Annotated in this window: 47 protein-coding genes (2 of these 47 running past the window's edge); 33 read left to right on the top strand and 14 right to left on the bottom strand. The window is 43.9% G+C overall.

Annotated elements, in window-relative coordinates:
* Positions 1 to 1,063: the 5' portion of an OmpA family protein gene (locus tag KN811_RS00980; protein WP_187964338.1), read on the bottom strand. It extends 38 nt beyond the left edge of the window; 1,063 of the gene's 1,101 nt are visible here — the first part of the coding sequence; its start codon is at positions 1,061 to 1,063; its stop codon lies beyond the left edge, outside the window.
* Between the two features lie 343 nt (positions 1,064 to 1,406).
* A complete protein-coding gene (locus tag KN811_RS00985) occupies positions 1,407 to 2,417 on the bottom strand; it encodes a bile acid:sodium symporter family protein (RefSeq protein WP_187964339.1) in 1,011 nt (336 codons plus the stop codon).
* Between the two features lie 185 nt (positions 2,418 to 2,602).
* Between KN811_RS00985 and KN811_RS00990 the strand changes: the two genes are divergently transcribed.
* Positions 2,603 to 3,541, top strand: coding sequence for a calcium/sodium antiporter (locus KN811_RS00990; protein WP_187964340.1), 939 nt, complete (start codon positions 2,603 to 2,605; stop codon positions 3,539 to 3,541).
* Positions 3,542 to 3,720: 179 nt separating this feature from the next.
* Here the strand turns inward: KN811_RS00990 and KN811_RS00995 are convergent, their stop codons facing one another.
* A complete protein-coding gene (locus KN811_RS00995; RefSeq protein WP_187964341.1) occupies positions 3,721 to 4,752 on the bottom strand; it encodes a glutamine synthetase beta-grasp domain-containing protein in 1,032 nt (343 codons plus the stop codon).
* A gap of 470 nt (positions 4,753 to 5,222) precedes the next feature.
* Between KN811_RS00995 and KN811_RS01000 the strand changes: the two genes are divergently transcribed.
* From KN811_RS01000 to KN811_RS01025, 6 genes are all read left to right on the top strand, one after another.
* A complete protein-coding gene (locus KN811_RS01000) occupies positions 5,223 to 7,409 on the top strand; it encodes a glutamine synthetase III family protein (RefSeq protein ID WP_187964342.1) in 2,187 nt (728 codons plus the stop codon).
* 388 nt (positions 7,410 to 7,797) lie between these two features.
* Positions 7,798 to 8,382, top strand: coding sequence for a DUF3332 domain-containing protein (locus tag KN811_RS01005; RefSeq protein ID WP_187964343.1), 585 nt, complete (start codon positions 7,798 to 7,800; stop codon positions 8,380 to 8,382).
* Positions 8,383 to 8,617: 235 nt separating this feature from the next.
* Entirely contained in the window at positions 8,618 to 9,796 is a 1,179-nt protein-coding gene (locus KN811_RS01010) for an AIR synthase related protein (protein ID WP_187964344.1), read from the top strand.
* 123 nt (positions 9,797 to 9,919) lie between these two features.
* Complete coding sequence (gene prfA / locus KN811_RS01015) at positions 9,920 to 10,993, top strand: peptide chain release factor 1 (RefSeq protein WP_187964345.1); 1,074 nt, start codon at positions 9,920 to 9,922, stop codon at positions 10,991 to 10,993.
* A gap of 81 nt (positions 10,994 to 11,074) precedes the next feature.
* A complete protein-coding gene (gene pyrF, locus KN811_RS01020; RefSeq protein WP_187964346.1) occupies positions 11,075 to 11,896 on the top strand; it encodes an orotidine-5'-phosphate decarboxylase in 822 nt (273 codons plus the stop codon).
* Between the two features lie 20 nt (positions 11,897 to 11,916).
* Positions 11,917 to 12,714, top strand: a complete 798-nt coding sequence (locus tag KN811_RS01025) for an ABC transporter substrate-binding protein (protein WP_187964347.1) — start codon at positions 11,917 to 11,919, stop codon at positions 12,712 to 12,714.
* Between the two features lie 520 nt (positions 12,715 to 13,234).
* Here KN811_RS01025 and KN811_RS01030 read toward each other — a convergent pair.
* A complete protein-coding gene (locus KN811_RS01030) occupies positions 13,235 to 13,936 on the bottom strand; it encodes a DUF4197 domain-containing protein (RefSeq protein WP_187964348.1) in 702 nt (233 codons plus the stop codon).
* A gap of 282 nt (positions 13,937 to 14,218) precedes the next feature.
* Complete coding sequence (gene purU / locus KN811_RS01035) at positions 14,219 to 15,073, bottom strand: formyltetrahydrofolate deformylase (RefSeq protein WP_187964349.1); 855 nt, start codon at positions 15,071 to 15,073, stop codon at positions 14,219 to 14,221.
* A 279-nt stretch (positions 15,074 to 15,352) separates the two neighbouring features.
* On the opposite strand from purU, the gene KN811_RS01040 reads away from it, so the two are divergent.
* The 4 genes from KN811_RS01040 to KN811_RS01055 all read left to right on the top strand — a co-directional run bounded on the left by KN811_RS01040 (position 15,353) and on the right by KN811_RS01055 (position 22,085).
* Positions 15,353 to 18,808 (top strand): methylmalonyl-CoA mutase family protein, encoded by a 3,456-nt coding sequence (locus KN811_RS01040; RefSeq protein WP_187964350.1) that lies wholly within the window; start codon positions 15,353 to 15,355, stop codon positions 18,806 to 18,808.
* A gap of 127 nt (positions 18,809 to 18,935) precedes the next feature.
* The gene (locus KN811_RS01045) at positions 18,936 to 19,379 is read left to right on the top strand and encodes a DinB family protein (RefSeq protein ID WP_187964351.1); all 444 of its coding nucleotides are present in this window, start codon (positions 18,936 to 18,938) and stop codon (positions 19,377 to 19,379) included.
* Positions 19,380 to 19,615: 236 nt separating this feature from the next.
* Positions 19,616 to 20,452: a helix-turn-helix domain-containing protein gene (locus KN811_RS01050; RefSeq protein WP_187964352.1), complete on the top strand. Its 837-nt coding sequence runs from the start codon at positions 19,616 to 19,618 to the stop codon at positions 20,450 to 20,452.
* 130 nt (positions 20,453 to 20,582) lie between these two features.
* Complete coding sequence (locus tag KN811_RS01055; protein ID WP_187964353.1) at positions 20,583 to 22,085, top strand: aldehyde dehydrogenase family protein; 1,503 nt, start codon at positions 20,583 to 20,585, stop codon at positions 22,083 to 22,085.
* Between the two features lie 103 nt (positions 22,086 to 22,188).
* On the opposite strand, the gene KN811_RS01060 is transcribed toward KN811_RS01055, so the two are convergent.
* The 3 genes from KN811_RS01060 to KN811_RS01070 all read right to left on the bottom strand — a co-directional run bounded on the left by KN811_RS01060 (position 22,189) and on the right by KN811_RS01070 (position 25,876).
* Entirely contained in the window at positions 22,189 to 23,037 is an 849-nt protein-coding gene (locus KN811_RS01060; RefSeq protein WP_247716380.1) for an alpha/beta hydrolase, read from the bottom strand.
* Positions 23,038 to 23,256: 219 nt separating this feature from the next.
* Positions 23,257 to 23,892, bottom strand: coding sequence for a response regulator (locus tag KN811_RS01065; RefSeq protein WP_187964354.1), 636 nt, complete (start codon positions 23,890 to 23,892; stop codon positions 23,257 to 23,259).
* On the bottom strand, positions 23,879 to 25,876 hold the full coding sequence (locus tag KN811_RS01070; RefSeq protein WP_187964355.1) for a tetratricopeptide repeat-containing sensor histidine kinase: 1,998 nt from the start codon (positions 25,874 to 25,876) through the stop codon (positions 23,879 to 23,881). Before KN811_RS01070 ends, KN811_RS01065 begins: the two co-directional genes overlap by 14 nt.
* 149 nt (positions 25,877 to 26,025) lie before the next feature.
* Between KN811_RS01070 and KN811_RS01075 the strand changes: the two genes are divergently transcribed.
* The 5 genes from KN811_RS01075 (at position 26,026) to KN811_RS01095 (ending at position 29,888) form a co-directional block, all read left to right on the top strand.
* Positions 26,026 to 26,421: an MmpS family transport accessory protein gene (locus KN811_RS01075; RefSeq protein ID WP_187964356.1), complete on the top strand. Its 396-nt coding sequence runs from the start codon at positions 26,026 to 26,028 to the stop codon at positions 26,419 to 26,421.
* A 47-nt stretch (positions 26,422 to 26,468) separates the two neighbouring features.
* Positions 26,469 to 26,972, top strand: coding sequence for an outer membrane beta-barrel protein (locus KN811_RS01080; RefSeq protein WP_187964357.1), 504 nt, complete (start codon positions 26,469 to 26,471; stop codon positions 26,970 to 26,972).
* Between the two features lie 254 nt (positions 26,973 to 27,226).
* Complete coding sequence (locus tag KN811_RS01085; RefSeq protein WP_187964358.1) at positions 27,227 to 27,802, top strand: hypothetical protein; 576 nt, start codon at positions 27,227 to 27,229, stop codon at positions 27,800 to 27,802.
* Between the two features lie 115 nt (positions 27,803 to 27,917).
* Entirely contained in the window at positions 27,918 to 28,961 is a 1,044-nt protein-coding gene (locus KN811_RS01090; protein ID WP_187964359.1) for an OmpA family protein, read from the top strand.
* A gap of 12 nt (positions 28,962 to 28,973) precedes the next feature.
* Complete coding sequence (locus tag KN811_RS01095; protein WP_187964360.1) at positions 28,974 to 29,888, top strand: hypothetical protein; 915 nt, start codon at positions 28,974 to 28,976, stop codon at positions 29,886 to 29,888.
* A gap of 141 nt (positions 29,889 to 30,029) precedes the next feature.
* Here the strand turns inward: KN811_RS01095 and KN811_RS01100 are convergent, their stop codons facing one another.
* The 5 genes from KN811_RS01100 to KN811_RS01120 form a co-directional block, all read right to left on the bottom strand.
* On the bottom strand, positions 30,030 to 30,539 hold the full coding sequence (locus KN811_RS01100; RefSeq protein WP_187964361.1) for a hypothetical protein: 510 nt from the start codon (positions 30,537 to 30,539) through the stop codon (positions 30,030 to 30,032).
* Positions 30,518 to 31,864 (bottom strand): Gfo/Idh/MocA family protein, encoded by a 1,347-nt coding sequence (locus tag KN811_RS01105; RefSeq protein WP_187964362.1) that lies wholly within the window; start codon positions 31,862 to 31,864, stop codon positions 30,518 to 30,520. The genes KN811_RS01100 and KN811_RS01105 overlap by 22 nt, the downstream gene beginning before the upstream one ends.
* A 149-nt stretch (positions 31,865 to 32,013) precedes the next feature.
* Complete coding sequence (locus KN811_RS01110) at positions 32,014 to 33,054, bottom strand: Gfo/Idh/MocA family protein (RefSeq protein ID WP_187964363.1); 1,041 nt, start codon at positions 33,052 to 33,054, stop codon at positions 32,014 to 32,016.
* Between the two features lie 96 nt (positions 33,055 to 33,150).
* On the bottom strand, positions 33,151 to 34,857 hold the full coding sequence (locus tag KN811_RS01115) for a RagB/SusD family nutrient uptake outer membrane protein (protein ID WP_187964364.1): 1,707 nt from the start codon (positions 34,855 to 34,857) through the stop codon (positions 33,151 to 33,153).
* 37 nt (positions 34,858 to 34,894) lie between these two features.
* Positions 34,895 to 38,029, bottom strand: a complete 3,135-nt coding sequence (locus KN811_RS01120; protein ID WP_187964365.1) for a SusC/RagA family TonB-linked outer membrane protein — start codon at positions 38,027 to 38,029, stop codon at positions 34,895 to 34,897.
* Positions 38,030 to 38,711: 682 nt separating this feature from the next.
* Between KN811_RS01120 and KN811_RS01125 the strand changes: the two genes are divergently transcribed.
* From KN811_RS01125 to nagA, 6 genes are all read left to right on the top strand, one after another.
* Positions 38,712 to 39,797, top strand: coding sequence for a substrate-binding domain-containing protein (locus KN811_RS01125; RefSeq protein ID WP_187964366.1), 1,086 nt, complete (start codon positions 38,712 to 38,714; stop codon positions 39,795 to 39,797).
* Between the two features lie 39 nt (positions 39,798 to 39,836).
* Positions 39,837 to 40,634 carry a 3-keto-disaccharide hydrolase gene (locus tag KN811_RS01130; protein WP_187964367.1) on the top strand — a complete coding sequence of 266 codons (798 nt, stop codon included), beginning with the start codon at positions 39,837 to 39,839 and terminating at the stop codon, positions 40,632 to 40,634.
* A gap of 157 nt (positions 40,635 to 40,791) precedes the next feature.
* Positions 40,792 to 41,550, top strand: a complete 759-nt coding sequence (locus KN811_RS01135) for a glucosamine-6-phosphate deaminase (RefSeq protein WP_187964368.1) — start codon at positions 40,792 to 40,794, stop codon at positions 41,548 to 41,550.
* A 157-nt stretch (positions 41,551 to 41,707) separates the two neighbouring features.
* Complete coding sequence (locus KN811_RS01140) at positions 41,708 to 42,739, top strand: Gfo/Idh/MocA family protein (protein WP_187964369.1); 1,032 nt, start codon at positions 41,708 to 41,710, stop codon at positions 42,737 to 42,739.
* Positions 42,740 to 42,954: 215 nt separating this feature from the next.
* Entirely contained in the window at positions 42,955 to 44,421 is a 1,467-nt protein-coding gene (locus KN811_RS01145) for a sodium:solute symporter family protein (RefSeq protein WP_187964370.1), read from the top strand.
* Positions 44,422 to 44,428: 7 nt separating this feature from the next.
* Entirely contained in the window at positions 44,429 to 45,631 is a 1,203-nt protein-coding gene (gene nagA / locus KN811_RS01150) for an N-acetylglucosamine-6-phosphate deacetylase (RefSeq protein WP_187964371.1), read from the top strand.
* Positions 45,632 to 45,751: 120 nt separating this feature from the next.
* Here nagA and KN811_RS01155 read toward each other — a convergent pair whose 3' ends face one another.
* Positions 45,752 to 45,952 (bottom strand): hypothetical protein, encoded by a 201-nt coding sequence (locus KN811_RS01155; protein WP_187964372.1) that lies wholly within the window; start codon positions 45,950 to 45,952, stop codon positions 45,752 to 45,754.
* A gap of 419 nt (positions 45,953 to 46,371) precedes the next feature.
* Between KN811_RS01155 and tssD (KN811_RS01160) the strand changes: the two genes are divergently transcribed.
* The 11 genes from tssD (KN811_RS01160) to KN811_RS01210 form a co-directional block, all read left to right on the top strand.
* Entirely contained in the window at positions 46,372 to 46,758 is a 387-nt protein-coding gene (gene tssD / locus KN811_RS01160; protein WP_187964373.1) for a type VI secretion system tube protein TssD, read from the top strand.
* A 365-nt stretch (positions 46,759 to 47,123) separates the two neighbouring features.
* Positions 47,124 to 47,519, top strand: coding sequence for a type VI secretion system tube protein TssD (gene tssD, locus KN811_RS01165; protein WP_187964374.1), 396 nt, complete (start codon positions 47,124 to 47,126; stop codon positions 47,517 to 47,519).
* Between the two features lie 11 nt (positions 47,520 to 47,530).
* Positions 47,531 to 48,487, top strand: a complete 957-nt coding sequence (locus tag KN811_RS01170; protein ID WP_187964375.1) for a hypothetical protein — start codon at positions 47,531 to 47,533, stop codon at positions 48,485 to 48,487.
* Between the two features lie 5 nt (positions 48,488 to 48,492).
* Positions 48,493 to 48,864, top strand: a complete 372-nt coding sequence (locus KN811_RS01175) for a hypothetical protein (protein WP_187964376.1) — start codon at positions 48,493 to 48,495, stop codon at positions 48,862 to 48,864.
* Positions 48,865 to 48,883: 19 nt separating this feature from the next.
* Entirely contained in the window at positions 48,884 to 49,477 is a 594-nt protein-coding gene (locus KN811_RS01180; protein WP_187964377.1) for a hypothetical protein, read from the top strand.
* Positions 49,478 to 49,489: 12 nt separating this feature from the next.
* Entirely contained in the window at positions 49,490 to 51,289 is a 1,800-nt protein-coding gene (locus KN811_RS01185) for a type VI secretion system Vgr family protein (RefSeq protein WP_187964378.1), read from the top strand.
* 45 nt (positions 51,290 to 51,334) lie between these two features.
* On the top strand, positions 51,335 to 52,534 hold the full coding sequence (locus KN811_RS01190; protein ID WP_187964379.1) for a PAAR-like protein: 1,200 nt from the start codon (positions 51,335 to 51,337) through the stop codon (positions 52,532 to 52,534).
* Positions 52,535 to 52,843: 309 nt separating this feature from the next.
* Entirely contained in the window at positions 52,844 to 54,142 is a 1,299-nt protein-coding gene (locus KN811_RS01195) for a hypothetical protein (RefSeq protein WP_187964380.1), read from the top strand.
* 5 nt (positions 54,143 to 54,147) lie between these two features.
* Positions 54,148 to 54,966: a hypothetical protein gene (locus tag KN811_RS01200; protein ID WP_187964381.1), complete on the top strand. Its 819-nt coding sequence runs from the start codon at positions 54,148 to 54,150 to the stop codon at positions 54,964 to 54,966.
* Between the two features lie 39 nt (positions 54,967 to 55,005).
* Positions 55,006 to 56,454 (top strand): SH3 domain-containing protein, encoded by a 1,449-nt coding sequence (locus KN811_RS01205; protein ID WP_187964382.1) that lies wholly within the window; start codon positions 55,006 to 55,008, stop codon positions 56,452 to 56,454.
* Between the two features lie 695 nt (positions 56,455 to 57,149).
* Positions 57,150 to 57,671 carry the 5' portion of a hypothetical protein gene (locus KN811_RS01210; protein ID WP_187964383.1) on the top strand. It continues 174 nt past the right edge of the window, so 522 of the gene's 696 nt are visible here — the first part of the coding sequence; the start codon lies at positions 57,150 to 57,152; the stop codon falls past the right edge of the window.

Raw genomic sequence — 57,671 nt, forward strand, 5'->3', positions numbered from 1 at the left:
TCTGATGTTCTGCTTCTGAACATTCCACGCCGTTGGAACAACGGTTTACAAGGCGGGTCTCACCATATCCTTTGGCGAGAAGCCTGCTCCTGGAAATTCCTTTGGATACCAGGTAATTTACTACGGATTCTGCCCTTTGCTGGGAAAGTGCCATGTTGTAATCGTCATTACCCCTGGAGTCGGTGTGTGACATCAACTCGATGCTCACGTTCTTTTCCCGGAGAATGGGCAACAATCTTTCGTCTATGATTGTCTTGGAATCGGGAGTAAGCCTTGCACTGTTGTATTCATAGAAGATAGGCAGAATGGTAGGGTTGAGTAATTCACAGTCAATTTCTTCCCATGTGGTAATACCGCCTTTTTTCTTCAGCACGGTTTTGGTTACAGTCTCATATTCGGCAGGAACGCTTACTTCCTTTGTAGAGGCAGGAGTTTCTATGACCTGTTTGGTTATCGTAGCATATTCTGCGGGGATCTCCACTTCGTCCATCCTTGCGGGTTCTTTGATAACCTGTTTGGTATAGGTGGCATTCTCTTCACCTACCGGAACGCTGGTGGTGCCGGCGTCCGTTACCAGTGTGGTTATGGCTACGTCCTGGTTTTGGGCGGGGTATTCCACAAAACAGGCCGTAATACAATCTTCCTTGTTGGATGAGGGACAGTCTTCCAGGGTCTGGTATTCCCATCCGGAAGTTTTTGGATATACTTCAAAAGTCCTGGTATCATCTCCGAAAGAAGCAGGAACCACCTCCAGATCTGTTCTTCCTTCTTTCTCTATATAAGGAACTTCAACAGTTTCATATACTGCTGGAACGTAAACCAGCTTTTTGCTGGCCTCCTTGACCAGGACACGCTCTTCTACCGTTTTGTATGTAGCCGGAACGACTTCGAGTTTGGTGTAGGCAGGATGTACCTCTACGGTTTCTTCGACCTCTTCAAACACGTCTTTGGTAATACACTTTACATAGCATTTACCTGGGTCCGGGTTGTCTGGAAGGCCTTGTGCTGCGGCGCCGAACGTCGCTGCAAAAAAACCGGAAAGCAGGAGTAAATTTCTTCTCATGTTGAATCGTTTTTGAGATTTGTTAAGACTATTTAATATTCACCTTTATCAAAGGTACTTGTTAAAATTAACATAATTTTTTGAGTATGGCAAATCCCGAATTGTATCGATTATGTGTATATTTTTATAGATAAAATGCGCAATCAAGCCCGTTTCATCGAATTCTAAAGGGCTGAGACCAGATTTTATACGTGTTAAATACTAAAAATTAACCAGAAAATAATGAAAAAATAATGTAGAAAAAATAGGATAGAGGGGTCGGTTGCCGGTTGTCAATTGCCGGTTGGCCGTTGGATTGATCTGATTATTGATGATCTTTTTGACTTTTCAGCTAATTCGATCTTTACACATCGTGGGTTTGGTCGGGGCTATCTTTCTGCTGGTCCTGTATCAGGGTTTCCCGCGAAAACCGCGAAGCTATGATACTGACCAGGAGTATTTGCAGTCCGTGATAGAGCATCAGAGGCAGGAGTACGATCCCGGCGATGCTTAGTTTGGAGAATAACACCTTAGACATTACCGTACCATGCACAAGGGATTTCTTAGATCCGCAAAAGAAGGCAGTGATACGGTCTTCCCGGTTAAAACGGAGCCATTTCGAGAACAGGTAGATGATGCCGAATGCAACAAAGAAAAGGAACAGGGAGATAAGTATGAGCAGGGCGATGTCTCCCCATTGTATCTGCCGGAATATTCCCGAATAAAATGATCCTGCAAAACTCTTGTATACGATAAGAAGTATAATGGCCTTGTCAAAAAGACTGAGTTGCCGGCTGTACCTGTTAGCTGCCTTTCCGCCAAGGGGTTGCAGCAGGATTCCGAGCACTACGGGAATAATGACCTCAAAAGCCAGTTGCATGTAAATATGTGTAAAATCGAGATCAGCCGTGCCTTTTTCGAGAAAAGGAGTTATCCATAGCGGAGTAACCAGGATACCGATCATGCCCGAAAGGCTGGCGTTGAATATAGCAGCGGGAATATTACCTCCGGCCATGGATACCATAACCACGGAAGAGGATACGGTAGAGGGAAGGGATGCGAGAAAAAATACGGCAAGCCACAGGGTATGTTGTTCTGCACTTTGCATAAACGGATAAAATGGCAATACGAGAAGCGGAAATAATACAAAAGTGGAGAGTTGTACTACTAAATGCAGTTTCCAGTTGTTCAGCCCTTTTTTTAGTTTGTCCGGACTCAGTTTCAGCCCGTAGAAAAAAAAGATAAGGGATATGCCTATACTGCTGATGGTCTTTATGGGAAACCAGCTCTCTCCGATACCCGGTTCGGGGAAAAAGTAGGCTGTGATAACACAGAGAATAAGGGCCAGGACAAAGGGGTCTGTTCTAAAACGCATAGGTATCTTGTTGAAAAACGACACAAAGGTATAGAAAGTCTCGGAGTCTCGGAGTTTTTCAGGTATAGTCTTTATATACTCCCAACTCCCGAACTCCAAGACTCCAGGACTCCAAAACTCCAGGACTTTGCCTGTTTTAAAGCTGTCGTAAAAATCCTATCTTCGCAGGATTAAGAAAAATACGTATGAACTTATTGTTTATTATTATTGGGTTGGTACTGCTGGTGGCCGGGGGCGACTGGCTGCTTCGTTCTGCTGTGGGATTGTCATTGCGCCTGAACATTCCTCGTATGGTCATAGGAATGACCGTAGTGTCCTTTGCTACTTCTGCTCCCGAACTTATAGTTAGTGTTAAATCTGCCCTGGATGGTTTTCCCGATATTGCCCTGGGCAATGTGGTAGGGTCCAATATAGCCAACCTGGGGCTGGTACTCGGAATTACGGTTACGCTGTCTGCCATCACGGTGAAACGCGGCTTTTACAAGGTGGACTGGCCCATTATGATGCTGGCATCAGCGGTGTTGTATGCTTTTATTGTTCCCGACGGCATATTACAGCGTTGGGAAGGAGGCGTGCTTTTTGCCATGCTGGTGTTGTTTATCCTTTTTATGTTTCGCAACAAGAAAGAAGAGGAGGAACCCGATGAGTTGGCAGAAATAGCCGAAAAAATGCCTGGCTATGGACGGATCTTTATCTTCCTGCTTATAGGAGGAGTAGCGCTCTGGGGAGGTTCGGAATTGCTGATACGCGGTGCCGTTGGTATGGCAAAGCATTACGGGGTGAGCGAAAGGGTTATTGCGGTGACCGTAGTATCCGTAGGTACCAGTATTCCTGAACTGGCTGCATCGATCATGGCTGTGATCCGGAAGGAAAAAGCCATTTCCCTGGGAAACCTTATCGGTTCGAATATCTTCAATATCCTGGCAGTACTGGGAATTACAGCTATGATCACCCCGATACAGGCAAAAGATGAAAGACTGATAAACAGTGACCTTTACTGGATGCTGGGTATAGCCCTTCTGATACTGCCCCTGGTATTGATGCCCAAAAAAATGCAGTTGGGCAGGGTAGCAGGTATACTGCTTTTGGTTTCGTATACTGTTTTTGTTTACCTGACTTTGTAAGTAAAGAGAAAAAGAAGGAGGGGAGCTGCCTTAATAAACAACGGAATAATTAAGCCAATTGTCGATCATTCGGATAATGGATTGTCCGTCATCAAGTAAAAAAACGCCGGTAGTAAAGTAAAAGTACCGGCGTTTTTAATTATACACAAAAAACAGAATGGTTCGCCATTGCGCTGTATTTAAACGGCAACAGCGGCATTAATTTCAACTGATTTTACCGTTTTAACGATCCTGGCCGCTATTTTATACGGGTCACCGTTAGATGAGGGCCTGCGGTCTTCCAGCCATCCTTTCCAGCCGCGTTCTACGGTTGCGATAGGAATGCGTATAGAAGCACCGCGATCGGATACACCATAGCTGAAATCGGTGATAGAAGCCGTTTCGTGTTTTCCGGTAAGCCGCTGATCGTTGTAGGCACCGTAAACATCAATATGCTCTTTTACTACGGGGCGGAAAGCTTCGCAGATACTTTCGTAAACAGCTTTGTCGCCACAGGTTCTCAAAATGTCGTTAGAGAAGTTGGCGTGCATACCACTTCCGTTCCAGTCGAGATCTCCGAGGGGTTTGGGATGCCAGTTTACCGAAATACCGTATTTTTCACAAATTCTTTCGAGGAAATATCGGGCTACCCAGATCTGGTCACCGGCTTCGGCGGCACCCTTGGCAAATATCTGGAACTCCCACTGTCCGGCAGCAACTTCGCCATTGATGCCTTCTACATTCAACCCCGCTTCCAGGCATACGTCCAGATGTTCTTCGACGATCTCCCTTCCGAATGCATTGTTGGCCCCTACTGAACAGTAATACTGCCCCTGGGGTGCGGGATAACCGTTAGCAGGAAAACCAAGGGGTTTATTCGTTTCCGGGTTCCACAGAAAGTACTCCTGCTCAAAACCAAACCAGAAATCATTGTCGTCGTCATCAATGGTAGCCCTTCCGTTAGATACATGAGGAGTGCTGTCTGCATTCAATACCTCACACATCACCAGATAGGCATTTTTTCGTTGCGGATCAGGGCAGATAAATACGGGCTTAAGCAGGCAGTCCGAAGAATTTCCTTCAGCCTGTTGTGTTGAAGAACCGTCAAAAGACCATATTTCACAATCTTCCAGTTTCCCGGAAAAGTTACTTACGATTTTCGTTTTGCTCCTCAAGCTCTGCGTCGGTACATAACCATCTAACCAAATGTACTCCAGTTTAGCTCTACTCATATTTTTCATAATTTAAATTGAACACTACTATATATGTCGGTATAATTGGTGTAAAATTAATATTTTTTTTAACACCATATAAATTCAAGGGTGTGTAATTGTATTTTAACTATTATTTTTGTGTATACCCTATTTTGAGAAGGGGGTTGTTGAAAATTAATTATTTTAAACCTCTGTTTTTTATTTATGCCTAAAAAATCCTTTCCTGTATAATTCCAGTTAAACCGGTAATAGAGCGAGGGGTGAAATTTAACGGATTGATATTTTTTTGTTCAAACCCTGTTTTTAAGTGGGGGTGTTGAAAAAAAGGTTGTTTTTTTGTTAAGGTATTTTTATATATTTGGTCCTTCAGCTTTGCTCAGGGACCGGGTAAAACTTTGCCCTTCGGCTTCGCTCAGGGACTGAGTAAGACTTTGAACTTTGAACTTGAAACCACATAAACCACAAGCAATAAAAACCACAAACACAATATGGCAACAATCAGATTTAAAGCTATACAGGAGACATTCAGCAGGACTACAATTCCTGTGGAAGAAACTGTAAAGCGTTCGGAACTGTTCGGGCGGAATGTGTTCAACGAAGCTGCCATGAGGCAGTTTATGACCAAGGAGGCTTATACCAGTGTGATGAACGCTATTGAATTTGGAGAAAAGATAAACCGCAAGATGGCCAATCAGGTGGCTGCAGGTATGAAGGACTGGGCCATTTCCAAGGGGGCGACGCACTATACCCACTGGTTCCAGCCGCTTACCGGGTCTACGGCCGAAAAGCACGATGCTTTCTTCGAGCCTATCGGAGGCGGAATGGCCATGGAAAAATTTGACGGAAGCCAGCTGGTACAGCAGGAACCCGATGCTTCCAGCTTTCCCAACGGGGGGATAAGAAATACGTTCGAAGCCAGGGGATATACCGCATGGGACCCTACTTCACCGGCATTTATCTACGGAGGTACACTTTGTATTCCCACGGTATTTGTCTCTTATACGGGAGAAGCACTGGACAACAAGGCTCCGCTACTGAGGGCCCTGCAATGTATAGATAATGCTGCGACCGAAGTAGCCAGGTATTTTGACAAGAGTGTAACTAAGGTTACCGCAACCCTGGGATGGGAGCAGGAATATTTTCTCATAGACAAGGCACTGGCCTATACCCGTCCGGACCTTATCCTCGCAGGAAGGATGCTTCTGGGCCACTCCGCAGCCAAAGGACAACAGCTCGACGATCATTATTTCGGATCTATTTCTGACAGGGTGGTGAATTATATGCGCGACCTGGAAATAGAGTGTATGAAATTGGGCATCCCGGTAAAAACACGGCACAATGAAGTGGCGCCTAACCAGTTCGAACTGGCTCCCATTTTTGAGGAGGCCAGTTTAGCCGTAGACCACAACTCCCTGCTTATGGATGTTATGGACAAGACTGCCGAGAGACACAATTTCAAAGTGTTGTTCCACGAAAAACCCTTTGCGGGAATTAACGGCTCCGGGAAGCACAACAACTGGTCTCTGGCTACCAATACCGGGGTAAACCTGTTGAGCCCGGGTAAAACTCCAATGAAAAACTTGCAGTTCCTCACGTTCTTTATCAACACCATAAAAGCAGTGAACGATTATGAGGAGCTTATCCGTGCATCCGTAGCTTCGGCTACCAACGATCACAGACTTGGGGCCAACGAAGCACCACCTGCTATTATTTCCGTGTTTATCGGAGAACAGTTGACCAGGGTGCTCGACGAACTCGAAGACGTATCTACAGGAAAACTGTCGCCCCAGGAAAAAACAGACCTCAAACTCAATGTAGTTGGTAAGATACCGGAAATATTACTGGACAATACCGACCGTAACAGAACATCGCCTTTCGCATTTACAGGAAACAAGTTCGAACTCCGGGCCGTAGGTTCCAAGGCTAACTGTGGTAAGCCGATGACCCTGATCAACACCATAGTGGCCAGGCAGCTTACCGAGTTCAAAAAAGAAGTAGATGCCCTGATAGCTAAAAAGAAGCTGAAAAAAGACGAGGCCATATTCAACGTACTGAGAGAATATATCAAGGCTTCCAAGAGAATACGCTTCGAAGGCGATGGTTACAGCGCTGCCTGGGAAAAAGAAGCAGCCCGCCGCGGGCTCAGCAATAACAAGACCACTCCCGTAGCCCTTAAAGCCATGGTGTCTAAAAAAGCCATCTCCCTCTTTGAGGAAATGAATGTGATGAGCAAGGTAGAAGTAAAAGCCAGGCACGAAATAGAACTGGAAGAATACACCATGAAGGTACAGATCGAAGGCCGGGTATTGGGCGATATAGCACGTAACCACGTTATCCCTACCGCTATCCGCTACCAGAATATCCTTATAGACAATGTTAAGGGCCTCAAGGATGTATTCGGAACGAACTTTAAGAAAGTGGCTTCAGAACAGCTCGACCTTATCGAAGAGATCTCCGAGCACATCGCCGAGATCAATTCTAAAGTTACGGCCATGATCGAAGAGCGGAAGAAAGCCAACGTGATCACCAATGCCGAACTCAAGGCAGAAGCCTATTGCGAAAAAGTGAAACCGTATTTTGATGAAATACGTTACCACTGTGACAAACTGGAGCTGTTGGTAGACGATGAACTCTGGACCCTTACCAAATACAGGGAATTATTGTTCACCAGATAACAGATACTAAACTTTGCCTGACGGGAAGATTTTGTACATGCAAGGTCTTCCCGTTTTTTTATGGTCGAAGTTCTTTATGGTAAATATGTCAAGTGGATCACACGTCAACCTGAACTGTCATCCTGAGCCCTTCGGCACTTCGACTTTGCGCAGTGCAGGCAAGCTCAGGATAAACTAAAGTTGAAGGGTTGTTTCAGGTTTTCATCCCTACTGTCAATCAGGAGTATGGGATTCCGGAACAAGTTCGGAATGACGGTTTACAAGACTTTTTGGACACCCTCTTATTACTTGAGCCAAAAGTAGAAATAACGCTAAAAAGTAACTCCTTTCTTAAATCTATGTGAAATTTTTCATATTTTTAATGAATTAATCATTAAAAATGTCTATTATGAAAAAACTATTATTGTGCTCCGTACTTTCTTTATCACTCCTATGTTCAAGTTGCTTAGGTTCTTTCAGTGCATTTAACAACTTAAAAGACTGGAACCATACCATTAGTGACAGTAAGTTTGTAAACAACTTAGTGTTTTGGGGACTTAATATTATCCCTGTTTACGGATTGTTCTTCCTGGGGGATGCTCTTATTTTCAACGTTATCGAGTTCTGGTCTGGTTCTAATCCTATAGCCATGAATGAAGGTGAAGTAGAAACCCAGACTGTGGAAAAAGACGGCAATACCATTGAAATGACAGCTACTAAAAACAGAATGTTCGTTAATGTGGTAGAAGGGCCTAAAAAAGGGGAAAAGCTGGAATTATTCTATAAGCCGAGCGAGAAATCGTGGAATGCGATTAGGCCAAGCGGGGAGATCATAAAATTATCTTCTTTCGAAGAAGGCTTCTATTATGTCTATATGCCTAATGGTAAAAAAATTAAGATAGATGCCAATGCTACCCGCAATGAAGGTTTGGCAGTTATAAACAAAGCAGTTTCTGCATATAACGGAGAAGGCATGCTGGCAGAGATTGAATAATAATCATTATAGATAAAAAAATAGAATCCCAAACTCCAACTCCATGGAATTTGGGATTTGTTTTTTTAAGGTTTTCCTTCCCATGCCTCGCAGGCTTGCCCCGAAGTTGTTGACTTCGTAATCATTCATGGCCGATAGTGTTCAAAAGATAAAAATATCTCCCCTATAATCCACCCGAGGGAGGAGATTGTCAATCCAAAATAACATTGTATTTTTGCGGCAAACGACATAAACTATGAGTTCTTCGGTAAGTAAGAGATATGCCCAGAGAGGTGTTTCGGCCTCCAAAGAAGATGTGCACAACGCCATTAAAAACATAGATAAGGGGCTTTTTTCCAGGGCCTTTTGTAAAATAGTGCCCGATCACCTCACCAATGACGAATCGTATTGCCTGATCATGCATGCCGACGGTGCGGGGACCAAATCGTCCCTGGCCTATATGTACTGGAAAGAAACGGGCGACCTTTCGGTGTGGAAAGGGATAGCCCAGGACGCTCTTATTATGAATATAGACGACCTACTGTGTGTGGGGGCTACCGATAATATTCTGCTGTCATCCACCATCGGGAGGAACAAGAACCTGGTACCCGGCGAAGTCATTTCTGCCATTATCAACGGCACCGAAGAACTTATTGCCGAGCTCCGGGAATTCGGAGTGGAGATACATGCTACCGGAGGAGAGACCGCCGATGTCGGGGACCTGGTACGTACCATCATTGTAGACTCCACAGTCACGGCCAGAATGAAACGCGAAGACGTTATAGACAATGCCAATATAAAACCCGGGGATGTTATTGTTGGGTTGGCTTCCTTCGGACAGGCCGCCTATGAAAAAGAATACAACGGTGGTATGGGCAGCAACGGGCTCACCTCGGCCCGGCACGATGTATTTGCCAAATACCTCGCAGAAAAATATCCCGAAAGTTACGATCCCTCCGTACCCGGAGAGCTGGTGTATTCCGGTGGGGTGAAACTCACCGATCCCGTGGAAGGGACTCCGCTCGATGCCGGAAAACTGGTATTGTCGCCCACCCGGACCTATGCGCCCGTCATAAAAAAGATACTGGAAAAATACAACGCCAGGGAAATACACGGTATGGTTCATTGCAGCGGCGGGGCGCAGACCAAGATACTCCATTTTATAGAAGATCTCCACGTTATTAAAGACAATCTCTTTGAAGTCCCTCCACTGTTTAAGCTGATACAGCAACAATCCGGAACGGACTGGAAAGAAATGTACCAGGTATTTAACTGCGGACACCGTATGGAAATATATACGGACGAAAAAACCGCAGAAGATATCATGGCCATCTCAAAGTCCTTTAATATTGAGGCCCGGATCGTGGGAAGGGTTGAGGCATCCACCCGTAAAAAGCTCACCATAAAAAGCGGGTTCGGGACGTTTGAATATTAATCCGGTAAAAATGTCGTAATTTTGCAAACCGAGTGAACGGTGTAAGGTGATTTTAGATAATGATATATCTGTAAATCTCAGGTCTAAAATCTAAAATCTCAGATCTAAAATCTAAAATCTCAAATGTTAGACAGGTTAAACATAGTAAAACAACGGTTTGATGAGGTGTCTGACCTTATCATTCAACCCGATATTATTGCAGATCAGAAGCGGTATGTGCAGCTCAACAAGGAATACAAGGACCTCAGGGCTATTGTAGAAAAGCGCGAAGAATACAAAACCGTTCTGGATAATATTGCCGAAGCAGAGGAGATCATTGCCGACGATGGCGATGCAGAAATGGTGGAAATGGCCAGGATGCAACTCGAAGAAGCCAAAGAAAAACTTCCCGCACTCGAAGAAGAAATAAAATACCTCCTGATCCCCAAAGACCCTGAAGACACCAAGAATGCCATGGTAGAGATCCGGGCGGGCACCGGGGGCGATGAAGCATCCATCTTTGCGGGCGATCTGCAACGAATGTACACCAAGTATTGCGAAAGCAAAGGCTGGAAAGTGAACGTGGTGGACTTTAACGAAGGGACTTCCGGCGGATTTAAAGAGATCATTTTTGAAGTCAATGGTGAGGACGTATACGGTACCCTGAAATTCGAAGCCGGTGTGCACCGTGTACAAAGGGTGCCCCAGACCGAAACCCAGGGCAGGGTACATACTTCGGCAGCGACCGTGATGGTACTCCCCGAAGCAGAAGAGTTTGATGTGGAACTGGATATGAGTGACGTAAAGATCATCCGTACCACATCTACCGGACCCGGCGGACAGTCGGTAAACACCACTTATTCTGCCATCCAGCTACAACACATCCCCACCGGGATTGAAGTGCGCTGCCAGGACGAGAAATCACAGCATAAAAACCTGGAAAAGGCAACGAAAGTACTGCGTTCGCGGCTCTACGAAAGGGAGCTGGCCAAAAAACAGGAAGAAGATGCTGCCCGGAGAAAAAGTATGGTGTCCAGCGGTGACCGGAGTGCCAAGATACGCACTTACAACTATCCCCAGGGGCGGGTCACCGACCACAGGATAGGACTGACACTCTACGACCTGCAAAATATCATCAACGGCGATATCGACAAGATCATCGAAGAACTGAAACTTGCAGAGAACACCGAAAAACTGAAAGCAAGCGAAGTGTTTTGAGAAAAACCTTTTGTAAATAAACCGAACAGGAATGCCGCACCGAACTTATGTCGAGATGCGGCATTTTAATAAACAACTATAATGACAACACAAGAACTGCTGGACCAGATACGCCATAAAAGATCATTTCTATGCGTTGGCCTGGATGTGGATTTGCGAAAAATACCCGGGCATCTTCTGGAAGAAGAAGATCCCATATTTGCCTTCAACAAGGCCATTATCGATGCCACCCACCACGTGGCGGTGGCTTATAAACCCAATATCGCTTTTTATGAGGCATATGGCATTAAAGGCTGGGAGGCACTGCGGAAAACAATAGACTATCTCAATAAAAATCACCCGGACATATTTACTATTGCCGATGCCAAACGGGGAGATATAGGCAATACCTCTGCCATGTATGCCAGGGCCTTTTTTGAAGATCTGGGCTTCGATTCGGTCACCGTAGCCCCGTACATGGGAAAGGATTCTGTGGAACCATTCCTCGAATTCGAAGACAAACATACAATTTTGCTGGCTCTTACCTCTAATCAGGGAGCTTTTGATTTTCAGACCAAAGATTCGGAAGGCAGGGAATTGTATAAACGCGTGCTGGAAACTTCCCGCGAATGGAAAAACAGCAAAAACCTGATGTACGTAGCAGGAGCCACTAAAGCGGAATACCTCACGGATATCCGAAAGATCATACCGGACAGTTTTTTGCTGGTGCCCGGAGTAGGCGCACAGGGTGGTAGCCTGGAGGATGTATGTAAATACGGGATGACCAAAGATATCGGCCTGCTCGTAAACTCTGCAAGAGGTATTATATATGCATCGAACGGAAAGGATTTTGCCAGTGCCGCCCGGGAAGAAGCCGAAAAATTACAGGCCGGGATGAATGCCATTATGAGGCAGAACATATAATCTTTTAAATTGTATTTCCATTGACCTTCAGAGATCAGATACAGCGAGAAGTCTTTTTAAGGGAACCACCGCAGCGCATTGTGTCCCTGGTGCCTTCTCAAACCGAATTATTGTATGATTTGGGATTAGAAGACCGGGTGGTGGGAATTACCAAATTTTGTGTGCATCCCTTTCACTTCAGGTCCCTGAAAACCGTGGTCGGGGGGACCAAACAGGTGAAAGCAGACAAGATCAGGGAGTTGCAGCCGGATATTATTCTCTGTAACAAGGAAGAGAATACCCGGGAAATAGTCTCAGCACTGGAAGAAATAGCCCCGGTACATGTTTCCGATATCTATACCATAGACGATGCGCTGGAGCTGATCGGTCAGTATGGCGAAATGTTCTCCTGCCGTACCGATGCCTCGCGGATCGCACAGAAGATCCGGTTCAGGTTACAGGATTTTCAGCAGTATATAAAAGATAAGCCCGTGTTGAAAACCGCCTATTTCATCTGGCGGAATCCCTGGATGGTGGCCGGAAAAAATACTTTTATCGACTATCTGTTAACATTGAACCGTTTTCAGAATATCTATGCCGATAAGGACCGCTACCCGGTGGTGGAACTCAGAAAAATGCGCCTCGAAGGCGATCCCGACCTGGTGTTCCTGTCGTCCGAACCTTACCCGTTCAAGGATGAGCACGCCTTTGAAGTTGGGCGCTTTACCCATCATGCCAAAACAGTCTTTGTGGATGGTGAGATGTTCAGCTGGTATGGCTCCCGCCTGGTAAAAGCCTTTGATTATTTTAAACGCCTCAGGGACCGGTTGGAAGATTGACGCCGGTTGCAGGTTACCAGTTTTTACTATAACTGCTTTACAAACCGGAAACCGGTAACTGTTAAGCCCCATGTCTTATGTCCTGCAGTCTTACATCTCCCCTGATAACTTTTTGTCATGTACTTTACTAAAATATGGCAATAAAAAAAAGAGGCTGAGAGGCCTCTTTTTCTAAACTAACTAACTCAAATAATCATTAAATAAAAGTTCACACGAACACTACAAAATTCAGAGTTTAAATTTTAATCCGCGTTAATTTTATATTAGCAATTTATTAAATAATGAGTAAATAAAATAATTAATTAATATTTAATTAACATTTAATGTAGTGTTAAATTAAATATTGTTATGTTTTGATGTGTTTTTGTAAAGAAAAACGATTTTTCCTGATCCGAATTTATGAAATGTGCATTTTGAAGGGTGTTTTGATGAAGATAAATAAAAAAACAAGGGGGTGAACTTTATATTGATCAAAAATACCGCATTTCACCCCGAAAAATAGGGGGGATTGTATTTTTTATCAGTCCTGAAGGGCAAATACACTCCGAAGCAGGTTGGTAGTCCTTGCCGCAGCCTTATTTCGTATTTCTTTTTCTTCCACGGCGATCATGGTAAAAACTCCTTTCAGGGCCTGGTTGGTAACATAGTCCGTAAGATTCGGGTTGACGTTATTGGTAATGGGCAGGGAATTGTATTTATTGATGATCTTGGTCCAGATCTCCGTAGCGCCTACCCTGGAAAGGGAATTGTTGATCACCGGCGAGAACTTGCCGTATAGTTGTTTTTCCGTAGAGCTTTGCAGGTAGGCTGTTGCAGCATTATCTCCGCCTAACAGGATATTCTTTGCATCGGTAAAAGTGATGTTTTTTACCGCATCAACAAAGATCGGGGTAGCTTCCTTAACAGCGTCTTCCGCAGCCCGGTTGAGTACTTTAAGGCCTTCATCTGCCAGGTTTCCGAGCCCGATGCCGCGTAGGGTTTTATCTACCTTTTGCAATTCGGCGGGTAGCAGGACCTTTACCATCTCATTCTTGAAAAAACCGTCTTTTTGTGTGAGCTTGCTCACCTGTTTATCGATACCGAAATCCAGGGCCTGCCGAAGCCCGGAAGCGATCTGCTCGTTCCCCGGCGTTGTAGTGTTCGGCAATTGGTTGACGACCTGTTGCAACTCTGCACAGGAGAAAAGTAAGAACACCCCTATCAGGGATAATGCTTTTTTCATATTCTTTTGTTTTTAATTGTGATTAACAAAACAAAAGTACATTAAATTAATGTGAGTTTCTATAAGCCAGAGCATCACTTCGAGGGGCTCGATACCCTTCGGCTGCATTCAGGGCAGCACTCGACCTGACGGTATAATTTTATGTTATGAGATCACCGTCGTCACTTCGAGTAGCCTTTCCAAATCGCCAAAAGCGATTTGGAAAGGCATATCGAGAAGCCCCGATAAACTTTTCTTGGGTCATGGCACCAGCCTGTATCGGCCTGGCAAGAAGGAAACGGGCTAAGAAAAAACAATGGTCTTGTTGTTATGCGCCATGACCTTTCGCGAGATATGCAGTTTTACAGCCCTGGCCAGGACAATTTTTTCGAGGTCGCGCCCTTTCATTACCAGGTCCTGGATAGAATGAGCATGCGTTACCCGGGTGATATCCTGCTCGATGATAGGGCCCGCATCCAGTTCTTCGGTGACATAATGGCTGGTAGCCCCGATGATCTTTACCCCGCGTTTAAAGGCGGAGTGATATGGCTTTGCCCCGGGAAAAGCAGGCAGGAAGGAGTGATGTATATTGATGATCTTATGGGGATATTGGTTTATCAGTTTTTCCGATACGATCTGCATATAGCGGGCCAGGACAATGAAATCCACCCCGGCTTCCCGTAGCAGCTTTAATTGTTCTGCTTCCGCTTCCTCCTTGTTGTCCCGTTTTACCGGAATATGATGAAAGGGAATACCGAAATTTTCTGCCACAGGTCTCAGGTCATTGTGGTTGCTGATGATAAATGGAATATCTACCCGGAGCTCCCCCGAGTTATACCTGCCGAGAAGGTCATAAAGACAGTGGTCGTATTTAGACACGAAAACAGCCATCCCCGGTTTGTGGTCATCGGTATGGACCTCCCATGACATACTGTATTTTTCAGCTATGGTATGGCTAAATTCGTTTTTGAAATCATCCAGTGTGCCCGGAGACTCCCCGAACTGGCTTTCCAGACGCATAAAAAATACTTCGTGCTCCATATCAACATGCTGGTCTATATAAACGATATTGCCGTTCTTCCCGTAAATAAAACGAGTCACCGAAGCAATGATACCTTGTGTATCTTTGCAGGAAATGAGTAATGTTATTTTGTGCATATCTTTTCCGAAACTATAAGTCAGATCATTAAAAAACCTTTTCTGCAACCGGCAACCGGCAAACACCCCTCTAAAATAAGCCAAAAAAGCAAAGAATTTTTAACATCCCTTTAGAATTACAAATTTTCTGAAAAACGGGATATTTTTTAATAAATCAGTAAATTGCAACACCAAATAAGCACTTTTGTTGCAAATGAAACAAAACCGGCCGGACTCCATCAAATAATATGAAAGTAAGATGGGTTTTGCCGTAACTAACAGGCTCAAAATACAAGCAAAGTGAAAACAGAAGTATACAAACCCAGGAATAAAGTAAGAATAGTTACTGCCGCTTCCCTGTTTGACGGGCATGATGCAGCCATAAATATCATGCGCCGTATCATTCAGTCCACCGGGGTAGAGGTCATTCACCTGGGGCACGACCGCAGCGTGGAGGAGGTAGTGAACACAGCCATACAGGAAGATGCCAATGCCATTGCCATGACCTCCTACCAGGGCGGGCATAACGAGTACTTTAAATATATGCACGACCTGTTAAAGGAAAAAGGTGCAGACCATATCCGGATTTTCGGTGGTGGTGGAGGAGTGATCCTCCCCGAAGAAATAGCGGAACTTCACCAATACGGCATTACCCGTATCTATTCACCGGACGACGGGCGTGAAATGGGCCTGCAGGGCATGATCAACGACCTGGTAGAGCAGGCCGACTTCCGTTCTCCCGCATTTCTCAACGGTCAGGAAGTTACAAAAAGCCTGAAGGAGAAGGATGTAAACACCCTTGCACGGCTTATCACACTCGCCGAGAACGATCATGAAGAGTTCGAAAAAAGGTTTAAGGCAAAGCCCGGGAAGAAAACGGTCCCGGTCCTCGGGATCACAGGTACGGGCGGTGCGGGAAAATCCAGCCTGGTGGACGAACTGGTACGCCGTTTCCTTACCGATTTTCCCGAAAAGACCATGGGTATCCTTTCCGTAGACCCTTCCAAGCGAAAAACAGGAGGAGCTTTGCTGGGCGATCGTATACGGATGAATGCCATTAACAATCCCAGGGTGTATATGCGATCGCTCGCTACGAGGCAGTCCAACCTGGCCCTGTCCAGGCATATTGCCGAGGCTGTGGAGGTACTCCGGGCGGCGGAATACGACCTCATTATCCTGGAAACTTCAGGAATAGGCCAGTCCGATACCGAGATCCTCGACCATTCCGATGTATCGCTCTACGTAATGACCCCCGAATTCGGGGCAGCCACCCAGCTCGAGAAGATCGACATGCTCGATTTTGCCGATCTCGTGGCCATCAACAAGTTCGATAAAAGAGGGGCCCTCGATGCCCTGAGGGATGTAAAAAAGCAATATCAGCGAAACCATCAGCTGTGGGATGCCGACCCGGATTCGCTCCCCGTTTTCGGTACGATCGCCTCACAGTTCAACGATCCGGGCATGAACACGCTCTACAAGAACGTGATGGATAAGATCGTGGAAAAAACAGGGGCCGACCTGAAATCCTCATTGGAAAGGCATCATGAGATGAGTGAAAAGGTATTTGTTATTCCTCCCAGGCGTGTCCGCTATTTATCTGAGATCGCCGACAACAACAGGAATTACGATGAAACGGTAGAAAAGCAGGTGTCGGCAGCCCAGAAACTATATGGTATTTGTATGGCCATATGCAGCGTGTCGGAACAGGGAGATCCGAACGCCATTATCACCAGGTCCGGCCTGGATAGCGATAGGCTGATGGCGGAGGCGAAAGACGACGAACAGCGGTCTTTCCTGAAACTGCTGCTTGCCGAGTTCGACCGTGTAAAAATGGAACTCGACCCGCATCACTGGGAAGCGATCCTGAACTGGGACGAAAAAATAAACAGGTACAAAGCACCGGAATACATCTTTAAGGTAAGGGACAGGGAACTGAAGATAAAGACCCATACCGAGTCCCTTTCGCATTTGCAGATCCCCAAGATTGCCCTGCCCAAGTATAAAGCCTGGGGCGATATATTGCGATGGTCCCTGCAGGAAAATATACCGGGAGAGTTTCCGTATACTTCCGGATTGTATCCCTTTAAGAGGGAAGGGGAAGACCCCACGCGGATGTTTGCCGGGGAAGGTGGCCCTGAAAGGACCAACAGGCGTTTTCACTATGTGAGCCTGGGGATGGAGGCCAAGCGGCTTTCCACAGCTTTTGACTCGGTGACACTCTATGGGAATGACCCCGGGCACCGCCCGGATATTTACGGAAAAATAGGGAATGCGGGAGTTTCCATCTGTTGCCTGGACGATGCCAAGAAACTCTATTCAGGCTTTAATCTCGCCGATCCGAAAACCTCGGTGAGCATGACCATCAACGGTCCGGCCCCCATGCTGCTCGGCTTCTTTATGAATGCGGCCATAGACCAGCAATGTGAGCTTTATATCCGGGAACACGGGCTCGAGGCCGAAGTAGAAAAAAAGCTGAAAGCAAAATACGATGCCAAAGACTTGCCCAGGCCGCGCTATAACAATGCAGCCAACGGAAAAGACGGGCTTCCCGAAGGTAACGATGGCCTGGGGCTGTTGCTGCTGGGACTAACGGGTGACGAGGTGTTGCCCCCGGAAGTGTATAATGAGATCAAACAAAGAACACTGTCGCAGGTTCGCGGAACCGTGCAGGCCGACATTCTCAAGGAAGACCAGGCTCAGAATACCTGTATCTTTTCCACGGAATTCGCCCTTCGCCTTATGGGAGACGTACAGGAATATTTCATAGATAACAATGTGCGCAATTTCTACTCCGTATCCATTTCGGGCTACCATATCGCCGAAGCCGGGGCCAATCCCATTACACAACTGGCATTTACCCTGGCCAACGGATTTACTTATGTGGAATATTACCTGAGCAGGGGTATGGATATCAATAAGTTCGGGCCCAACCTGTCCTTTTTCTTTTCCAATGGTATTGATCCCGAATATGCTGTGATTGGCCGTGTGGCCCGGAAGATATGGTCCAAGGCCATGAAATATAAATACGAAGCCAATAAACGCGCCCAGATGCTCAAATACCACATCCAGACATCCGGGCGCTCCCTGCACGCCCAGGAGATCGATTTTAACGATATCCGGACCACGTTGCAGGCCCTGTATGCCATTTATGATAACTGTAATTCCTTGCATACCAATGCGTATGACGAGGCCATCACGACACCAACCGAGGAAAGCGTTCGCCGGGCTATGGCCATACAACTCATTATCAATAAGGAACTGGGACTGGCAAAGAACGAGAACCCCATACAAGGCTCATTCATTATCGAAGAACTGACTGACCTTGTGGAAGAGGCTGTGTTGATGGAATTCGACCGTATTACCGAACGCGGTGGTGTTCTCGGGGCCATGGAAACGATGTACCAGCGAAGCAAGATACAGGAAGAGAGCCTCTATTACGAACACCTGAAGCATACGGGAGAATTTCCAATTATCGGGGTGAATACCTTCCTGAGCTCCAAAGGTTCGCCGACGGTGATCCCCGGTGAAGTGATCAGGGCTACCGAAGAAGAAAAGCAATACCAGATACAAACCGTAGAGAACCTGAAAAATGCCCATAAGGAAAAGGCAGAACAGGAGCTGGAAAAAGTACAGGAGACCGCTATTGAGAACAGGAATATTTTTGAACAACTCATGGAAGCCAGCAAGGTGTGTTCCCTGGGCCAGATCACCGAAGCACTGTTCGAGGTCGGCGGGCAGTACAGGAGGAATATGTAACAGGGAATAGTTTGGGAGTTAGTTAGTAATTAACGAGTAAAACTAATCAACTCCAGAACTCCACCCTTCGGCTTGGGCTCAGGGACCAATTCAAGACTCCAGAACTCCAAAACTAATAAACTAATAAATGAAATCACTCTTTTCGGAATTGTTCTCCTATAACGACGATTGCAATAAAAGGCTTATAGCAGCTTTCCGCCTGGCCGGGGACAAAGTACCGGAAAAGAGCCGCAGGCTCTTTGATCATATCCTTACGGCCCATCACATATGGAATGCCAGGCTTAACGGCCAGGCCCCGAAATATCGGGTGTGGGAGGAGCTTTCCCCGGATATCCTGGAGGAATTACATGAAGAGAACCAGGAACTTAGCAGGAAGATACTGGAAGAAAAGGATTTTTCTGAAATTATCGATTACAAGAACAGCAAAGGCGTTCCGTTTCACAATAGTATCCGGAACATATTGTTCCATGTAATTAATCATGCCACCTATCACAGGGGGCAGATCGCTATGGATTTCCGGGAATCCGGACTGGAACCTTTGGTTACGGATTATATTTATTACAGGAGATAAGAAAAAAGGGATATCAGATAAAATAAAAAGGCTGTATTACACTTCGATGCAGCTTTTTTGTTTGTGCGTTTGACAGCACGATTTTCAGACTATCTTATGCAGGGTATGGAGGAACCTGTTAGAGATCTCAAACAAAGGTTGTAATTTTTAAATGTTTTTGCCCCAGAGAGCTTAAACATTATTCGCGTTAATTAACTTTGTTTCTGCTGTCTTAATAAGAAAGAATATATAAGCCGATGCTAATAGAAAATATACCGGAACTATTTATTGACGATTCCAGGAAAAAGCCCGATGTTTTTGTTCATGATTTCAGGATGACTACTGATATTGTAAAAAGTAAAGTAAACCTGAGGATGAATATGTTCAGCTTTTTACAGGTAGGGAGGAAGCAGATCCATTTCGCAGGAACTTCGGTTGCCGTAAATAAAGACCAGTCCTTACTTATAAAAAAAGGAAATTGCCTGTGGACAGAACTATTAGATACAGAAAATATTTATTATTGCAAATTGTTTTTCTTTTCGGAAAAAATACTCAGGGAATTTCTGAAAAAGCATATAGACGGCTCACCGGAACACAAAAAGGAAGTCCCGTTTTTTATCATTGAAAACGACCATTATATCTCATCTTATTTAAATTCGCTTTCAACCATAAACGATTACCCTTCTTTGCTTTCCGATAGTTTTCTTTCTGTTAAATTTGAAGAGATCATGCTTTATCTCATCGGTAAATACGGGGATCGCTTTAAATCGTATTTACAATCGTTAATAGTCGAAGAAGCCTCCCCGTTCAGGGAAATCGTGGAGCGTAATGTTTATTCCAATCTTAAACTGGAAGAAATAGCATTTTTGTGCAACATGAGTTTATCGACCTTTAAACGTTATTTTATAAATGAATACAAGGTTTCACCGGGAAAGTGGTTACAGGAAAAACGCTTGCAGAAGGCAAAGGTACTCCTGGAACAAGGTCACTTAAAGGCATCGGACATTTATATGGAAATGGGATATAACAACCTGTCTAACTTCAGTACGGCATTTAAAAACAAGTTTGGTTTTAGCCCCAAGGATATTTCTTAACAGTGTTTTTATGTGAAGCATCCTTTTTTAAAACTGACCTTTTTTCATAATAAACTGACTTTTTTTGGTAAGCTCAAAACGGGGTAACCGGCCTACATTTGTCTTGAGTTTAATTCAAAAAAAAGTCATTATGTCAAACGTAGTCAAACCCGATTTTAAAGAAAAGTACGGGAATTTCATCAACGGTGAATTTGTTGCTCCGGTAAAAGGAGAATATTTTGATAATGTATCTCCCGTAGACGGTAAGGTATTTACAAAAGCCGCCAGGTCCACGGAAGAGGATGTTAACCTTGCTTTGGACGCTGCACATCGGGCCTTTCCGGCCTGGAGTACGACTTCCGCTACGGAACGCAGCAATATGTTGTTGAAAATTGCCCAGGTCATGGAAGACAATTTTGAATATCTCGCTTCTCTGGAAACCATAGATAATGGTAAGCCCATTCGCGAAGCAAGAGCAGCAGATATTCCCTATTGCATAGATCACTTCAGGTATTTTGCAGGAGTTATTCGCGCTGATGAAGGAACCATTTCCGAACACGATAAAGACACCGTAAGTATCGTTTTACACGAGCCTGTTGGAGTAGTCGGGGAAATCATTCCCTGGAACTTTCCGCTATTGATGCTGGCATGGAAAATAGCACCTGCATTAGCGGCAGGTTGTACCGCTTTGGTAAAACCGGCAGAGCAAACCCCGACCAGTGCTATGTGTTTGATGGAACTTATCGCAGATATTTTGCCCAAAGGCGTGTTAAATATAGTGACTGGTTTCGGCAGTGAAGCAGGAGAAGCCCTGGCTGCATCCGGGAGAGTGGCAAAACTTTCCTTTACAGGGTCTACGGAGACCGGGCGTAAAGTAATGCACAATGCCGCAGAAAATATAATTCCTTTAACCCTGGAATTAGGTGGTAAATCTCCTAATGTATTCTTCCCGTCAGTGGCCGATAAAAACGACAGCTTTTTCGATAAAGCTATTGAGGGAGCACTTATGTTTGCCTTAAACCAGGGTGAAATTTGCACTTCGCCTTCCCGGATCCTCGTTCACGAAGATATTGCAGATGTGTTCATTGAAAAAATGCAAACACGTTTAAAGCAAATCAAAACCGGCCATCCGTTAGATCCTGAAACCATGGTTGGATCACAGGTTTCAAAAGCACAATTCGATAAAATTTTAAATTATATTAAAATAGGTAAAGAAGAAGGTGCTGCGGTATTGGCAGGTGGTGAACCGGGAAATTATGAAGGAGAGCTTGCCGATGGATACTACATTCAGCCTACGGTTCTGAAAGGGGACAATAAAATGCGGGTGTTCCAGGAAGAGATCTTCGGGCCTGTGGTTTCGTTAACCACTTTTAGTTCTACCGAAGAGGCCATTGCAATCGCAAATGATACAACTTACGGTTTAGGTGCCGGTGTATGGAGCAGGGACGCCCATGAACTGTACCAGGTACCGAGAGCGATCAAGGCAGGTAGGGTATGGATAAACCAATATCACACGTATCCTGCTCATGCCCCGTTTGGGGGTGTAAAGGAATCAGGATTTGGCCGTGAAAATCATAAAATGGCGTTGGATCACTACCGCGTAGTGAAAAATATGCTTATTTCTTATGATAAAAAACCGGTAGGCCTGTTCTAATGTGTTTTTTAAGACCGCTTGTAAAACCTCAGATATTCCATCTGGGGTTTTTTCATATTCATCAGTGTTGAGATGATCCGCAGGGACTCATAGAAACTTGTCACTAGCTTTTTATATACCCGAGAGAACTAAGGAATTCATCGGCTTTTTCTACGGTCTTATTGTAGTATTCTGTATGCTTGTAATTGAAAAACCCATGCGGTTGCCCTTCATACAGGTATAGATCGCAGCGGCTCCCGACCCTTTCCATGACCTTTTTATAATAGCGTACCGTTTCAACCGGTATCAGGTGATCTTTTGTCCCTAGGAATATGATCGTTGGCGGGGCGCCTTTCTGAATATTATGGAGGGGGGAGAAGTCGTGGTATTCGCTGCCTATCCGTTTAAAACCATAACCGCCTGGCCCGTTATCTATCACAGGGTTAAAAAGTACCAGGGCATTGGGTTTTGCACTGATATTCAAATCGTCCTTTGAATCGTTGTATTTTTCAATGGTAGCGGTTGCCGCGGCCAAATGTCCGCCTGCGGACCCTCCCGAAGCGATGATCTTGTCAGGGTCGATATGGAATTTTTCTGCATTTAAGCGCAAAAACCGAATAGCCGACTTGGCATCTTTCAACGACTCAAAAGGCGATGTTTTATGTCTTGATTCAACCCGGTAGTCGGCCAGTACGCTGATTAGTCCCTTTTTTGAAAAGTGTTTTGCATGAGGCCTGAATTTCCCTTTTCTCCCCGTTTTCCACCCGCCGCCAAAAAAGAAGATCACAACGGGGTATTTTTGTCCTTTGACCATATGTTCCGGATAATAAATATCCATGGTCAGGGATATCGTATCCAGGGTTTTATACACTACTTCTTCCTGTGCTGATATTTTTTGGAAGCTCAGCAGCAGTAAAAGAATAATAATACCTGCCTGCTTTTGCTTACTTGTCCTAATGGCCTTTGTTGTCATATTTTCCGGATTTATAAGTAACTGATCCTGATGTGGATTTAAACCTGGATCATATCATAAAAATTCCTTTCAAATTTACTTTTATTTTTTCTGTTATCTGTACTGTGCTGTACTGTTCCGGAGGGTATACCTGGCAAGACAATTTTCGAACCGCTTTATAGGAGATCTGAAGAAATAGGTGGTTGGGGAAGCTGGATGATGATCAATTACAGAGCTATATTATAATAATTGACACCGGGTTGCAGCCATAATCAACTCGGCCACATTTTTAACCTGAAACTTAAAATGCAGGTTTCTGCGGTGTGTTTCTATGGTAAGGGGGCTTACATTTAATTGTGTGGCGATCTCCTGGGTTGTTTTTCCTTCCGCGATCAGTACCAACACCTGTTTTTCCCTTTTGGTCAGGCGGGGCACCCCTTTTAATTCAGATTTAGCGGGTTTTGCAATGATTTCCCTGACCTCATTGCTGAAATAGATATCCCCTTTCACTACTGCAGAAATACCTTTAAGTAGTTCCTGTTGCGACACGTTTTTTAGCATATACCCGTTAGCACCGCTTTGAAGTATCTGCATAATGATGTTGCGTTCGGCATGATTGCTCAATGCCAGTATTTTTATTTCCGGTGCTACGGTCTTTATTTCCCGGCACAGGTCTATACCGTTAATGTCGGGTAGGTTAATATCGAGCAATACCACATGCGGGCGTTCCCGTTCGATGAAATTATAAGCTGTTTTACCTGTCGTAAAATGGCCCGTGATATTCAGACGCTGATCGAGTAGCAATAGTGATTTTATCCCTTCGATAACGATGGAGTGGTCATCGACAATGACAACTGAGATCTTATCTGCCCACATAAAGTTCAATATTTACCGTAGTTCCTTCGTTTTTCCCGGAAACGATCTCCAATGTCCCGTCCATGGTCTTTACCCGGTTTTCCAGATTGCGTAGTCCCAACCCCTTTTTGTGTTTGGGAGCTTCCGGGTCAAACCCTTTTCCGTCATCTTCCACGGTAATATAAAACCTGTTTTCGTTCTGGCTACATTGAATAATGACCAGTGAAGCCTTGCTGTGTCGTAAGGCATTGTTGAGCAATTCCTGGACGATACGGTAAATGGTGAGTTGTTCGCTGTCTGTAAGCGTGGTCCTGATCTCATAGGGTTGGTAATCCACTTTGAACGAAGCAGTTTCATAAGACTTGCACAGGTCTTCGAGGGCCCCTTCCAATCCTGTTCGCAATAAGGATTCAGGCATCAGGTTATGCGCAATCCTCCTCAATTCTTTTAGCGATTTGTCTACATTGGAAATGATCTTGTTGACCTCTGTATGGAAAGTACTGGTCAATCTCGATTCTACTTCGGAAAGGTTCATCTTTACCCCTGCCAGGATACCGCCCAACCCGTCGTGCAGGTCCCGGGCCATCCGTTTTCGTTCCTGTTCTTCTCCCTTGAGCATGGCCCTGGCGGAGAGGAGTTGTTGTTCTTGTTTTAATTTGCTTAACTGGTTCTGATAGTTTTGTTCTTTTTCAAAAGAGAGTTTTTTGTCTTTTTTATAATAGAAATAGGAATAGACGATGACAATGAAGGAAAACAGGCTGGTAATGCCCAATAACCAATTCACCAACCGGTTGTTTTTGGCAGATAAAAGGGCCATTTCATTTTCGGCCTCAAGCCGGGCTATTTGTTTTTCCTTTTCTGCATTATTGTATTTTATTTCCAGGGCATTAATGTCGTTTTTCAGTTTGCTGGTATGCAGGCTGTCACTTAGTGTGCTGTATTTTTTTTGCCAGTGATAAGCATTCTGCATATTTTTCAATCCCGCATAGGTCTCTGCTAGGCAGGCATATATTTCCACCCGGTTCCCATAAAATTCCATCATGTCTTCCTCTTTCAGGAATTCTGTCAGTAATAGTCTTGCTTGTTCATATTTTTGGGAAGCGATAAGTGCCCTTATCTTATAAAATTTCAACTCATGAATTTTATATACCTTGTGTGTTCCGTCTGCGGATTGTATCCCTTTATCGAAGTTAGCTAATGCTTTGCTGTATTCTTTAAGTTCGTGGTGGTACATCCCCTTGGTCATATAATACAAAGTGTAATGCTCGGAATCAGGAAAAGTAGAGAGAATGGCATACAAACTATCCAGTACGGACTTGGCTTTGGGGTATTTTTTGAGTAAAATGTAATTTTCAGCAGCTCGGCCATAAGCCGATACCAACCGGGGATATGAGGATCGCTTTCCTCTTAATAAATAAATTGCCTTATTAAAATATGTCTCTGCCTTACCATATTGTTCCATATTCATAAACGATATCCCTACTGCTGAATATTCCGCTCCCATGGTAGCGCTGTCTCCCGCTTTCTCCGCTAAAGGTATAGCCTTGTTCAGCAGTATATGAATATGTGCCTTGTCATCATCATTTCGTTGCCGGTGTACAGCCATGTTGTTCCATATATTCGATCTGCTTACATAGGCTTCTTTGGTTTGTAACTTGCTTAACAAGCTATCGGCCATAAGGTAGGCTACTTTACTTTTATGTTCGTCATAATTAAAATAGAAGAGGCCTTCACTGTAATAGGACATGGCGTATAAGTAGGGATAGCCTTTACTTAATACTCTACCCTGATCTAAGTATTGTCTTGCTTTGGTCGAGTCCTTATATAACCAATAGTTGATCAACTGCAAATTTGTACCTGCCTTAATACTGTCGTTCTTTTCACTACTTAGAATTTGTTCTAGGCTGTCTGCATAAGCAGACATATCTAAAGAAGGCGCTTGTGCCAAACAGACAAAAATACCTTGAAAAAAGAGATGAAAAAAGAGGTAGCTATTGCGAGTCATAAATGCAATTTAAGAATTAGTTTTATTACTCGGTTCTTCCCTGTTAAAAATACTGGAAAACCAGTAGAAAAAAACACTTGTTTTTAAGGATTGTTCTTTTACCCGGCACCTCATAATTTTGAACTTAATTAAAATTCAAACAAATAATTATGAAAAAAACTATTTATTTATTGGTGTTTTCACTTTCTTTTTGTCTTATTTCCTGCTCGTCTGATGATGATTCCGCTTCGGAACCGAGAAATATCAAGTATGAAATAACCGGGAATTACGCCGGAAGATTAACCGTTGTCTATTCAGATAAAGGCGGCAATAGTCAAACCATTAATGTAAATTCTTTGCCCTGGTCCGAGTCGTTGACTGTCGATAGCGATATCTCGGCTATTGCATTGGCCGCAGGTAATAGTGGGGTTGACAATCCCGGAGCAGAGGGAGAAAGCATTACATTGAAAATTTACCGGAACGGAGAAGTGGTAGAAGAATCTACCGCAACGGCCACAGACAACGGATTCATAGAACTGGGAATATCCTATTCGTTTGACTTATAGAAAGCAATTGTTGTTTTCCCGGTAAAACTTTAAAAATTTTGAATATTATGAAATCATTTTTACTCAGTGCAGGATTACTTTTATTAACATACCAGCTAACATTTGCCCAGAACGATACGCGTATCGGCGGAAAGCTGATGTACGGAAGCGAGATCGAAACCTTTGGAATTGGAGCCACGGCCGAGATCCCCATTCTGGACAAACTGGTCATTGCCCCCGATATCGGGTTTTATTTCCCGAAAAAGGAACACGGTATAAAAACAAATGTGTTTGAACTCAACGGAAATGTAAACTACTATTTTGTCGAAGAAGAGAACATAGGATTTTACGGCCTCGGAGGATTAAATTATACTCATGTGAAAGCAAAGATCGACAATGACGTTGCCGGTTTCAGCGGTAGCGGCAGTAACGGCGAAGTTGGCCTGAACCTGGGGGCCGGGGCCAATTTTCATATAGGCCAGGGCTTTTTGCCCTTTGCGGAGATCAAATATGTACTCGGAGATTTTGATCAGCTGGTCATTGCCGCCGGGGTAAAATTCAACCTGGATTAAGAAACTGCCCCGGGTCTTATCCCTATCCCCCTGACTCATTTTTCCCCTCCGGAGCCCGTCCCCCGGTATTTCCGAGTGATCCTGCTGAAGTATGGTATGAAGTATTGCCGAAACAGGACCTGAACGGTTTCAAAAGACCGGGATGGCTCATTATAAATGAAAAAGGAATTGTGCCAGGACCATAGCACAATATCATTTATAAATGTAAAGAACATAATGAGTTAATAATCAACAACACCTTAAATTACAGACAGATGAAACGAATTTACTTCACCGTAGAAATAGCATTGCTGATTGCATTGCTTTCCGTAAAGACGTCCTTCGGGCAACAGATGCGGGACAAAGAAACATTTACAGACACCCGGGGAATAGAATACAGGGTAGGGGATGATCTGCTCATAGGATATCCTTCCGATGGATCGGGAGATTTTAAATATATGATAAGCACTACCGAGAAAAAGTTAGGATGGCTGAAGAAGGCGGTAAAAAAAGTAGGTGACGCCGGCAAAAGTATTGCCCGGACCGGTGCGGAATACAACTCGGCCGGAACCTACAATACAGGACAGGATGCTTCCGGCAAAGCAAACTCTGCATTGGGGCTCAGTGAGGCTGGTGACCGGCTGTTATCCGGGGACCACGACCTGACCGGCAGGAGCCTCCGTATTTTGAGGTTTTCCGCTAAGGGGAACAAAAGAAGGGGAGAACGGTTTTATGCCATTGTTGCCGGCCCGGGGAATGGCAATTACGAGATTGAGATCATTCCGGCCATCCGTTCCGGAGAACTGGCGGGGATCAATGGAAAACTGTTTGACAAAGATAAACCTGAATAGCCCGGTAATAAGAAACCTCATGGCCTGTCTTTGCCGGAAGGCGGATATTTTACAATTACAGCCATTGTGCGTTGTTGTAAATGGTTGTAATTTAGGGGGCTAAAAAACAATTTAAATGAAAAAACTACTCATTAGCTTTATTGTGATGTCTCTTTTACTGGCGTGTAACGGCAGCAGGGAAAACAAAAAAGACGCAACAGGGCCGGAAGAAAACAAGGAATCGCCCGTTGCAGAAGATCATACGGAAACCAAAACAACAGAAGCCGAGGCCAAAACCGGGCCCGGAACAGATACTGCCAAATTCGATATCGAAAAGATTGCCGTTTCAGATGCCGACCTGGGGGATTTCCCGTTCTTCAGCCTTCCCGAAGGGCTTAAAACAACCAACCGGCCTATCAACAGAAAGTATGATGTGTTGTATTTTCCCATAGACAGTATCATGACCCCCCTGGAAGGAAAGGTCTGGAAAACATATGTTTCTGCCGAAGGGGGATACAAGGACTGGTCTTTGCCCTATTTCCTCAAAAGTTATGACGAGGCCATTATATCGGCGGGCGGCGTTAAGATCTTTGACGGGAAAATAAATCATGAAGAATATGAAAGGTACCATGAGGATGCACAATATATGGGAGAAGACGGTTCTATCGGTTATGTCGGGGAAAAAATAAAAGTATATGTCATCCGCCGGCCGGATGGCGGTAATATTTATATACAGCTTACGGGAGATTCGGCAGCCGGAAAACTCAATATCCTTCAGGAGGAACCTTTTAAACAGACGATCTCTATCCTGAAATCGGACGAGATACGGAAAGACCTGGAAGAGAAGGGAAAGGCTGTATTGTATATCAATTTCGACCTGGACAAAGCTACCCTGAAACCCGAAGGAAAAGAAGCTGTCGATGAAATAGCCAAGGCATTACAGGGCAATGAGGACCTCAAAGTAGCCATTCACGGATATACCGACAACTCCGGAGGTAACACACACAACCAGGAACTGTCTGAAGACAGGGCACAATCGGTGTTGGATGAATTGGTTTCATTGGGTATAGACGGATCGAGATTGTCATCCCGGGGGTTCGGTGCCCAGGACCCCATCGCAGACAACGGTTCGGAAGAAGGAAGGGCCAAAAACAGGAGAGTGGAGCTCATAAAACAATAAACAACGTGTAAAATGAAAAACGGAATAATTCTTTTAGTGGTTTTTTTGTGTGTTATTTCATGTAAAAAAGGATCAAAACAAGAGCAGTTGCTTTCCATGAAAGGGGAGGAAACCACGGAAATAAAGAATATTAAAGAAAACTTCACCGAAGGAAAAATAGATATACAGATCTATTTCCGGGGAAACCGTTTAAGCGAAGTGCTGAACAGGGTAGACCCTTCACAGGGGGATATACAGCAACAACTAAAAAAGTACACTAAAGAATTGTCTGCCGAAGAAGCGGAAAACATACAAAAAGTAATGAGCGCAAATCCCGTGCTTGCCATGCAGATCATGTTTCTCCCGATGCTGAACAATGAAATTTTTGTCAGGGGAAATCGGGCTACGGCAAAATGTGACGGTTTGATGTATCACCTGGAAAATACATTGAACGGAAGTAATGAGACCGGGACGGTGTTTATTCAATCGCAATCCGATAAGGACAACCAGGTTACATTCAATTATGACAAGGACTTTTTTGGAGAAAGCCAGCTCCAGGCCAGGATAGACCTGGAAATGTATGACAGGAAGCCAACCGGTGAGACCGAAGAAATAGCGGGATATCAATGCAGTAAGGCTGTATATACGTTAAAAAATGCTTCTCCTATGGGCATAGGAAAACTGGAAGTCTGGACTTCGGAACAGATGCCCGAATCCCTCAATTTTATACACCCGTACTACCTGGAAGAGGAACACGGGATCATGAAAATTGCCGTTTACCACGACAGTCAGTCAGATATGCCCATGGTCTATGAATTTAAAAAGGTAAGCCCGGGCCCGGTAAATGATTCCGATATGGAGATCATGCAGAGCCAACCGGTTTACGAAGGAAAATCCGATATGGAAACAATAGGCGCCAGGTTGATGGGTATTATGTTCGGAAACTGATGTCGCCGGGATAAACTAAAGCCGAAGTAAGGGAGCCCTGTTTATTTTAAAAGCGTTACAGCTCCTCTCTTGAGAGGGGGGAGGGGTGAAATGGGCGGGGGTGTTCTCTTCCAGGATAACCCCATCAACCTCTAAAACGTTTTATGCCGGAACGGCATCGTTCCGGGTCACCAGGAAACCCCGGCGCATGGCCGGGGTTTTGTTGTTGGCCGAAAGGATATCGCGGTGGCCGGTCACGGTATGGTTTCTGTTAGCAACGGTATCGTTCTGACTGGAAACATGTTCGTTTCTAATGATCGCGCATCCGTTTCGGCCGGCCAGGGTATGGTCTGCGTTAGTAATGGTATTGTTCTGATTGGAAACATGTTCGTTTCTAATGGTTGCACATCCGTTTCGGCTGGTCACAGTATGGTTTTCGTTAGTCACGATATCGTTTTGACCGGAAACGTGTTCGTTTCTAATGGTCGTGCATCGGTTTGGACCGCGAACGGTATCGTCCCCGTTAGCCCCTATATCGTTTGGGGTGGAAAGGTGCCTGCTTCCAACGGAGATGTGTTCGTTCCGGTCGGAACTATTACAACCGGCGATCCGACTGAAAAACCAGCGCAGCATCCCCGAAAAATTACGGATCAGGATAAAACCTTTTCCCATCCGGGTGCGTAATTCCTGCGCCAATATTTCATAGCTTCATCATTGTTCAGGATGTGGCCATTGCCGGGATCAATGTCCAAAGTACTACCGGAACGAAGGGCAATGTTGCCAAGTTGGACCAGCAAGGTACTTTTGTGCCCTCCGGTAATATCCGAATTTAAGGATGTTCCTTTTCGGATGGCATTAAACAGATTCTGGATATGCAGCACGTCGAGATCCTGCGACGGGTTCGACAAATTTCCCGTTCCGATTTTACGGCTGCCTTTTACTTCCTTGGTCAGTTTATTTTTCAGGTCGTACACCTTATAAGAGTTGCCTCCTTCAATGACCATGGAGCCGTTTTCGCCATAAAACATGACCCCGACACCTCCTCCTTCAACAGAACGACCATTACAACTACGCCCTTCCCATGTCATTAAGGTGTTGTTAGGGAACTCCAGATTTATGACCTGTGTATCCGGTGTCTCCCAATCGTCGTTATAACGGTACCTGCCACCATTTGAACTCACCCTGGTCGGGTAGTCCACTCCCAATCCCCACCGGGCCAGATCAACAAAATGGGTGCCATTGTTCAGGGCTTCACCGGTGCCCCAGTTCCAAAACCAGTGCCAGTTATAGTGAACGATATTATCCCTGAAGGCCTCACGCGGGGCAGGCCCTTGCCATAGATCAAAATCCAGCCACGAAGGCACTTCGGTGGTTTTTCCGGTTCCTATGGAAGGCCTGTTGTTGGCATACCAGGTTTTGGCAAAGTAAGGCCTGCCGATAATTCCTTGTTTAAGTTCTTCAATAGCAGCTATGACATTGGGCCATGAACGGCGCTGATTTCCCATCTGGACTACGCGATCGTACTTTTTTGCCGCTGCCACGGCCAGTTCTCCTTCATGTGGGTTGTGGCTGGCAGGTTTTTCCAGGTAAACGTGTTTCCCTGCCTTGCATGCCATTATAGCTGCCGGAGCATGCCAGTGGTCCGGTGCCGCCACTATTAAAATATCCACGTCCTTGTCATCGAGGGCTTTCCTGAAGTCCGTAGCATGTTTGGGTTTCTTGTCCTGGATTTTGGCGATCGTATTGATAAACTTTTCGGATGCCCTGGTATCTACATCGCAAGAATATAAAACTTCGCAATTGGGTTGCATGGCAAAGTTGGCCCCAACGGCATTGCCCCTGCTGTTAACACCCATACTGGCCACCTTGAGACGTTCATTGGCCCCTAATATACTGCCATAGCTTTTGGCACTGAAGCCGGGCAGTACCCCTCCAATGGAGACTGCTGATATGCCCATCACCGTTTTTTTTATAAATGACCTTCTTTTATTTTCCATGTGATATTTTTTTGATATTTTAAATTATTTAATATTACAGTTTTCTTATGATGTATAGAGCCTGATCATTATGACCTTTATGCTCCTTATACCTTGTACAACAATCGATATTAAGGTCTTAAACAAGTCTTATTTTTCTTTTAAGCCTTCTACATTTTCCTGGCATCTTTTGTTGCTTTATGCATCACCTCTTCCAGTGTAACCGGCTTTCCGTTCCGCAGCTTGCTTTCATCTGCCGCGGCCATAAAGGCAAAGATCTCCAGCGTTTCTTCTTTACTGACCGGTACTGTTCCTGTTCTGAAATAATCAATGATCTTTACAAGCAAGGGGTCATACCCATCCAATATCTTCACCTTTTCCGCCACTCCTTTGCTTCCATGGACCACTCCTCCGAAAGAGGCTTTCCCTCCTTCGGGGGTAGCTGTGAAAATCCCTATCCTGCCATCGTCCCATACCCCGGTGACCACATTGGATACCGGGGTGTCAAACCTTGTTACTTCTTTGCAACCCGTTCCCATTAATGTAAAAAGCGCTTCGACACCGTGAACTCCGTAAAACGCCAGGTCCATATGCTCCACCTGCTTTTTCGCAGGGCCGTAGGTGTGGGCCCCCAGTACCTTACCAACGGTAGCCTTACCTTTTGCTATTTCTACGGACTCCGGGGCAAACCTGGTGCTTGAGGCCGAAAATACGGGTACATTGTATTTTTCTGATGCCTCAAAAATTGTTATGGCCCCGGCCAGGTTACCGGATACCGGTTTATCGATAAACATACGTTTCCCCGCTTTTAACACGGGTAATGCTTCATCGAAATGTCTTCTGCCATCCACAGATTCCAGCAACACGAAATCTACCTTACCTATGAGCACCTCAATTGAATTGACTATTTCCACCCCCATGGCATTCACCTGTTCCGTGAACATGGACAACCTGTCTATACTGGCCGGCATATCCGCACTTCCTTTGGTGGGATAGGCAGCAACTACCGTAAACCCCTCAAATTCGGGCCGTCCCGTATCGTTGATCGCTTTGGTAAAAGCGGTTACATGGGAGGTGTCCAGTCCAATGATCCCAATCCTGCCCCCTGTATTTCTTTTGCTGTTCGCATACATTGAGATATTTCCTGCCAGACCCACTCCTAATCCTGCTAATGCAGTCGATTTTATAAAATTACGTCGTTTATTTTCCATTGGTTTAGAATTGTTATTGTTGTTATATAAGTGGCAAAAGCTATTTTATATACCTTATCCGCTTTAATGAATTAGCCCCGCTATTGCCCATAATCCTTAATGATAGCCGGGATTTTGATTAAATTCCGATTCTATGTTTAGATCAATTTGGTCCTGCGGAATCGGAAACAAGTTATTATAATCCTGGATATTAGCCCCCGGTAACATGGGATTATCATGATATTTTCTGGTCCTTTCGATCAACTTGTCCGTACGCATCAGGGTCAACAATCTCCATTCTTCAAAATAGAGTTCCCGGATCCGTTCGTCCAGGATATAATCAATATCCACATCTTCCGGTAAAACAGGGTTTGCATGGGCACGACTCCTGACCTTATTAATATCCCTGGCGGCTGCAACCTGATCGTTATTATGACATAAATAGGCTTCTGCCCTTAAAAGATAGGTTTCCGCCAAACGCATCGCATAGAAATCGGTAGAAACAGCACCGCCGCCGCCGCGGTCAGGATCGGCAATTGTGGCCTGCACTACGGGCTCCCAACCTTTCATAAAAAAGGGGTAAATGTAATTGGTAGTATCCTTCAACTGATTTCTGGAGCCTGGTGCGTATTCCGAAAGGTCAATTTTTTTACCATGGTATTCAGACTCCGGATTTTCGTAATAGAAATTCCGCTTTATATTATGTTCAGCATTGCGTATATCGTTGTGCCAATTGCCCTTCCACACATCGTAAAAAACCAGGTTTGTTCCACGGGTTCTCGCTACCTGTACACCCAATGTATCGGAATAGGTATTGATAAATGCGGGCTTCCCGTCCGGGGCAGCCCCCAGTTTGGAAAGGCGGGGACCATATATTCCAGACCAATAGTGGTCTGAGCCCCCCAATTCAAGATTCGGCTCAAACTGAATGGTCCAGATGGCTTCGGTATTTAATGGAGGGTTTTGGTTGCCATACCGGAAAAGGTCCCAGTATACGTCTCCTGACCCCAGTACATCATTTTGTTCTCCAAAGCGCTCTGTCATCAGGCTATAACCAAATTCATCGATGACCCTGGTTGCCGTATCAATGGCCAGATCGCATTTGCCCTGGGCGAGATATACCTCGGTCAATAAATGTAAAGCCGCACCCCGGGTCAAACGCCCCGGTGAAACTTCGGCCCCGGGAGGTGGCAGGTTTTCGGTTGCAAAGACCAGGTCTTCTTCCATCTGTTTGTAAACCTTTTCTTTGGGTGCTCTTGTAAAATCTACTTTTGCTTCTTCTATGACCTCAGTGACCAGGGGTACATCTCCCCACAAGGTAACCGCAAAGCGATATGACCACGCCCTGAAGAACATGGCTTCGGCCAGCAATGAATTTTTTTCGGCCTCATTTTCCCACAAATCGCCCTCTATTTGGTCAATGGACCCGATAATGATATTTGCAGACTGAATATGCTTGTAGGCGCTATCCCACCAACGCTGTATTACTGACGACTGAGGTGTAACACTGGTTTCATAATTCGTTAAAAATCGCTGCCCGCCCGGAGTTTCCCCGTCATAGCCTACGTCGGTACCATTTCCATGTAAGGTATAAGCCTCATTGGCCCTCATGAACCATTTTGCACGAATATCCGAGTATATGCCGATCAGTCCGGATTCTATCCCGTCCGGAGTAGTATAGGCATTCGAAGGTGTTAAAAAATCCAGTGGTTCCTCTTCCAGGAACTTTTCATCACTGCAAGCGAGACAAAGCGTCAATACCATAAATATTACGGCCATTGTCCTTCCGCTGCCCCAAACCTTTAAGATATTTATATTTACCATTACCGATTTTTTATTTTATAATTGAAATCCATTAACCTTAGTAACTTAACCTAAGTCCCAAGCTGATGTTCCTGATCATTAAGGAATTTCCGCTTTCAGGGTCATATCCTTCCCAATTGGTCCAGGTGTAGAGATTTTGCCCGCTCACATAAACCTGAAGATCCTGTGCCTTCAGGGTGTCTAAAATATTCTGGTTAAATCTGTAACTTATGGAAAGGTCCTGTAATCTCACAAAACTCCTGTCCTGATAATTTCCCGAGGATACACTGGGATAATTATAAATGGCCGGGGCATTATCAACCCCGTTGTCGGGCGTCCAGTTCTCCCTGATTGCAGGCTGATTGGCTCTTTGGGCATAATCAAAACTTGAAGTGGCCTCCAGAAGGTACTTAAGATCTCCTATATAGTACCCGTTACCTCCCTGAACAGAATTGATAAGGAAGGACAACGACAGGTTATTGTACGACAGGCTGTTACTGATACTAAACCTGTATTTCGGTTCGGTGTTCCCAACAATGGTCCTGTCGTCTGCAGTGATCCTGTTATCGCCGTTCAGGTCTGCGAGCTTAAATTGGCCGGGATAAAAATCATCAAGCGTTTCCCCATTGTACAGTTCTTCCTCAGACCATACCCCCCCTGTTCGTTTATAATCGTATATGGCCCCGATGGGTTCGCCTATAAACCAGCCGTTGCCAATATCATCCCTGCCATCTCCGTAGAGTTCAATGATTTTGTTGCGGTTTAATGAGAATACAAACCTGCTTTCCCACCGCAACGGGCCGTCGAGGTTAACGGTCGATAATTCGACTTCGACCCCTTTATTGGCTATTTCCCCGATATTGGCCCATACACTTTTATACCCGGTAGCGCCCGGCAACGATCGTTCTACCAATACATTTTTTGTATCTGCCTTATAGACTTCAACGGAACCTGAGATCCTGTTGTTTAAAAATGAATAATCCAGGCCGATATTTGTAGATACGGTGGTCTCCCAGCTTAAGCCCGGGTTTCCCATAGAGGAGGGGAGTGTACCGATTGCAGATCCCGAACCAAAGGCATAATATCTGGCACTTAATCTCGACAAACTGGAATACGCTCCTATTCCCTGGTTTCCGTTTTCACCATGGGAGACTCTTAATTTTAATAAGTCGAGCCATTCTGATGTTCCTTTCATAAAAGTTTCCTCCGCAATATTCCATGCCGCGGAAAGTGCAAAGAAATCTACAAACTTGTTTTTCCTCCCAAATCCGGAATAGCCATCCCTCCGGTAGGTTCCCGTAAGAAGATAACGACTGTCAAACCCGTAATTTATCCGGGCCATATAACCCAGAGTACTTTCTTCCCATGCTCCGGAACCAATAGTATATTGCTCTGCCAGTCCCATATCATTAAACCCCAGAACTTCGCTTGTAAATCTGTTGGCATCCATAGAAGACCCATCCCATGAAGTATGATCCCTGGTGTACACCAGGGTGATATCTACATCATGCTTTTCAGCAATATTCTTCCGATAGTTCAAAATATGATTGTATATCCAATTTGTCCGTTCGTTATTTTCAATTTTTCCCCGACCGTTTACCGCAGAAGCCTCTTCTACCGTACTTGGATAAAAAGTCCTGTTCTTTCGGGTCGTTGTATTATTGGAGTAATTAAAATTATAATTCAGCCCCGCTATGCCGGGCACCTCTATTTTTACATAAGCAGTGGCGAATAAATTTTTTCGGATATCATCGTTGTCAACATATTCATAACGCAGCGGATGTGCCATTAAGAATTCCTGGTTAAACCGGGTGGGATACATCCCGTTTTCATCGAATTTGCTGGCCAGGGGACTGGCATTTAAAGCTGACGAGAGCGGTGCCTCCAATCCTGAAAGGTCCTGATAGGAATACAACATGTTAGCCCCGACGGTAACCCAGTTCAGTATGTCTCCTTCCACTTTACTGTTCAGCGTATTCCTTTTAAACTGATCTCCTACCAAAACTCCTTTCTGGTTTGTAGACGACCCTGAAACATAATACGAAAAGCCTTCACCGGCGCCGGAAATGCTGAGGTTATAATTGGATATCGGTGTGGTCCTGGTCACTTCATCGATCCAATTAATTTCATTCCCTGCGAGATAGTTGGCCCTTTCATCGTCGGATTTTAAAACATTGAGAATACTTTGTTCGTTATAGCCGGGATGAACAGGTTTTCCACCCTGATCACCCGGTCCTGTGGGCTGTTTTCCATACCAACCATACAAACCCTGGAAATAATTATAATCGACCAGCCTTTTTGCATATTGCTCCCCGTTCATATATTTCACCGGGTTATTGGTATACCCCTGGAGCCCTGCATAGGTACTGAAATTGATCCTGGGCCTTTCGCCCCTCTTTCCTTTTTTGGTGGTAATAAGCACCACCCCGTTTGCAGACCTGGAACCATAGACCGCAGCGGCACTGGCTCCTTTCAGAATGTCGATCTTCTCGATGTCGGTGACATTTATACTGGACAGGGTCCCATTATAAATTATTCCGTCCAATACAATTAAAGGACCATTACTGGCCGACAAGGAGGTGTTTCCCCTAATGGAAAAACTGGGCTCACTCCCTGCCATAGAGCCTCCATCGACATTCAGGCCTGCTGTTTGTCCCCGCATCGCCTGTACAACATTGGTATTTGCCGAAGGAGGCATGTCAGCTACATTAACACTTGTAATAGCGCCTGTCAGATCCTTTTTTTTCTGTGTACCATAGCCTACCACGACCACTTCATCCAGTTTTTGAGCGTCTTCTTCCAAAGTAACCTCTATTTGTTTTTGGCTCTTGACGGCAACCTCCTGTGTAATATATCCAATATACGATATGAGGAGAATGGCATCTTCATCAGAAACTGTTAATGAAAAATTTCCGTCAAAATCCGTAGTGGTCCCGTTAGAAGTGCCCTTTTCCATAATAGTAGCCCCAGGCAATGGCACCCCTGCCTTATCCAATACTTCACCTGTTACTTCCCAGCCCTGAACGGTACCCGGCTGGTCAATTTCATTAGTGCCGGGCACCCCGTTATCCGTCATTTCCATGCCTCCAAAAGCACTGAGCACTTTTACAGTATTACAGCACATACCATGTACCGGAAGAAAGAGCCCCATGACAGCAATGCCACTACCTATAATTGATTTTAATCTGTACATATAATGATCTTATTTAGGCTGGTTAATTATTTGGTTATATTTTATATTTTGAAATAAATGGATTCCTGAACAACAAGGTTTTTCTTCAGGATATAATTCTTTATAAGCTTGTATTATTAAATGTGTGCGCACACACAATTTGTGTAAAATCGACTAGGAATCAAGTGAATTTATTGCTATTTACAGTTTAAATATTTGTAAATGTGTTTTTTATATTAAACACTCCGATCTTTTGATCAGAAAGTAGCTCCTAAGGCTTAAGTCATTTTATGGAAACAACTTAAGCCTGTTTGAGAAAAAACTATAAAAAAACCGTTTTTAAATAAAACTACACTAAACTATAACTCATTGATAATATTTGATTTTCAATTATTAAGAAGTATAGGTTTCCTGATTTTGCCATTTAAAAGGTTGACTGCAATTTTGTCTGAAAAGACCATGTGCTGGCATTTCAAAAAAAGCAATTATTTAATTAATGAGTTCCGAAATTAACAAAATTTTTTAAACAAACAAGGGAAAACCTAAAAAAATGTGTGCCTACACATATTAATGACAAAAAACCGTGTTTTATCGAAAAAATTATTAAAAAAGACTAATTATCTTTCCTGGTTAACTATAATATATATATATTTGTGTGCCTACACATAATAATTGATATACCATATTCCTTTATTTAAAAAAAGTGAGCACAAAAAGAAAAACAACAATTCAGGACCTTGCCGATTATGCAAATGTCTCTATTGGAACCGTTGACCGGGTGATACACAAAAGAGGGAAGGTCTCGCCTGATAAACAGAAAAAAGTTGAGGAGGCGATCAAAAAGCTGAATTTCAACCCGAATCTATTGGCAAGGACCCTGGCTTTGGGGCAACAGTTTGTTATTTGCAGTCTTTTTCCGGGGACGACCCACCCAAACAGCTATTGGAGCCTGCCCAAGCGTGGCGTAACAGAAGCTGTTGTAGATTACAGGGATTACGGCCTTGAATGCCATGCCATGGAATACAGCCTTTTTGACGAATTGAGTTTTGTAGAAAAAGCGGATGCGATCATCGATATGAATCCCGACGGCGTAATTTTAGCCCCTCTTTTTGAGAAGGAGAGCCTTTTGTTCATTAAAAAGCTCGATGAGAAAAAAATTCCCTATGTCTTCATTGATGCGGTTATCCCGAATCAAAAGAACCTTTCTTATATAGGCCCGGATCTTAAGGGAAGCGGTCATGTGGCCGGCAAGCTCATGAGTTCAATGTTAAACAGTTTTGACGACATCCTGATACTAAATTTTGTAAAGGGCCTTGAGAACAGTCATATTAACATAATAGAGAAGGGCTTCCGCGAATTTTTCAGTTCTTCGAAAGACCTGGGCAACGGAAAAATAAATTCCGTTACCGTCCCCTCAATAGAAGAGGCAGATATAACCCGGGAATTAACAAAATACTATATTAAAAATCCGGAGACCAAGGGAGTGTTCGTTACAAATTCCAGAGCCCATATCATCGCAAAGTATCACGCTATGCATGAGCTCCCGATCAAATTGATCGGATTTGATATGCTGGAAGCCAATATTCTTGAAATGAAGAACGGAAATATTGATTTTCTTATTTCCCAAAGGCCAATTTCCCAGGGGGCAATGGCCGTTAAGACACTATTTGAATTTTTTGTCCAAAAGAAAACCCCTGCGAAAATCCGGCACGTACCCCTTGATATCATTATCAAAGAAAATATAGATTATCATATAAAGCTCCAGGAACCTGTTAACGACAAACTTTAGCAGTTGAAAAATTAAATGAAGTCTTAAAAACAAAAAAAAATGAACAAGTTGCTTTTAGGGATTCTGATCCCCTCTTTATTTTTACTCGGCTGTAAAACAGAACAGGAGAAAAAAAGTCGCCAACAGTCCAAAGGTGAGGATAATATATTGTCTGCTACTGAAATAAGTGAAGGATGGGAGTTGTTGTTCGACGGTAAAACCTTTGACGGGTGGCGCAGTCTCGGTAGGAATACCGTCCAGAATGAACACTGGAGGATCGAGGACGGCACGATCCGGAAACTGAACAGTGGCGAAGTCCCATCCCTTCCGGATGGGCAGCCCGTTGAGGGCGGGGATCTAATGACCAGGGACTCTTTTGACAACTATGAGTTATATTTTGAATGGAAGATCTCCAAAAAGGGAAATACCGGGGTAAAATATAATGTGTCCGAAGAAATGTCGCAAAACTACGATTCCAAATACTCCGCCCTCGGGTTCGAATACCAATTACTCGATGATAAAGACAGTGAGTATGCCGGTAAACTAAAACCTTCCCAGTACACCGGTGGCCTGTACGATCTGGTGGCCCCGAAAAATGCCCGGGTCAATCCAGTGGGAGAATACAATTCCAGCAGAATATCCGTGAATGGTAATCTCGTAGAACATTGGCTGAACGGAACCAAAGTACTAACCTGTGAATTGGGCTCCCCCGAACTGGATTCCCTGTTTCAGAACAGTAAGTATAAAGACATTCCCCAGTTTTTGGAAAAACGGAAAGGACATATTGTCCTTCAAAATCATAAAGATGATGCCTGGTTTAAAAATATTAAAATAAGAAAGATCCCACCAACAGATTAATACAGGTGAACAGTTAAACCATAAAGACTCCTCTGAGGCTGTATCATTCATAAAAAACAGCTTGTATCAATGGCCTTATATGATGATTATAGCGGAATAACAAACCGGGGTTGCACCTCCTTTTTTTAAATGAAATTAAAATATAATACGATAGCTCATGAAGACTGATCTTATCATTGAGAACATACCAGTATCCATTTATGAAAATCCCGATGCCATGGGGAGCGCCGCTGCCGATTTTGTAGAGCGAAAAGTGAAAGAGGCCATTGACCTGAAAGGTTATGCGAACCTTATTCTGGCAACGGGATCTTCTCAATTCACCTTTCTGGAGGCTTTTAAGGAAAAAGAAATTGATTGGCAAAAAATAACGGTTTTTCACCTGGATGAATACAGGGGTATCCCGGAAAAACACCCAGCCAGTTTTCGCAGGTATCTGAAAGAACGAATATTGGACGAGGTTGCTCCAAAAAAAATATACTTTTTGAACGGGGATGCTGAAGATGTGGAACAAGAGATCCGGCGATACTCCAATGCGTTGCAAAAGCATCCCATAGATATTGCCTGTATCGGTATAGGAGAAAATGGCCATATTGCCTTTAACGATCCTCCGGTAGCCGATTTTAATGATCCGAAGCTGGTGAAGTTGGTAACGCTGGACGAAGCATGTAAAAACCAGCAGATCAACGAAGGGTGGTTCCCTACTATGGAGGATGTTCCCAAACAAGCTCTGACCCTAACCATAACGGCCATATTAAACTGCAAAGCGATTAGCTGTGTAGTGCCTGATGAAAGAAAGGCCCGGGCCGTTCACAACGCCCTTTATCATCCGATCAGTACTGAATGTCCAGCCACCATCTTAAGAAAACATCCGGATACCAGATTGTTCCTTGAAAGAGGTTCTGCTTCCGAAATATAGAATCACGGTTCCCGTGTCAGTTTTATCGGCACGAAGATCAAAACGGAACAAACGGTTCATACACAACCAACCATGGAAACAGGAAAGTATCAATAACCAGTATTGTATCCCCCTGTTTTCTGTACTTTAAAAATGAAAAAATACTTACCGGCAAATTATGCATAGAACAAAAATCGGATTCGGTATCATCGGAACAGGTGCCATTGCATCTCACCATGTTAAGAGTATCCGGGAATTGGAGGACTGTAAATTAGTTGCAGTTTGCAGTTCAACACCGGAAAGGGCAGAAGAGGCTTCTGAAAAATTTGGCGTACCGGCCTATTTCAACCTGGATGATTTTCTACTGAGAGAAGATATAGATATAGTTTCTGTTTGTACACAAAGTGGCAAACATATGGAACCGATAATTGCGGCAGCGAGGGCTGGCAAACATATTATTACCGAAAAGCCACTGGAAGTAAGTCCGGAACGGGCCAACCGCATTATATCCGTATGCAGATCACAGGGCGTAAAACTATGTGTTATTTTTCAAAACAGGTTCAACCCCGCGTACCTCCGGTTAAAACAAGCGGTGGACCAGGGTGCTTTAGGCCGGTTAATTTTAGGAAATGCTTATATAAAATGGTACAGGGACGGGGAATATTATAAAAGCAGCAATTGGAAAGGTACTCTAAAGGGAGACGGAGGTGCCGCATTAATAAACCAGGGGATTCACACCATTGATCTGTTATTGGATATCATGAAGGATGTGAAGAGTGTTTTTGGAAAAGTAAAAACAATGGTACACGATATTCAGGGAGAAGATATTGGAATTGCCATGTTGGAATTTAAAAACGGGGCTGTGGGAACCATTGAGGGAAGTACGGCATTGTACCCGGGTTATAAAGAACGTCTGGAGATCTATGGAGAAAAAGGAAGCATTGTTTATGAAGGAGGCAAAATAGTTCGCTGGGATTTGAAGAACGGAGAAAATATAGCCAAAGACTTTACTGAAAATTCATCCAGCGGCGCCTCAGATCCCATGTCTGTGGATTACCGGTTGCACATGGCCCAGATAAAAGAAATGGTTTATGCAGTTTGCAATGATCGGGAACCGTTGGTGCATGGGGAAACCGCTATGAAGTCCCTGGAACTGATCTCTGCCATTTACAAATCTTCCGATGAAGAAAAAATAATCAAGTTTAAATGATCGCTATAATGTTTTGGTTCATAGCCAAAATATCAGTTATGACGTAAGATTACAGGAGGTAAGACATAGGATTTTAAAACCTGTAAAGCCTTACAGCACTTTAGTCCTAAGTCATATGTCATGAAGTCTTACATCTTAAAAACATCCGTAATGAATTTTAGTCATGTACCTGGGCAGCTTCTTAGAATCAGGCCAATAAACTTAATTGAATAACCATGGAATTAAACCATATCGATTTTATAATCATAAGCATTTTCTTTTTATCAATGATCATTATTGGGGTCTATGCTTATTTTAAGAACAAGAGTTCTGAAGATTTTTTTGTCGCAGGGGGCGACTTGCCATGGTGGCTGTCCGGCATTTCGCATCATGTTTCAGGATATAGCGGGGCTGTTTTTGTGGCTTATGCGGCCCTTGCCTATACTTATGGTTTTTCGCTCTATGTATGGTGGGCATTTACCATAGGAATCGCAGTAATAGGCACCGCTAAAATTTTCCCCGTCTACTGGGTCCGTTTGCGAAAAAAATTTAAAATACAGTCCCCTTTGGAATATTTGGCCATTCGCTATAATGTCTTTACCCAACAGCTCATAGCCTGGGTCGGTGTAATACTTAAACTTTTTGATGTTGGTGCCAAATGGGCCGCCATTGCAATACTTCTTAACGTTACTACGGGGATCTCCTTTGCGCACGGGATATTGATATCGGGTGGCGTTTCTCTGATATATATAACCATCGGAGGGCTTTGGGCTGTGATCTTAACCGACCTGGCCCAGTTCCTGGTGCAACTGATAGCTGGTATTATCATGTTCGTATTGGTGTTAAGCCGTTTTGGAGGTTGGGACTCGGTTTTTGGTATATGGGACAAGCTCCCTGCAGGAAACAGTCAATTATTTAACGCTCCCTATACCGCAGGCTTCGCCGTGGTTTTCTTATTCATTAACTTCCTGAGTTATAATGGAGGTAGCTGGCCTCTTGCTACACGGTATATTTCGTCCAATACCGAAGGGGAAGCCTCCAAAGCAGCCTATCTCTCAGGTATCCTCTATTTAGTATGGCCCTTGATCCTGTTTTTTCCTATGTGGGCAGCTCCCCTTATTTTACCTGAAATGGAAGATCCATCCGGGTCCTATGGCCTTTTGATACAGGAACTTTTACCCAATGGGCTGATCGGCCTGGTTATCGCTTCTTTGTTTGCCAATACCATGTCCATGACCTCGTCTGATGTAAATACCATTTCTGCCGTTATCACACGGGATATACTTCCCGTAATATCGGATAAATTCAGAAATAAAAAAACTTCATTGTTCACCGCCAGGATCACTACCTTTATATTTACCTCCCTCACCATTGTAATCGCCTTTCAATATGAATATTTCGGGGGGGTATTAGGACTTATTGTTACCTGGTTTGGTGCTCTCCTGGGCCCCATAGCTGTACCGTTATTGTTCGGGTTGATCCCGGTTTTCAGATCCTGTGGCCCAATGGCTGCCATTTCCTCTGTTCTGGCAGGATTGATCGCCTTCAGCATCACAAAAATAATACCTGTGGACAGCATGGCGCTGGAAGTGGGTATGCCGGTAATCGTCAGCATGTTTGTCTATGCTGCCTTCGGCTTGATCCTGAAGAAACCTGTTTCCCGGGAAGTGATAGACCTGGAAGCGGCAATAGCAGATAAATAAAAAATGAATGATGCAAAAGCTATTAATACACAACGGAAAGGTTATAACTCCCTTTAGAATAATCCCCAGGGGTGCCGTAGAGGTTACAGGGGGCAAAATTACTGCAATATACGAAGGAGAGGCTAAGGTGAACAATGCCATCGCAATTGATGCCAAAGGCCGGTATATCTCCCCGGGGTTTATTGATATCCACGTTCATGGCGGGGGCGGGCATGATTTTATGGACGGAGATGCGGAAGGTTTTCTGAAAATTGCCGAACTACACGCCAGATACGGGACCACAGCTATGGTACCTACCACCCTGACGGGGAGTAAAGACCATTTAATAAGCATCCTGAAAGTTTACGAACAGGCCCGTAAAATCAATAAAAATGGTGCTGAATTTTTGGGTTTACACCTGGAGGGCCCGTATTTTTCCATGAACCAGAGAGGTGCACAGGACCCGAAATATATCCGGGATCCCGATCCGGCAGAATACCGGGAAATCCTGCAAAAGTCGGGTCAAATAGTGCGTTGGAGTGCAGCTCCGGAACTAAAAGGGGCTATGGAATTCGGCCGCTGTCTCCGGGAAAACAACGTATTGGCATCCATCGCCCATACGGATGCCATCTACGAAGAGGTCGTGGAAGCGGTAGAGAACGGGTATTCGTTGTCCACCCACCTTTATTCCGGCATGTCGGGAGTAACTCGAAAGAATGCTTTCCGGTATGCAGGCGTCATAGAAAGTTCGCTGTTAATGGACGAATTGGATGTAGAAATAATTGCCGATGGAATACATCTTCCCGCCCCGCTGTTAAAATTGATATACAAGGTAAAAGGCCCTCATAAAACAGCCCTGATCACAGATGCGATGCGGGCCGCCGGGAGCCCTCCCGGAGAGAGCATTTTAGGACATAAACAACACGGTTTAAAGGTGATTGTGGAAGACGGTGTTGCCAAACTCCCCGATCGCAGTGCTTTTGCCGGAAGTGTGGCTACTGCCGATCGCCTGGTCAGGAATATGATTGAAATAGCGGATGTTCCGTTACCGGATGCCATTTTGATGATGACCAATACCCCGGCACGTATCATGGGCATCGATCAAAAAAAGGGAAGCCTCACCATCGGAAAGGACGCGGATATTGTTATTTTTGATCAAAATATCGAGATTCAGGAGACCATTATCCGGGGAAAACGGGTTTATCATCGAACTTCAGATAATAAGATCTAAATGATCCGGTGCCTGCTTTCAATGGAGGTGGGTTCGTTCCGGAGAAGATTGAACAAAAAAACTGCATCGTCAAAGCAGCTTTTTTATTGATGGGCTCAGCAGAACAATTTTCGAACCATTTTATGTAGGATTTGAAGAAATTCTTCTTTTATACGTACTACCTATCCTCTCAAAAATAACCATATTTTCTGCATCATTTATGAAAATCAAAGGGATACTGAAGTAGATAACCAATTTTATAGCATCGCAAAATATAATATCGTTATAAACCGGGAGCACTGTTTCCGGGTTCATACCACCAATATGGATGTATTTTTCCATCTTGTTGAAGATGCCTCCTGTATTGTGGCAATGGTCGGATACAGAAGAGCAGAAAGAATACGTTTTGCTGCACATCCTCCAAAAGACACCGAAATCATAGCTAAAAAAAGCCCGGTGTTTCCTTTTCTGAAGATTCCAAAGATTATTGCGAAGATGGACGGACTACAATCGAAATAAGTGTTTTTGAGGAAATAGAGAATCTTCGTGCTAAAGAAGGATTTATGGAATTAACTTCTTCCCGGTACATTGTAGAATGGTTCAATTCTAAGAGGGTAATTCTCACCTCCCGGAAAAAAGGGATTTTTTCATCTTTGTTTGTGTAATAAGTTCATATGTAATATATTGTAGACTGTTTTATAACTCAATATTTGATTTGGTATTTTTTATTTGTTAACCTTAATTTTTAAATTTTACGTATTATGTCATTTAAAGCAACATTATCTGTTGGCGGCAAGAAAGTAAATATCTTGAACGCTAATTATGACTTGGCACAAGAAGTAGATGCCACAGGACGACCTTCTTCCGTAACCCGTGGAGGGCGTATTCACCTTACCGTAGAATCCACAGGGGACTCTTTCTTCTTTGAGTGGATGACCAATAATTTTGAACGTAAAAACGGTGTTATCACTTATATCAAACGTGATACCGATGCCAAACTTCGCGAAGTAAACTTCACCGAAGGTTACCTGGTAAAATACAAGGAGAATTTTGATCACAGAGGGGACAATCCCCTGACAGAGACTTTCACCATCTCTTGCCGTATGCTCTCAAGCGGTGGCGGAGAGCATATCAACGAATGGGTATAACCTCATTCCCTTATTTATTGTAATAAGCGATCAAATCAAATATGACCAAAAGGGGATGGTAACAAACCTTCCCCTTTTTTACCCTACCCCCCCTTAAAAGCTAAATTAACCCTGAATTTGTTTTTCGTCCCGGACGAGGCGGAAGGGAGATACCCTGTATTGATTTATGTACAGGTAATGTCTGGTATACCCCTGTTGACCCGGAAAAGGAAGAAATAATCAGAAGATAAAAACCCGTACTGAAAATACCGGGTTTTCGGGATGGATCATGTTAGATAAAAAACGTACATTAACCTGCAAAATGGCTGAAGCTATGCCTTTAGCGATCAGGGAATAGTGACAAACCAAAGAAAACCTTTAAAGCAATGAGTTTCTTATCGAAATGTGTCATAGATGACCACGAAATGAACGTACTGGACTATGAGATCGTGTTTGACCAGGATAGTGATATCAGTGACAAACCGGCCTCCGATCCTCGTGGGGGTAAGATACGCCTGGTGGTGGAACTGACCAGGAGCACCATGCTGTATGAATGGATGATCAGCAGTTCCCAAACCAAGAACGGGATCATCACCTTTTATAAACGGGATGCTATGAGTACCTTGCGTAAAGTGGAATTTAAACGGGGATATTGCATGCACTATCGCGAACGATTTACAGCCGATAGCGACAAGCCTCTTCGCGTACAGATCATGATCTCAGCCAAAGAGATCATCATAAACAGTGTCCCTTTTTCCAAAAATTGGGCATTAAAATTATAATATTGTATTTAATGAACGGGATAGAATTTGAATATCATAAAATTGCCAGTAAATTTTTGGACACGGATATCATGGTGTCCACAGCGTACACCACGGGGAATGATTTTTTAGGTGACGAGTATGAGGAAGAAGATGCAAAGAGTGATATTATGGGCGATAAGGCAAACATCATGAACGACAAATATGACAATGACCTTTGTGATGATTGTGATCCCCCTGTTATAAAACTCAAAGAAGTAGTGGTATTCGGAAAACGAAAGGGAAGTGACACACCAAAATGGACTTCGGAAGTCACTACTCCTTATGCCCGTAGTTTTTCCAATTGGATGGAAGAATATGCAGACCAATACGGTTTTTCAGGTTCTAATGAAGAAGTGCAAATGCAATACGCCGCTCGTTTTGGTTCTACCTATAAAGAACCGAAACACAATGCCCTGGAAGACGTAGATGTCATCGCATTTATAGCCGGATGGAGAGCAGGGGCATTAAGTTGGGAAGACGGGAGTGTCGGCAGCGACCTGCAAAAAGCGGCAACCTATAGCATAGGAGGGACTATAGCCGTAACCTTTTTTGCACCAATGCTCGGAGAAAACCTCATAGGAAATATAGGACTGAATACCGGTAGAACAGCAATAATAAATGGTGTCGGAAATTTTGGAGGTCAGGTCATTGCCAACGGAGGGAGAATAGATCGTGTAGACTATTTTGATGTAGCCATTTCAGCAGCATGTAATGGTTACACATCAATATTGGCTCAAAGTGTTGTGGATTACGATGGTAAATTTAGCATAAATACCGGTTCGGATGCTTTGTACAATTTCGCTTTGGGAACCGCATTAAACAAAACCCCGGGCTTACCGAAAAGCTGGAACCTTTCAAAAACAAACAGAACCTTATATGATACCTATATCAGCATAGGAACAAATGCAGTCGGAGAAGGAGTTCGAAGCCTGAATGGAAAAGATTAAGATTCATGAAGAAAGAGAAAATAGTTTTACTCGTTTTATTTTCACTGTTTTTGATTTTTGCAGTATACAGGCATTTTACAAAAGCATCGGATATAGAAAACAATAAACTGACAGGGATTGCTAAAATTTATGACATTTCCTATTCCCATTACAGGTATAATGGAGATTATACCTTTAAGTATGAAGGAGAATGGTATAAAGGATACAAACATTTAAAAGAAGGTGAGGACAAGTCGCTTATCGGAAGGTATTTCGCTGTGGAATTTTCTTCCGAAAATCCCGCTGAAAATAAATTGTTATTAAACAAAGAAATAAAAGATACTTTAAAAATTAGAGAAGCAGGGTTTAAAATTCAGGCCCATGATAAATTAGAATAGAGCCCCAAACCGATAATACATGAAACGATACTTGTGTTTATATGTTCTTTTTTGTGTTCATTTTGTACAAGGCCAGGAAATTAGCCGGAAGGAGTTTCAAAAGATAGTGGATGAAACATGGAAAGCTATTCACTATATCAATAAATCGGAATACGCTACGGTTGAAAGCATATTGCAACTGGGAGCCATGAACGACAACAAGGAAACCTTCAAATCCATGACCAAAGATCCTGAATTGTACGAGGTATCCGGGGCGTATACAAAAGCTTTCGTTTTTCCATATTACGAAATGACGAATCAGCCTAATGAATTTCGGGTAAATATTTTTGCAGAAAAGGGACTAAAAGAAAAAAATAACGGAGAAAAATTTTCGCGGGCCAGGTATCTTTTTGTACTGACCGCAATAGTAACCTATGATCTTGATAAAGGAAGTGTGGTCTATAAAGAACACCAGCTCTTAACAGGAGAAAAGGATATTCACAGGTGGTGGTTATCCCAGTTTCATCAGCATCCCAACTATAATGAAAAGACCAAGATCATATATGATAAATTTGGTTTTGTTCCACCGCCACCACCGGCTCCTCCTGAAAATCTGAACAATACTAATGATTAAAATACAGTAATTATGGCGATGACAACCAGGGTTATAATCAGTATTGAGGGCGATAGCATCGATGAATTTGCCCATTTAAAGATCATCCAAAAGACTAATGCACATCACAAATTTTCGTTCCTGGAAACTTTTAATAAAGGGTTTTCGGCAGATGCTTTGGACAAGATGCAAAACTATATAGGCCGTAGCGTGCATATCAGGATTACACCTTTAGAGACTTTGGAAGAGGGAGAAATGGTATTTAAAGGTGTTATAACGGAAGCTAACCTGATTCGAAGTGGTGGTGATGCCGGAGGTATAGCCATTTCCGGATATAGCCCCACCGTTTATATGGATGGGGTACCGAACACCAAAAATTTTATAGGAGAAAGCCTTCCTCAGGTGATACATGAGGCTACCCGGAATCATGCCGGTAAAGTAAAATTCAGTAAAGACGTAGGTGAAGAACCATTGGACTATACGGTGCAATATAAAGAAAGTGATTTCAGTTTTCTGCGTCGCCTGGCTCGGAAAAAGGGGCATTGGTTTTATTATAACGGGGAAGAATTGATCTTCGGCAAACCCAAATCGCGCCATATCAACCTTCAATACGGGAAAACCCTGGAAAAATTCAATATAGGAGCAGGAACAGCCCCTCTCGGGTTTAAATATACGGGATATGACCCCACCTCGGCAGATACGCAATATGCCAAATCCACTGAAACCGGCTATCAATCCCGGGGCCTTACCCAGGCCATGATGGATATTTCCAGAAAAATATACCCGGAAGGAGAGTCCAATTTACTTTATCATCATCCCCTGCGTGAAGGCAACGCACGATCTCATCTTGTTGACAGGGTGAAAACACAACTCCACGGCAGGGTATCCAGGCTCGTCACCGTTAATGGAGCCTCTGAAGACACACGCTTTCGTATAGGGGATGTGATCAGCATCAAAGAGCCTAAATACGGTTTGACCAATAACCCGAAAGACCTGGTACAAGAGAAGTTTTACGGTAGCTATTATGTGATTTCCGTGACCCATAGCTGTGATGGCAATGGCAATTATTCGAATGAATTTACCGCAGTTCCCGAGGCGATAGAAGCTCCGCCATATACCGATGTATTAACCCCGCCTTTGGCGGAAACGCAACCCGCAGAGGTCATCGATAACAACGACCCTAAAGGATTGGGCCGGGTTAGGGTGAAATTCCATTGGGATTACGAAAGTCCATGGATACGAATGGTGCAGCCTCATGGTGGCGGAAACAAAGGTTTTTATTTTATTCCGGAAAAAGGCGAAGAAGTGATGGTGGCCTTTGAGGGCGGCAATGCCGAGAAACCGTATATTACCGGAACCATGTATAACGGAAACCAGAAAAGCGGGTATGCCACAGCCAATAATGATTTTAAGGTGATCCATACCCGCAGCGGGCATATCATTAAACTGGATGACACCAATGGATCAGAAAATATTACAATAACCGATAAGAATAAAAATACTATTTTTATAGATACAGCTGGTAATAACATAGATATAACAGCCAATGAGACCATGACCCTGAATGCCAGGAACCTGCTCCTCAATATTCAGGAAGACATGAACGTTCAGGTTGGGAATAACAAGACAGAGAGCATTTCACAAGACCATTCGGTTACCGCGACCAATACCCTGGAGATCATCTCCGGGAATAAGACCGTACAGGTGTCCGAAACCTTTGAGCAAAGCTCTTCTGAGGCCACTATGGTAACCCTTAGTGGCGACATGAATATCAAAGGTGCCGGGTTGGCCACCTTCCAGGGAGGCAGCGATGTCAAGGTAAGTAAGGGATAAGGATCAGTCACCGGAAAATTACCCAAGCGCAGTAAAATGAATACTATGGCTGGTGAAGAAAAGAAAAATAAGAAGACCCCGCCCGAAGGTAAAAAGTTCGTTATGAACGGCGCCCGCATAAAATGCGATTTATGCAGTAAACCGGAAGGCAAGCTCAGGGTTACTTCCAATGACCTGAAACTGCAGGATATGCTCTGGGCTAATATCAACGATACCAACGGAGCCCAGAACCTGGTCTTTGACGGCGTTTGTAATCACAGCAAATACGGGGACAAAAAACCTCCCTGCAAAAGTGTTATCCAACTGAAAGGGTGGGACAAACCAGCTTCGGTTTTTATACAAGATGCCCCCGGGATACTCATGGAATCCCGGAATTATTGTACGCCCCATAGCAATCAAAAAATAGAAATAACAGATAGCGGGCAAACAGCTGCCGAAAGTGAAATAGAAAAAAAGGACGAACATAGGGTTACATCGGTGGAAGGCCCTTCTGAGGTGTCTTTTAATTCGGTAGGAGAATATAGGGTAACCGGGTATAATGTAGATGAAGGGGAAGTGGATAAAGCCTCCATAAAATGGGCGTTCCGGGTGGACGGAAAAATATGGTACCTGAAACGTACCGGGAATACTCTCAATCTCAGGTTTAATGTAAAAGAACATATTGGTAAGGACATTCAGGTCATACCCTATATTTCATCCCCGGATGAGAACAATGGAACAACCACAGTCCTTACGAATATCTCCCTGGAATTTGATGGGCGTTTTTTATTATTACGTGTTGTTTTGCCTGGGGCAATACAGAGGTTCAGCTACCGGGCAGTATCCGGAAGGGCAGGTGACAACAATAGCTTTGACTATTCAGTAGAAAGACAAAGGCAACAAAATGTGGGGCCAATACCCGAGGGAGAATATTATATTAATCCACAGGAAATCCAATATACGGATGATCGGGGATTTATCGATGGGCTAAAAGGAGTTGTCGGAGGCGGTACGTTCCCGGGAGGTGAAAGGTCCTGGGGCAGTGCGCGTGTCTGGATAAAACCCGATCCTGTAACGGTAGAGGGTACGGTAAGAGGAGGTTTTACCATTCATGGAGGAAGTGTTCCCGGAAGTGCAGGATGTATTGACCTGGTAGAACAGGAGGACGAGTTTTTTGAAAAGCTCGCAGCGTATGGGGAAGATATGGATAGAATAGAACTTACAGTAGATTATAGCGGAATTCAAAACGGAACAATTACATGGTGAGAAAAATTGTATATATAATAGCCCTTGTCTTATTGGGTTTTTTCCTGCTTATTGAAATCGGGGACATTATCCATGTATTGAGAACCCCGGAAAGTTACCCGTTCGGAAAGGGAGATCTCCCCTGGTATTACAAAAATCAAAAAATGTATTTGCTCCAGGGAGGAGTTTTTTTGATATGGATTATACTGGGAGTCTGGTTGGGAGCCCGGGCTTTACGTAGAAGGACTTCCGACAGGTCTTTCGTTATTTATGCAATAATCTCGGTTTTATATTTGGTATTTATGATCTTAACCACTACTCGTTAGAATTATGGAAGAAGAAGAAATGTCCAACGCCATGCCGGGTCAGGAAGCCGCGACGAGTTTTGTTCAGGCCAGGGCCGATAGTATCGACTATAACTCTTTTGTCTATGACGACCAGGAAGAGGTAAGCACGGAAGAAGTCGTAGTCAAGGAGGTTGTCATCTGGATCACCGATGAAATTGCAACTGATATTGAGATCGACTGGCAGGCGACCTCCCAGGATGCTACCCATATCAAAATTGAATATGAGCCTGCTTCTTCTGAAGAAGCTACACATAAGTTGCAGGGAGATAGCTATGTCCCCGCTACAGAAGGAGCAACCCATAAAAAATTGGACGAACCCCGTTATAAAAGTGTAACGGAAGGTGCCACGCATAAAGGGACAGCCAAAATGCAGCCAGATGTGGGGTATTATAACGATATTGAAGGGTATGATGAAGACGGTATCTTTTACGCTAAGAAAAACAGTTCAGGAGCCAATAAGGACAAAACCACTTTCCCCATCTATAAAGCCTATATTTACAAAGGGGACGGTATAGGGAAAGCCAAGGAAAAACTGGAAGAGGATATAGATAATGATAACAAGGACCAGGCAGAAAGTGAACACTTGTATTTTGCACGTCATTCCGGCGGAGTTCTCCTGGCCAACAGAACTTATTTTAAGACCTTTTCTTGCCTGTCTCCGACCGGGAGGCATGGACAACCCGATTATTATCAGCTGATGTTTAGGGAAGGATCGAATAGCGGGAGGGTCTCATATCGCTATCGCATTGTAATTCCCGAAGCCAATTACAGTTCTAATCTTCTCAGGACAACCGGGAGCGGGGACAATGTCCAGGATATTTCCGAAGCAAATGAACACAAGCACGGCGACATGATATTCTTAACACAGAGGGATATAGAGGTAGGAGAAAACACCATTACTACGGATCAACGTGACGCTTCCTCATTTGATCCCTGGAAATCCAAGGATATGAGAGGGTGCCACGGCGTAAAAACGGAAAGTGGGGGCTATGTCAATAATGCCCATCAGTATCAGGTTTATAAGAATAAATATCACGCAGTAAATACCTGGGTAGAAGAAAAGGTACCGGAATTAAAAGGGATTTATGGCAGAAGGGGGTTTAGTGATAATACGGACAGTTCGGATGCCAAAATAAAAATGGAAGAGCCTACGGATATCGAAGTAGAATATAAAGCCTGGATAAAAGTAGACCCCCTGCCTGATGTAGACCATATACTCGGGATTTCCTCGGAGACCGAGGAAGAAGTGACCGAAGAAACAGTAACGGAAGAACAAAATTAGCGGATATGAGGATTTATACTAAAGGATTGTTGTTTGTATTATTTTTATGGACCACAGGCTGCCACGGAAAACCCGGGACTACAAATAGCAAGGGAGTTCAGGCAATGGAACCTGTAAAATCCGGGGATATTATAGAACAAGATTCCTTATCTGGTTTAATTCAGGCTTCGCTGCATCTGGGAGAATATCAAGGCGATCAGTTTGTCATTAATACGACTGAGGAAAAAGAACTTTTGCAGCAAATAAAAAATGTGGTTCATGACGGGGCAGAGATCAATGGAGAAGACATTTTAATGCTGGTACAAAGGGATGGGAGTGGTGATGGCTATATAACATCAAAACCAATATTGGAATTTCTGCTTGAAAATTACAAAGAGGATACCAAGCAGGAATTATTGGATAATATGGTACTCGAATCTATTCTGAATGCGGATTCGCGAATTGTAGAATTATTAATAAATAAAGGAGCAAATCCCGGTCCGGAAAAAATTACTGCGGCCATACAGGGGACTTCCCCCGATTATTATCCCTCATATGAAACATTGAAGGCCCTGGTAGAGCGGTTACATTTCGATCTTTACAAGGAATGCAATGTCACCCTCCTCTGGTGGATATTACAGGAACGGCAGTTTTTTGGTGGCTCCGAAAAAGATGTGGACCATATCCGGGCCGAACTGGAAGCCCGGAGGGAAGAAGCCTTTTTACCCTGTAACGAAAACCAGGTTTTCGACCCCGATTTTTTTGCCGTGAGCCGGAGTGCCTACGACCTCGGCATAGCATCCGATGACACGATAATAGCAGATATCTTCAAAGCCCTCAAATAAAAATCACCAATTCAAAGGTTGTTAAAATAAGGCAGATATATGGATTATGAGAATGGACCCCTGGAGGATACTATATACTTCCCGGATTCCAACGCCGTTCTGGAAAACGGTTATGCCAGGGAAGACGGTACACGTCACGGCCTTTGGTGCGCTTTTTACAAGAATGGGAATTTAAGGGCAGAAGGCATATACCAAGATGGGAAAAAAGAAGGCACATGGAAGATGTACGATCTGGAAAAAAGGCTCCTTGTAGAAGGACAGTTCCGGCTTAATTTTCCTGATGGGGTATGGGTTTGGTATGACGAAAAAGGCGAAAAAAGATTCGAGCGCACCTATAAAAACGGCTTTAAAGAAGGCACATGGAAAGGATATTACCCGGATGGCAACCTGTATGGGGAAGCCCGTTTTGCCAAAAGTCGGTTGCTCGAAGGCAAAATGTTCTCTCCCGATGGTCGGGAGATACCCTTGTTTACCCTCGGTAAGCTAATGGAACGTATTGTGCTTCTGGAAGGAAAGGACGGCCCGGTCAAAGGGGAAAAACCGGATAGCAGGGAAAATCTCTGGCGTTTTGCCATAAACAGCAAAAACCCTGATAAAGTAAAGGAACTGGCCGACAACGGAGTAGAGATAAGGCAGGGATACATAGATACGATCTGCGAAAAGTGGTACCAGGCCAACCAGAACGGAGGGGGGTATTACGGAAGGGAAACCATTGCATATTTTGATACCCCGCAGGCAACTGAAGCATACCGGAACGATTTCGGAAATAACTACTTTAACCAATTAGAAGCCGATAAACAGGGGGCATTCACGAACTATGAAAAACAGGCCGCCATTATTCGAAAATGCAGGGATATGCTGGATGCCGTTGATCGCTATGACATTGTTATCCGCAAACGGTTTATCGTAAAAATACTTTCGGCAGATCATGCCGAAGATGCCCGCTTTACCGGGGAAGAAGTGCGTTACTTTTGGAAGCGGGGCAAAATAAGTGTCACTGATATTATGGCTTACCCTTTGCCCATAGGAGGACCGGAAAAAAAAGACCTTATGGAAATAGCCCTGGATTCCTTTTATATGGAACCGACCATAGTACAGTTTCTCATAGAAAAAGGATATCCGGTAAACAAAGGCCACTTCGGAAAAATAGCAGCTATAAGGGAAAACTATTACAGAGATTTGATACCGGATGAAGATGGGGTGAGCAGGGTCAATTATAGCGAATCCGACATAGCCAATGCAGACCGTACCCTGAAGATCATTCGCAGAGCATTGGGCGATTTATCATTACCGGACGGTATCATTGCTGCCCCTGAAAATATCAATATGCGTGTATTCCCCAGTAGTACTTCACGTATTGTAGAAACCGTTTCCAGCGGTACCCTGGTCAGGCTACTGTCCCCTGTTGTTCCGGGGGATTGGGTGCATATTCGGTTGGAAAAAGGGAAGAGGGGATATGTTCTTGGGGATTTTTTGGTAAAAATCTAATTATCTGTTTCATAAAGACTTCCTCTTTTGAATTTTAAGCTGTCCGGTTTTTAAGAAAGTCTACAGGTTCGATTTATCCCCAAAATCTGATTTTTGACGGATTTTCTTTTCGAACCATCAGGATCAATGAAGTGGTGCAGCTTATCTATCACATTAACAAGGAGATAACCCCAATAAAAAACGGAACAAAAAAGAATATTTCCTTTTTGTTCCGTTAAGTGCGCCTGGCAGAACAATTTTCGAACCATTTTATGCAGGATTTAAAGAAACTGGCTGTTAAGTAAGCCGGATAATGTTGGTTTTAATTGCTATATCTATATCTTGATTTTGCAGGCTATATTCGCCAAATTCGAAGCTACAATACCCCCATGGCCCAAAAATGTTATACAGTTAAAGGTATAACGATGACAATATTCTCTCCACAGATACAAATTTCGTAGACGCTTTGTAGACGTTTTTCTGACCCCTCGTAGTCGCTGTATATGCGGCTGAAAATTGTTTTGGAGTTTTTGACCCTATACATTTGTTTTCAAATTTTAAACCATTTCAATTCCTTCGTACATTACCACTATTGGAGGGACTATTGTTTACTTTTAACGCAATGGAAGTGATCAAAAGAAAATATTAAAAAAAAAGAAGTCAATGCTTTCAGTAACCGCCGGTTCCGGTGGTCACAAACTTAAAAACAACAAACTATGTGGATTAGAATAAAAGACATCAGTATTAAAAAAATAGATGCCACGCATCTTAAAAATCCGAAAAATCCGGATAAGCCAATGCTGCTCAATTTATTTCAACGCGAGGGAAGGACAGTCCTGTATGTGTTAAAAAACAAAAAAGTATTTCCGCAATTCATCAATACTTCTACGGGTTTATCTATCCCAAAACGGAGATGGACGGAAGAGATGAAGACATTTGCCCAACAGGAAGTTGAGAAAGTTCCTCCACAAAAAGGAGGTTTTAAAGTAACTGTTTTTGGATGGCTCTTTCTTTTGGCAGTTGTTGGTATGCTGAGCTATATTGTCTATGACGGATTGATTGGCCAACCGCAGCGGATGAAAAAATTTGAGCAAAGAGAAGCAGAAATGGCTAGGGTGAACGAAGGCGACATTTTTTTGGGCCGTATTGAAGTGTATAAAGAAAAGGGAAGTCCATTAGGTATGAATCTGGAATTTGGCTGCTTTAAGGTAGTTAACATAGAAGGAGACGTTTACCAT

The organism is Sinomicrobium weinanense (genome assembly GCF_018863395.1).
Taxonomy (GTDB): domain Bacteria; phylum Bacteroidota; class Bacteroidia; order Flavobacteriales; family Flavobacteriaceae; genus Sinomicrobium; species Sinomicrobium weinanense.

Excerpts from the sequence above, each read along its gene's own strand:
- KN811_RS00985 (WP_187964339.1), bottom strand. The coding sequence starts at position 2,417 with ATGCGTTTTAGAACAGACCCCTTTGTCCTGGCCCTTATTCTCTGTGTT.
- KN811_RS00990 (WP_187964340.1), top strand. The coding sequence starts at position 2,603 with ATGAACTTATTGTTTATTATTATTGGGTTGGTACTGCTGGTGGCCGGG.
- KN811_RS00995 (WP_187964341.1), bottom strand. The coding sequence starts at position 4,752 with ATGAGTAGAGCTAAACTGGAGTACATTTGGTTAGATGGTTATGTACCG.
- KN811_RS01000 (WP_187964342.1), top strand. The coding sequence starts at position 5,223 with ATGGCAACAATCAGATTTAAAGCTATACAGGAGACATTCAGCAGGACT.
- KN811_RS01005 (WP_187964343.1), top strand. The coding sequence starts at position 7,798 with ATGAAAAAACTATTATTGTGCTCCGTACTTTCTTTATCACTCCTATGT.
- KN811_RS01010 (WP_187964344.1), top strand. The coding sequence starts at position 8,618 with ATGAGTTCTTCGGTAAGTAAGAGATATGCCCAGAGAGGTGTTTCGGCC.
- prfA (WP_187964345.1), top strand. The coding sequence starts at position 9,920 with ATGTTAGACAGGTTAAACATAGTAAAACAACGGTTTGATGAGGTGTCT.
- pyrF (WP_187964346.1), top strand. The coding sequence starts at position 11,075 with ATGACAACACAAGAACTGCTGGACCAGATACGCCATAAAAGATCATTT.
- KN811_RS01030 (WP_187964348.1), bottom strand. The coding sequence starts at position 13,936 with ATGAAAAAAGCATTATCCCTGATAGGGGTGTTCTTACTTTTCTCCTGT.
- purU (WP_187964349.1), bottom strand. The coding sequence starts at position 15,073 with ATGCACAAAATAACATTACTCATTTCCTGCAAAGATACACAAGGTATC.
- KN811_RS01045 (WP_187964351.1), top strand. The coding sequence starts at position 18,936 with ATGAAATCACTCTTTTCGGAATTGTTCTCCTATAACGACGATTGCAAT.
- KN811_RS01050 (WP_187964352.1), top strand. The coding sequence starts at position 19,616 with ATGCTAATAGAAAATATACCGGAACTATTTATTGACGATTCCAGGAAA.
- KN811_RS01055 (WP_187964353.1), top strand. The coding sequence starts at position 20,583 with ATGTCAAACGTAGTCAAACCCGATTTTAAAGAAAAGTACGGGAATTTC.
- KN811_RS01060 (WP_247716380.1), bottom strand. The coding sequence starts at position 23,037 with ATGACAACAAAGGCCATTAGGACAAGTAAGCAAAAGCAGGCAGGTATT.
- KN811_RS01065 (WP_187964354.1), bottom strand. The coding sequence starts at position 23,892 with ATGTGGGCAGATAAGATCTCAGTTGTCATTGTCGATGACCACTCCATC.
- KN811_RS01070 (WP_187964355.1), bottom strand. The coding sequence starts at position 25,876 with ATGACTCGCAATAGCTACCTCTTTTTTCATCTCTTTTTTCAAGGTATT.
- KN811_RS01075 (WP_187964356.1), top strand. The coding sequence starts at position 26,026 with ATGAAAAAAACTATTTATTTATTGGTGTTTTCACTTTCTTTTTGTCTT.
- KN811_RS01080 (WP_187964357.1), top strand. The coding sequence starts at position 26,469 with ATGAAATCATTTTTACTCAGTGCAGGATTACTTTTATTAACATACCAG.
- KN811_RS01085 (WP_187964358.1), top strand. The coding sequence starts at position 27,227 with ATGAAACGAATTTACTTCACCGTAGAAATAGCATTGCTGATTGCATTG.
- KN811_RS01090 (WP_187964359.1), top strand. The coding sequence starts at position 27,918 with ATGAAAAAACTACTCATTAGCTTTATTGTGATGTCTCTTTTACTGGCG.
- KN811_RS01095 (WP_187964360.1), top strand. The coding sequence starts at position 28,974 with ATGAAAAACGGAATAATTCTTTTAGTGGTTTTTTTGTGTGTTATTTCA.
- KN811_RS01100 (WP_187964361.1), bottom strand. The coding sequence starts at position 30,539 with ATGGGAAAAGGTTTTATCCTGATCCGTAATTTTTCGGGGATGCTGCGC.
- KN811_RS01105 (WP_187964362.1), bottom strand. The coding sequence starts at position 31,864 with ATGGAAAATAAAAGAAGGTCATTTATAAAAAAAACGGTGATGGGCATA.
- KN811_RS01110 (WP_187964363.1), bottom strand. The coding sequence starts at position 33,054 with ATGGAAAATAAACGACGTAATTTTATAAAATCGACTGCATTAGCAGGA.
- KN811_RS01115 (WP_187964364.1), bottom strand. The coding sequence starts at position 34,857 with ATGGTAAATATAAATATCTTAAAGGTTTGGGGCAGCGGAAGGACAATG.
- KN811_RS01120 (WP_187964365.1), bottom strand. The coding sequence starts at position 38,029 with ATGTACAGATTAAAATCAATTATAGGTAGTGGCATTGCTGTCATGGGG.
- KN811_RS01130 (WP_187964367.1), top strand. The coding sequence starts at position 39,837 with ATGAACAAGTTGCTTTTAGGGATTCTGATCCCCTCTTTATTTTTACTC.
- KN811_RS01135 (WP_187964368.1), top strand. The coding sequence starts at position 40,792 with ATGAAGACTGATCTTATCATTGAGAACATACCAGTATCCATTTATGAA.
- KN811_RS01140 (WP_187964369.1), top strand. The coding sequence starts at position 41,708 with ATGCATAGAACAAAAATCGGATTCGGTATCATCGGAACAGGTGCCATT.
- KN811_RS01145 (WP_187964370.1), top strand. The coding sequence starts at position 42,955 with ATGGAATTAAACCATATCGATTTTATAATCATAAGCATTTTCTTTTTA.
- nagA (WP_187964371.1), top strand. The coding sequence starts at position 44,429 with ATGATGCAAAAGCTATTAATACACAACGGAAAGGTTATAACTCCCTTT.
- KN811_RS01155 (WP_187964372.1), bottom strand. The coding sequence starts at position 45,952 with ATGGAAAAATACATCCATATTGGTGGTATGAACCCGGAAACAGTGCTC.
- tssD (WP_187964373.1), top strand. The coding sequence starts at position 46,372 with ATGTCATTTAAAGCAACATTATCTGTTGGCGGCAAGAAAGTAAATATC.
- tssD (WP_187964374.1), top strand. The coding sequence starts at position 47,124 with ATGAGTTTCTTATCGAAATGTGTCATAGATGACCACGAAATGAACGTA.
- KN811_RS01170 (WP_187964375.1), top strand. The coding sequence starts at position 47,531 with ATGAACGGGATAGAATTTGAATATCATAAAATTGCCAGTAAATTTTTG.
- KN811_RS01175 (WP_187964376.1), top strand. The coding sequence starts at position 48,493 with ATGAAGAAAGAGAAAATAGTTTTACTCGTTTTATTTTCACTGTTTTTG.
- KN811_RS01180 (WP_187964377.1), top strand. The coding sequence starts at position 48,884 with ATGAAACGATACTTGTGTTTATATGTTCTTTTTTGTGTTCATTTTGTA.
- KN811_RS01185 (WP_187964378.1), top strand. The coding sequence starts at position 49,490 with ATGGCGATGACAACCAGGGTTATAATCAGTATTGAGGGCGATAGCATC.
- KN811_RS01190 (WP_187964379.1), top strand. The coding sequence starts at position 51,335 with ATGGCTGGTGAAGAAAAGAAAAATAAGAAGACCCCGCCCGAAGGTAAA.
- KN811_RS01195 (WP_187964380.1), top strand. The coding sequence starts at position 52,844 with ATGGAAGAAGAAGAAATGTCCAACGCCATGCCGGGTCAGGAAGCCGCG.
- KN811_RS01200 (WP_187964381.1), top strand. The coding sequence starts at position 54,148 with ATGAGGATTTATACTAAAGGATTGTTGTTTGTATTATTTTTATGGACC.
- KN811_RS01205 (WP_187964382.1), top strand. The coding sequence starts at position 55,006 with ATGGATTATGAGAATGGACCCCTGGAGGATACTATATACTTCCCGGAT.